General features: G+C 37.3%; 49 protein-coding genes, 14 tRNA genes, 2 rRNA genes and 1 pseudogene (2 of these 66 running past the window's edge). 46 read left to right on the forward strand and 20 right to left on the reverse strand.

The genetic code is table 11. From position 1 onward, the window contains the following. From AC0VXV_RS02170 to AC0VXV_RS02255, 18 genes are all read left to right on the forward strand, one after another. Window positions 1-1,393 (forward strand): 23S ribosomal RNA (locus AC0VXV_RS02170) (it extends 1,536 nt beyond the left edge of the window). 75 nt (window positions 1,394-1,468) lie between these two features. Then, a 5S ribosomal RNA gene (rrf, locus tag AC0VXV_RS02175) occupies window positions 1,469-1,584 on the forward strand. 12 nt (window positions 1,585-1,596) lie between these two features. Then, window positions 1,597-1,672 (forward strand) — tRNA-Val (locus AC0VXV_RS02180). Between the two features lie 10 nt (window positions 1,673-1,682). Beyond that, window positions 1,683-1,758 (forward strand) — tRNA-Lys (locus tag AC0VXV_RS02185). 52 nt (window positions 1,759-1,810) lie between these two features. Further along, window positions 1,811-1,885, forward strand: a tRNA-Gly gene (locus AC0VXV_RS02190). A gap of 6 nt (window positions 1,886-1,891) precedes the next feature. Continuing rightward, a tRNA-Leu gene (locus AC0VXV_RS02195) sits at window positions 1,892-1,980 on the forward strand. A gap of 19 nt (window positions 1,981-1,999) precedes the next feature. Continuing rightward, a tRNA-Arg gene (locus AC0VXV_RS02200) sits at window positions 2,000-2,076 on the forward strand. Window positions 2,077-2,134: 58 nt separating this feature from the next. After that, window positions 2,135-2,208 (forward strand) — tRNA-Met (locus AC0VXV_RS02205). A gap of 12 nt (window positions 2,209-2,220) precedes the next feature. Next, window positions 2,221-2,313, forward strand: a tRNA-Ser gene (locus AC0VXV_RS02210). A gap of 44 nt (window positions 2,314-2,357) precedes the next feature. Then, window positions 2,358-2,432: transfer RNA gene (locus AC0VXV_RS02215), tRNA-Met, on the forward strand. Between the two features lie 3 nt (window positions 2,433-2,435). Further along, window positions 2,436-2,511: transfer RNA gene (locus AC0VXV_RS02220), tRNA-Asp, on the forward strand. A 5-nt stretch (window positions 2,512-2,516) separates the two neighbouring features. Further along, window positions 2,517-2,592 (forward strand) — tRNA-Phe (locus tag AC0VXV_RS02225). A 3-nt stretch (window positions 2,593-2,595) separates the two neighbouring features. Beyond that, window positions 2,596-2,669 (forward strand) — tRNA-Gly (locus AC0VXV_RS02230). A gap of 11 nt (window positions 2,670-2,680) precedes the next feature. Beyond that, window positions 2,681-2,757 (forward strand) — tRNA-Ile (locus AC0VXV_RS02235). An 11-nt stretch (window positions 2,758-2,768) separates the two neighbouring features. After that, window positions 2,769-2,844 (forward strand) — tRNA-Asn (locus AC0VXV_RS02240). Window position 2,845: 1 nt separating this feature from the next. Next, a tRNA-Glu gene (locus AC0VXV_RS02245) sits at window positions 2,846-2,917 on the forward strand. Between the two features lie 255 nt (window positions 2,918-3,172). Continuing rightward, window positions 3,173-4,741, forward strand: a complete 1,569-nt coding sequence (locus AC0VXV_RS02250; protein ID WP_475530156.1) for an S-layer homology domain-containing protein — start codon at window positions 3,173-3,175, stop codon at window positions 4,739-4,741. Between the two features lie 420 nt (window positions 4,742-5,161). Further along, the gene (locus tag AC0VXV_RS02255; RefSeq protein ID WP_475530157.1) at window positions 5,162-5,782 is read left to right on the forward strand and encodes a GyrI-like domain-containing protein; all 621 of its coding nucleotides are present in this window, start codon (window positions 5,162-5,164) and stop codon (window positions 5,780-5,782) included. A gap of 55 nt (window positions 5,783-5,837) precedes the next feature. On the opposite strand, the gene AC0VXV_RS02260 is transcribed toward AC0VXV_RS02255, so the two are convergent. Further along, entirely contained in the window at window positions 5,838-7,139 is a 1,302-nt protein-coding gene (locus AC0VXV_RS02260) for a S8 family peptidase (RefSeq protein ID WP_475530158.1), read from the reverse strand. 132 nt (window positions 7,140-7,271) lie between these two features. On the opposite strand from AC0VXV_RS02260, the gene AC0VXV_RS02265 reads away from it, so the two are divergent. Then, a complete protein-coding gene (locus tag AC0VXV_RS02265; RefSeq protein ID WP_475530159.1) occupies window positions 7,272-8,486 on the forward strand; it encodes a helix-turn-helix domain-containing protein in 1,215 nt (404 codons plus the stop codon). A gap of 162 nt (window positions 8,487-8,648) precedes the next feature. Here AC0VXV_RS02265 and AC0VXV_RS02270 read toward each other — a convergent pair whose 3' ends face one another. Both AC0VXV_RS02270 and exaC read right to left on the reverse strand, forming a co-directional pair. Beyond that, entirely contained in the window at window positions 8,649-8,975 is a 327-nt protein-coding gene (locus AC0VXV_RS02270; protein WP_475530160.1) for a DUF779 domain-containing protein, read from the reverse strand. Window positions 8,976-9,285: 310 nt separating this feature from the next. Further along, window positions 9,286-10,806, reverse strand: coding sequence for an acetaldehyde dehydrogenase ExaC (exaC, locus tag AC0VXV_RS02275; protein WP_475530161.1), 1,521 nt, complete (start codon window positions 10,804-10,806; stop codon window positions 9,286-9,288). Between the two features lie 475 nt (window positions 10,807-11,281). Here exaC and AC0VXV_RS02280 point away from each other — a divergent pair, with 475 nt between their 5' ends. Together AC0VXV_RS02280 and cyoE are read left to right on the forward strand one after the other, a co-directional pair. After that, window positions 11,282-12,304, forward strand: coding sequence for an AbrB family transcriptional regulator (locus tag AC0VXV_RS02280; protein WP_475530162.1), 1,023 nt, complete (start codon window positions 11,282-11,284; stop codon window positions 12,302-12,304). Window positions 12,305-12,476: 172 nt separating this feature from the next. After that, window positions 12,477-13,373: a heme o synthase gene (gene cyoE / locus AC0VXV_RS02285; RefSeq protein WP_475530163.1), complete on the forward strand. Its 897-nt coding sequence runs from the start codon at window positions 12,477-12,479 to the stop codon at window positions 13,371-13,373. A 539-nt stretch (window positions 13,374-13,912) separates the two neighbouring features. Here cyoE and AC0VXV_RS02290 read toward each other — a convergent pair. From AC0VXV_RS02290 to AC0VXV_RS02310, 5 genes are all read right to left on the reverse strand, one after another. Further along, window positions 13,913-15,295 (reverse strand): dipeptidase, encoded by a 1,383-nt coding sequence (locus tag AC0VXV_RS02290; protein ID WP_475530164.1) that lies wholly within the window; start codon window positions 15,293-15,295, stop codon window positions 13,913-13,915. A 240-nt stretch (window positions 15,296-15,535) separates the two neighbouring features. Beyond that, complete coding sequence (locus AC0VXV_RS02295) at window positions 15,536-15,937, reverse strand: YrvL family regulatory protein (protein WP_475530165.1); 402 nt, start codon at window positions 15,935-15,937, stop codon at window positions 15,536-15,538. A 140-nt stretch (window positions 15,938-16,077) separates the two neighbouring features. Then, the gene (locus AC0VXV_RS02300; RefSeq protein WP_475530166.1) at window positions 16,078-16,794 is read right to left on the reverse strand and encodes a hypothetical protein; all 717 of its coding nucleotides are present in this window, start codon (window positions 16,792-16,794) and stop codon (window positions 16,078-16,080) included. A 1-nt stretch (window position 16,795) separates the two neighbouring features. Continuing rightward, on the reverse strand, window positions 16,796-17,659 hold the full coding sequence (locus AC0VXV_RS02305; RefSeq protein ID WP_475530167.1) for an ATP-binding cassette domain-containing protein: 864 nt from the start codon (window positions 17,657-17,659) through the stop codon (window positions 16,796-16,798). A 9-nt stretch (window positions 17,660-17,668) separates the two neighbouring features. Then, window positions 17,669-18,034 carry a GntR family transcriptional regulator gene (locus tag AC0VXV_RS02310; RefSeq protein ID WP_475530168.1) on the reverse strand — a complete coding sequence of 122 codons (366 nt, stop codon included), beginning with the start codon at window positions 18,032-18,034 and terminating at the stop codon, window positions 17,669-17,671. Between the two features lie 164 nt (window positions 18,035-18,198). Here AC0VXV_RS02310 and AC0VXV_RS02315 point away from each other — a divergent pair, with 164 nt between their 5' ends. The 3 genes from AC0VXV_RS02315 to AC0VXV_RS02325 all read left to right on the forward strand — a co-directional run bounded on the left by AC0VXV_RS02315 (window position 18,199) and on the right by AC0VXV_RS02325 (window position 21,325). Further along, the gene (locus AC0VXV_RS02315; RefSeq protein WP_475530169.1) at window positions 18,199-18,753 is read left to right on the forward strand and encodes a glycerol-3-phosphate acyltransferase; all 555 of its coding nucleotides are present in this window, start codon (window positions 18,199-18,201) and stop codon (window positions 18,751-18,753) included. Then, window positions 18,740-20,257, forward strand: coding sequence for an aminotransferase class V-fold PLP-dependent enzyme (locus tag AC0VXV_RS02320; protein ID WP_475530170.1), 1,518 nt, complete (start codon window positions 18,740-18,742; stop codon window positions 20,255-20,257). Before AC0VXV_RS02315 ends, AC0VXV_RS02320 begins: the two co-directional genes overlap by 14 nt. A 522-nt stretch (window positions 20,258-20,779) precedes the next feature. Further along, on the forward strand, window positions 20,780-21,325 hold the full coding sequence (locus AC0VXV_RS02325) for an RNA polymerase sigma factor (RefSeq protein ID WP_251689971.1): 546 nt from the start codon (window positions 20,780-20,782) through the stop codon (window positions 21,323-21,325). Window positions 21,326-21,577: 252 nt separating this feature from the next. On the opposite strand, the gene AC0VXV_RS02330 is transcribed toward AC0VXV_RS02325, so the two are convergent. The 5 genes from AC0VXV_RS02330 to AC0VXV_RS02350 form a co-directional block, all read right to left on the reverse strand. Continuing rightward, the gene (locus AC0VXV_RS02330) at window positions 21,578-22,003 is read right to left on the reverse strand and encodes a MarR family winged helix-turn-helix transcriptional regulator (RefSeq protein WP_475530171.1); all 426 of its coding nucleotides are present in this window, start codon (window positions 22,001-22,003) and stop codon (window positions 21,578-21,580) included. A 24-nt stretch (window positions 22,004-22,027) separates the two neighbouring features. Next, window positions 22,028-22,429, reverse strand: a complete 402-nt coding sequence (spxA, locus tag AC0VXV_RS02335; RefSeq protein WP_008404676.1) for a transcriptional regulator SpxA — start codon at window positions 22,427-22,429, stop codon at window positions 22,028-22,030. Window positions 22,430-23,050: 621 nt separating this feature from the next. Then, window positions 23,051-24,631 (reverse strand): ABC-F family ATP-binding cassette domain-containing protein, encoded by a 1,581-nt coding sequence (locus AC0VXV_RS02340; RefSeq protein WP_475530172.1) that lies wholly within the window; start codon window positions 24,629-24,631, stop codon window positions 23,051-23,053. 285 nt (window positions 24,632-24,916) lie between these two features. Continuing rightward, entirely contained in the window at window positions 24,917-25,102 is a 186-nt protein-coding gene (locus AC0VXV_RS02345) for an SE1832 family protein (RefSeq protein WP_475530173.1), read from the reverse strand. 92 nt (window positions 25,103-25,194) lie between these two features. Continuing rightward, the gene (locus AC0VXV_RS02350; RefSeq protein ID WP_475530174.1) at window positions 25,195-26,229 is read right to left on the reverse strand and encodes a PseG/SpsG family protein; all 1,035 of its coding nucleotides are present in this window, start codon (window positions 26,227-26,229) and stop codon (window positions 25,195-25,197) included. 111 nt (window positions 26,230-26,340) lie between these two features. On the opposite strand from AC0VXV_RS02350, the gene AC0VXV_RS02355 reads away from it, so the two are divergent. The 10 genes from AC0VXV_RS02355 (at window position 26,341) to AC0VXV_RS02400 (ending at window position 37,156) form a co-directional block, all read left to right on the forward strand. After that, the gene (locus AC0VXV_RS02355; RefSeq protein WP_475530175.1) at window positions 26,341-27,141 is read left to right on the forward strand and encodes an NAD(P)H-binding protein; all 801 of its coding nucleotides are present in this window, start codon (window positions 26,341-26,343) and stop codon (window positions 27,139-27,141) included. A gap of 167 nt (window positions 27,142-27,308) precedes the next feature. Next, window positions 27,309-27,863: an NADPH-dependent FMN reductase gene (locus AC0VXV_RS02360; RefSeq protein ID WP_475530176.1), complete on the forward strand. Its 555-nt coding sequence runs from the start codon at window positions 27,309-27,311 to the stop codon at window positions 27,861-27,863. Between the two features lie 281 nt (window positions 27,864-28,144). Then, window positions 28,145-30,337 (forward strand): RNA polymerase recycling motor HelD, encoded by a 2,193-nt coding sequence (gene helD / locus AC0VXV_RS02365; RefSeq protein ID WP_475530177.1) that lies wholly within the window; start codon window positions 28,145-28,147, stop codon window positions 30,335-30,337. A 49-nt stretch (window positions 30,338-30,386) separates the two neighbouring features. Then, window positions 30,387-31,202, forward strand: a complete 816-nt coding sequence (locus tag AC0VXV_RS02370) for an undecaprenyl-diphosphate phosphatase (protein WP_475530178.1) — start codon at window positions 30,387-30,389, stop codon at window positions 31,200-31,202. Between the two features lie 266 nt (window positions 31,203-31,468). Then, the gene (locus AC0VXV_RS02375) at window positions 31,469-31,885 is read left to right on the forward strand and encodes a MarR family winged helix-turn-helix transcriptional regulator (protein ID WP_475530179.1); all 417 of its coding nucleotides are present in this window, start codon (window positions 31,469-31,471) and stop codon (window positions 31,883-31,885) included. Then, the gene (locus AC0VXV_RS02380) at window positions 31,882-33,069 is read left to right on the forward strand and encodes an MFS transporter (protein ID WP_475530180.1); all 1,188 of its coding nucleotides are present in this window, start codon (window positions 31,882-31,884) and stop codon (window positions 33,067-33,069) included. The genes AC0VXV_RS02375 and AC0VXV_RS02380 overlap by 4 nt, the downstream gene beginning before the upstream one ends. A 151-nt stretch (window positions 33,070-33,220) precedes the next feature. After that, window positions 33,221-34,387 (forward strand): aminotransferase-like domain-containing protein, encoded by a 1,167-nt coding sequence (locus AC0VXV_RS02385; protein WP_475530181.1) that lies wholly within the window; start codon window positions 33,221-33,223, stop codon window positions 34,385-34,387. A 137-nt stretch (window positions 34,388-34,524) separates the two neighbouring features. Then, a complete protein-coding gene (locus AC0VXV_RS02390) occupies window positions 34,525-35,457 on the forward strand; it encodes a LytTR family transcriptional regulator DNA-binding domain-containing protein (protein WP_475530182.1) in 933 nt (310 codons plus the stop codon). 143 nt (window positions 35,458-35,600) lie between these two features. Further along, window positions 35,601-36,449, forward strand: coding sequence for an ABC transporter ATP-binding protein (locus AC0VXV_RS02395; protein WP_475531386.1), 849 nt, complete (start codon window positions 35,601-35,603; stop codon window positions 36,447-36,449). After that, window positions 36,446-37,156, forward strand: a complete 711-nt coding sequence (locus AC0VXV_RS02400; RefSeq protein ID WP_475530183.1) for an ABC transporter permease — start codon at window positions 36,446-36,448, stop codon at window positions 37,154-37,156. Before AC0VXV_RS02395 ends, AC0VXV_RS02400 begins: the two co-directional genes overlap by 4 nt. 138 nt (window positions 37,157-37,294) lie before the next feature. On the opposite strand, the gene AC0VXV_RS02405 is transcribed toward AC0VXV_RS02400, so the two are convergent. Further along, the gene (locus AC0VXV_RS02405) at window positions 37,295-37,495 is read right to left on the reverse strand and encodes a cold-shock protein (RefSeq protein WP_008404655.1); all 201 of its coding nucleotides are present in this window, start codon (window positions 37,493-37,495) and stop codon (window positions 37,295-37,297) included. A gap of 561 nt (window positions 37,496-38,056) precedes the next feature. Between AC0VXV_RS02405 and AC0VXV_RS02410 the strand changes: the two are divergent. The 5 genes and pseudogenes from AC0VXV_RS02410 to AC0VXV_RS02430 form a co-directional block, all read left to right on the forward strand. Further along, window positions 38,057-38,644: pseudogene (locus AC0VXV_RS02410) on the forward strand (toprim domain-containing protein); the annotation flags it as partial. Between the two features lie 504 nt (window positions 38,645-39,148). Next, window positions 39,149-39,901 (forward strand): ABC transporter ATP-binding protein, encoded by a 753-nt coding sequence (locus AC0VXV_RS02415; protein WP_475530184.1) that lies wholly within the window; start codon window positions 39,149-39,151, stop codon window positions 39,899-39,901. Window positions 39,902-39,913: 12 nt separating this feature from the next. Further along, window positions 39,914-41,878 (forward strand): FtsX-like permease family protein, encoded by a 1,965-nt coding sequence (locus AC0VXV_RS02420; RefSeq protein WP_475530185.1) that lies wholly within the window; start codon window positions 39,914-39,916, stop codon window positions 41,876-41,878. Between the two features lie 96 nt (window positions 41,879-41,974). Next, window positions 41,975-43,561 (forward strand): ATP-binding protein, encoded by a 1,587-nt coding sequence (locus tag AC0VXV_RS02425; RefSeq protein ID WP_475530186.1) that lies wholly within the window; start codon window positions 41,975-41,977, stop codon window positions 43,559-43,561. Beyond that, entirely contained in the window at window positions 43,530-44,150 is a 621-nt protein-coding gene (locus AC0VXV_RS02430) for a response regulator (protein WP_475530187.1), read from the forward strand. The genes AC0VXV_RS02425 and AC0VXV_RS02430 overlap by 32 nt, the downstream gene beginning before the upstream one ends. 417 nt (window positions 44,151-44,567) lie before the next feature. On the opposite strand, the gene AC0VXV_RS02435 is transcribed toward AC0VXV_RS02430, so the two are convergent. The 3 genes from AC0VXV_RS02435 to AC0VXV_RS02445 all read right to left on the reverse strand — a co-directional run bounded on the left by AC0VXV_RS02435 (window position 44,568) and on the right by AC0VXV_RS02445 (window position 46,597). Continuing rightward, the gene (locus tag AC0VXV_RS02435) at window positions 44,568-44,807 is read right to left on the reverse strand and encodes a hypothetical protein (protein WP_475530188.1); all 240 of its coding nucleotides are present in this window, start codon (window positions 44,805-44,807) and stop codon (window positions 44,568-44,570) included. A gap of 92 nt (window positions 44,808-44,899) precedes the next feature. Continuing rightward, a protein-coding gene (locus AC0VXV_RS02440) for an IS3 family transposase (protein ID WP_475530189.1) occupies window positions 44,900-46,257 on the reverse strand; the annotation gives its coding sequence in 2 pieces (ribosomal slippage) (window positions 44,900-45,804 and window positions 45,804-46,257; 1,359 coding nt in all). Window positions 46,258-46,396: 139 nt separating this feature from the next. Beyond that, window positions 46,397-46,597: a hypothetical protein gene (locus tag AC0VXV_RS02445; RefSeq protein ID WP_475530190.1), complete on the reverse strand. Its 201-nt coding sequence runs from the start codon at window positions 46,595-46,597 to the stop codon at window positions 46,397-46,399. Between the two features lie 155 nt (window positions 46,598-46,752). Between AC0VXV_RS02445 and AC0VXV_RS02450 the strand changes: the two genes are divergently transcribed. Both AC0VXV_RS02450 and AC0VXV_RS02455 read left to right on the forward strand, forming a co-directional pair. Next, window positions 46,753-46,992: a hypothetical protein gene (locus tag AC0VXV_RS02450; protein WP_475530191.1), complete on the forward strand. Its 240-nt coding sequence runs from the start codon at window positions 46,753-46,755 to the stop codon at window positions 46,990-46,992. Window positions 46,993-47,359: 367 nt separating this feature from the next. Then, complete coding sequence (locus AC0VXV_RS02455) at window positions 47,360-47,878, forward strand: NUDIX hydrolase (RefSeq protein WP_475531387.1); 519 nt, start codon at window positions 47,360-47,362, stop codon at window positions 47,876-47,878. A gap of 699 nt (window positions 47,879-48,577) precedes the next feature. Here AC0VXV_RS02455 and AC0VXV_RS02460 read toward each other — a convergent pair. Beyond that, window positions 48,578-50,148, reverse strand: a protein-coding gene (locus AC0VXV_RS02460; RefSeq protein WP_475528134.1) for an IS3 family transposase whose coding sequence is annotated in 2 segments (ribosomal slippage) — window positions 48,578-49,512 and window positions 49,512-50,148 — 1,572 coding nt in all. Because the reading frame shifts where the segments join, the coding sequence is not laid out codon by codon here. Between the two features lie 233 nt (window positions 50,149-50,381). On the opposite strand from AC0VXV_RS02460, the gene AC0VXV_RS02465 reads away from it, so the two are divergent. The 4 genes from AC0VXV_RS02465 (at window position 50,382) to AC0VXV_RS02480 (ending at window position 55,363) form a co-directional block, all read left to right on the forward strand. After that, window positions 50,382-50,774 (forward strand): hypothetical protein, encoded by a 393-nt coding sequence (locus tag AC0VXV_RS02465; protein WP_475530192.1) that lies wholly within the window; start codon window positions 50,382-50,384, stop codon window positions 50,772-50,774. Between the two features lie 722 nt (window positions 50,775-51,496). Next, window positions 51,497-53,137, forward strand: a complete 1,641-nt coding sequence (locus AC0VXV_RS02470) for a spore germination protein (RefSeq protein ID WP_475530193.1) — start codon at window positions 51,497-51,499, stop codon at window positions 53,135-53,137. After that, complete coding sequence (locus tag AC0VXV_RS02475; RefSeq protein WP_475530194.1) at window positions 53,134-54,255, forward strand: GerAB/ArcD/ProY family transporter; 1,122 nt, start codon at window positions 53,134-53,136, stop codon at window positions 54,253-54,255. Before AC0VXV_RS02470 ends, AC0VXV_RS02475 begins: the two co-directional genes overlap by 4 nt. Then, the gene (locus tag AC0VXV_RS02480) at window positions 54,242-55,363 is read left to right on the forward strand and encodes a Ger(x)C family spore germination protein (RefSeq protein WP_475530195.1); all 1,122 of its coding nucleotides are present in this window, start codon (window positions 54,242-54,244) and stop codon (window positions 55,361-55,363) included. The genes AC0VXV_RS02475 and AC0VXV_RS02480 overlap by 14 nt, the downstream gene beginning before the upstream one ends. A 102-nt stretch (window positions 55,364-55,465) precedes the next feature. On the opposite strand, the gene AC0VXV_RS02485 is transcribed toward AC0VXV_RS02480, so the two are convergent. Then, window positions 55,466-55,651, reverse strand: coding sequence for an IS3 family transposase (locus AC0VXV_RS02485; protein ID WP_475531388.1), 186 nt, complete (start codon window positions 55,649-55,651; stop codon window positions 55,466-55,468). A 221-nt stretch (window positions 55,652-55,872) separates the two neighbouring features. Here AC0VXV_RS02485 and AC0VXV_RS02490 point away from each other — a divergent pair, with 221 nt between their 5' ends. Further along, window positions 55,873-56,550 carry a P-loop ATPase, Sll1717 family gene (locus AC0VXV_RS02490; protein ID WP_475531389.1) on the forward strand — a complete coding sequence of 226 codons (678 nt, stop codon included), beginning with the start codon at window positions 55,873-55,875 and terminating at the stop codon, window positions 56,548-56,550. A 36-nt stretch (window positions 56,551-56,586) separates the two neighbouring features. Here AC0VXV_RS02490 and AC0VXV_RS02495 read toward each other — a convergent pair whose 3' ends face one another. Next, window positions 56,587-57,671: the 3' portion of a DNA topoisomerase III gene (locus AC0VXV_RS02495; RefSeq protein ID WP_475530196.1), read on the reverse strand. The gene runs 1,105 nt beyond the window's last position; the window shows 1,085 of its 2,190 coding nt (coding positions 1,106-2,190); the start codon falls outside the window, past its right edge; it ends in the stop codon at window positions 56,587-56,589.

Genomic DNA, 57,671 nt, shown 5'->3' on the forward strand with positions numbered 1-57,671 from the left:
TGTAGGAAAATCCGCATACTTTAACGTTGAGCTGTGATGACGAGCTCGTATGAGCGAAGTTCCTGATTTCACACTGCCAAGAAAAGCCTCTATCGAGGTGAGAGGTGCCCGTACCGCAAACCGACACAGGTAGTCGAGGAGAGAATCCTAAGGTGTGCGAGAGAACTCTCGTTAAGGAACTCGGCAAAATGACCCCGTAACTTCGGGAGAAGGGGTGCTTCTTTGGGTGCATAGCCTAGAGAAGCCGCAGTGAATAGGCCCAGGCGACTGTTTAGCAAAAACACAGGTCTCTGCAAAACCGTAAGGTGACGTATAGGGGCTGACGCCTGCCCGGTGCTGGAAGGTTAAGAGGAGCGGTTAGCGCAAGCGAAGCTGTGAATTGAAGCCCCAGTAAACGGCGGCCGTAACTATAACGGTCCTAAGGTAGCGAAATTCCTTGTCGGGTAAGTTCCGACCCGCACGAAAGGCGTAACGATCTGGGCACTGTCTCAACGAGAGACTCGGTGAAATTATAGTACCTGTGAAGATGCAGGTTACCCGCGACAGGACGGAAAGACCCCGTGGAGCTTTACTGTAGCCTGATATTGAATTTTGGTACAACTTGTACAGGATAGGTAGGAGCCAGAGATCTCGGAGCGCCAGCTTCGAAGGAGGCGTCGGTGGGATACTACCCTGGTTGTATTGAACTTCTAACCCATGCCCCTTAGCGGGGTAGGAGACAGTGTCAGGCGGACAGTTTGACTGGGGCGGTCGCCTCCTAAAAGGTAACGGAGGCGCCCAAAGGTTCCCTCAGAATGGTTGGAAATCATTCGTAGAGTGTAAAGGCATAAGGGAGCTTGACTGCGAGACCTACAAGTCGAGCAGGGTCGAAAGACGGGCTTAGTGATCCGGTGGTTCCGCATGGAAGGGCCATCGCTCAACGGATAAAAGCTACCCCGGGGATAACAGGCTTATCTCCCCCAAGAGTCCACATCGACGGGGAGGTTTGGCACCTCGATGTCGGCTCATCGCATCCTGGGGCTGTAGTCGGTCCCAAGGGTTGGGCTGTTCGCCCATTAAAGCGGTACGCGAGCTGGGTTCAGAACGTCGTGAGACAGTTCGGTCCCTATCCGTCGTGGGCGTAGGAAATTTGAGAGGAGCTGTCCTTAGTACGAGAGGACCGGGATGGACATACCGCTGGTGTACCAGTTGTCTTGCCAAAGGCATCGCTGGGTAGCTATGTATGGACGGGATAAGTGCTGAAAGCATCTAAGCATGAAGCCCCCCTCAAGATGAGATTTCCCATTACGCAAGTAAGTAAGACCCCTGAAAGACGATCAGGTAGATAGGTTCGAGGTGGAAGTGCGGTGACGCATGCAGCTGACGAATACTAATCGGTCGAGGACTTAACCACATTTTATTGCACCAATTCAATGAAACGTTTATCCAGTTTTGAAAGAATGAAATTTCTTTTAACTAAATAATTAAGTGAAGTGATGATGGCAAAGAGGTCACACCCGTTCCCATACCGAACACGGAAGTTAAGCTCTTTAGCGCCGATGGTAGTTGGGGGCTTCCCCCTGCGAGAGTAGGACGTCGCTTCGCTTATTTTTTTTGGGAGGATTAGCTCAGCTGGGAGAGCACCTGCCTTACAAGCAGGGGGTCGGCGGTTCGAACCCGTCATCCTCCACCATTTTAATCAAGAGCCATTAGCTCAGTTGGTAGAGCATCTGACTTTTAATCAGAGGGTCGAAGGTTCGAGTCCTTCATGGCTCACCAGTTTTATAGTCATTAGATATACTGTCAGAATAAAAATTCTCTAATGCATTTTGCGGAAGTAGTTCAGTGGTAGAACACCACCTTGCCAAGGTGGGGGTCGCGAGTTCGAACCTCGTCTTCCGCTCCAAAAAATGCCGGGGTGGCGGAACTGGCAGACGCACAGGACTTAAAATCCTGCGGTGAGTGATCACCGTGCCGGTTCGATTCCGGCCCTCGGCACCATCTTTTAAATAAACAATATGCGCCCGTAGCTCAATTGGATAGAGCGTCTGACTACGGATCAGAAGGTTGTGGGTTCGACTCCTGCCGGGCGCGCCATATAACTCAACTGGATAAAGCTTATACGCTTATCAAGTAGAGATAAACTTATCATCATGGCTACCTAGCTCAGCTGGCTAGAGCATTCGGTTCATACCCGAAAGGTCGTGGGTTCGACTCCCTCGGTAGCCATTTTATACTTTTGGAGGTATACCCAAGTCTGGCTGAAGGGATCGGTCTTGAAAACCGACAGGCGGGTAACACCGCGCGGGGGTTCGAATCCCTCTACCTCCTCCATTTTTACAAACTGGGTACTGAAACAAGTTCATACATAATATTATCGCGGGGTGGAGCAGTGGTAGCTCGTCGGGCTCATAACCCGAAGGTCGCAGGTTCAAGTCCTGCCCCCGCAACCAAATGGTCCCGTGGTGTAGCGGTTAACATGCCTGCCTGTCACGCAGGAGATCGCCGGTTCGATCCCGGTCGGGACCGCCATTTATGGGTTTGTAGCTCAGTTGGTAGAGCATTAGATTGAAGCTCTAAGTGTCGGCGGTTCGATTCCGTCCAAACCCACCATATGCGGGTGTAGTTTAGTGGTAAAACCTCAGCCTTCCAAGCTGATGTTGTCGGTTCGATTCCGATCACCCGCTCCAGTTTTTAAATAGGGCCTATAGCTCAGCTGGTTAGAGCGCACGCCTGATAAGCGTGAGGTCGATGGTTCGAGTCCATTTAGGCCCACCATATACAACTGTTCCGAAGTAGCTCAGTTGGTAGAGCATCCGGCTGTTAACCGGCAGGTCGCAGGTTCGAGTCCTGCCTTCGGAGCCATGGCCCGTTGGTCAAGTGGTTAAGACACCGCCCTTTCACGGCGGTAACACGGGTTCGAATCCCGTACGGGTCATTTCTAAGCATGTAGCAGAGGCTACATGCTTTTTTTGTTTGTAAAGGAATTTAAAATTCTAATATAAATCCTCGACTAGGATATTTTAATTATCAATATACAGGTGTTTAGAAAAAGCCAAATCCCATCTTATAATTTTGATTGATCATGAAAAGGATGATCAATCCATTACTACCAAAAAGATATTAATATACTATTCAAAAATAACTTCCTTTCTTTATTAATAAATCTATAATAAATAAGGGAGGTTAGAAAATGAAAAAAGCATTTAGTCTATTATTAGTGTTTCTTCTAACTGTATCCACGATGTTGCATGCTACACCGACAAGTGCGGAACAAGTGTTTACTGATGTACCGCCAAAGCATAGTAACTATCAGGATATAGCTTATTTATTGAATAAAGGGATTATTAGTGCCGACAAAAAGACGTACGGTGTGAAAGATATTGTGACGCGCGAAGAAGTGGCTGTCATGGTTGCAAAAGCTGTTGGTCTTGATGGGACACAGCGAGCGACAAAATTTAAAGATGTTCCGAAGTCTCATAAAAACAGCGGATATATCCAATCAGCTGTAGAAGCCGGTATCATTAACGGCTATACGGATGGCACGTTTAAGCCGACGACGAAAGTGACACGCGGTCATATGGCTGCATTTATTGCACGCGCATTTGATTTACCGAATGGCACGAAAACATTTAAAGATGTAAAAAAAGGTCATACGGCATATGAAGCAGTGAGCCAATTAGCTGCAGCAAAAATTACAACTGGTTATGAAGACGGTACATTCAAGCCTGCAAATAATTTAACTCGTGCTCATATTTCCGCATTTTTAGCACGTGCGGTGAAATATCAGGAGAGCTTAGGGTCATCATCTTCTAAATTGAACGTACACTTTTTAGATGTTGGACAAGGGGATTCGATTTTCGTTCAAGCACCAAATGGGAAAACAATGCTTATTGATGCAGGGACAAAAGAATACGGCAGCGCGGTTGTTGCTTATTTAAAATCTAAAAATGTGAAGAAGCTTGATTACGTAGTAGCGACACATCCGGATGCCGATCATATCGGTGGATTAGCATCAGTACTGGAAAGCTTTTCGGTTGGCGAATTTATTAACAGCGGAAAAGTCCATACAACGGCAACGTATGAAAACTTACTGCAGATGGTAGTCGATAAAAGAATTCCTTATAAAGAGCCGAAAGCGGGGGACTTGATTTCATTAGATTCGAATGTAAAAACTCAAGTATTAGCTGTCAATGCACAAGCAAGTGATACGAATGATGCTTCCATCGTATTAAAGCTGACGTATCAAAATATGTCCTTCTTGTTGATGGGTGATGCGGATGCAGGAATCGAGGAGCAAATTGCGAAGAAATATGATGTTACCGCAACAATTTTAAAAGCGGGGCATCACGGTTCAAGTTCAAGTAGTTCGCTTGGATTTTTACAAAAGGTAAATCCGAAAGCGGTTATTTTAAGTTATGAAGAGGGCAACAGCTATGGCCATCCGCATAAAGAAGTACTTACAAACATTAAAACGGTTGGTACGAAAGCTTACGCAACTGCACAGGATGGAACAATTGTTGTGACAACAAACGGTCAATCCTACTCGATTAGTGCGAAAGAGTTTATCGTGCCAAATACAACACCTGAAAAACCAAAAGGTGATGTGAATTCCGGGACGTATGTTATTCCAGGAGCACCGACTGCATTTAAAAACTGTACAGAAATGCGAGTTTATTATCCGTCAGGTGTCAGCTCATTGCATCCCGCTTATGCAACAGCAAGAGACGGCGATAAAGATGGCTGGGCTTGTGAATTATAATATACGTGACGCAGCTTAAGTGATTTTTACTTAAGCTGTTTTTTGTTGGGAGGTTTTACTAGAACAAAGGTGTGGGTTATTAGAAAAATTGGTGGCGATATTAGAAGGAACTTGGGGGATATTAGGAGTTTCATCGACTCCAGCTGTATTGAAGTCCCGTTTTCGGCTGAATACGTTGAAATGAAATACGATCGGATTTTTATTAGAACAATTAGAACCGATATTAGAAGAAGTCCGGCGGATATTAGCTGATCAGTAGAGGATGTTACAAAACGACTGCTAATTAGAACAAATCCCGGTTATATTAGAAAATCGCAACTTTATTAGAACATAAAATTATTTTAGAACTTTTCCGAACATATTAGAACATTGCGGTCAACCTCATAAAGCGTGTATCTTTAAGGTAAAGGGGTGGATGAAATGAAGCATGAATATAAAAAGCACGAAAAAGAGCTGTATGGCACAAAAGCAAAACCGGCATTAGTGGACGTACCCCTACAGAAGTACATCTGTATTAAAGGCGAGGGCAATCCGAATGGAAAAGACTTTAAAGAACGTGTAGAAGCGCTATACAGTTTGGCGTATACGTTACGCATGAGTCTTAAAAACGGGTTTGCGCCGGATGACTATTTTGAGTACACGGTCTACCCGCTTGAAGGGCTGTGGGATAAAAAGAATTATGATTCCGATGAGCTCCACCTAGATGACCTTGTGTATACGATTATGATCCGCCAGCCGGAATTTGTGGATGAAGCAATGTTCAATAAAGCGATGGAAGTGGCGCGGAACAAAAAGCGAAATGAACTGTTGTCCGAAGTTTACTTTGACAAGATGACGGATGGTTTGTCGGTTCAAATGCTGCATATCGGTCCGTTTGTTACAGAGAGTGAGACGTTCTCGGTTATGAAGGAGTTTATTGAAAACAATGACTTGCGCATTAAAACATTGGAGCACCGCGAAATCTATTTATCGGATCCGCGTAAAGTAACCGGTGATCGATTAAAAACATTACTGCGCTACCGTGTAGAAAAAATTAAATGAAAAAACGAAACACCAGCAGCCACGGCCGGTGTTTCGTTTTTATTGGATTTTAAAATTACTGAACGCGGGCAAATCCGAATCCTGAAGCGTAGTCATCGCCTGTAGCGGCACCGTAACCGCCTTTAATATCTACAGCTTTTGCGCGTGTTTGTAAGTTCGAGCGCAGTTGCGTGTGAGACCAAGATGGATTTTGAGCCCAGATTTTTGCTGCTAAACCTGATACGTGAGGTGTAGCCATTGATGTCCCGCTAATTGTGTTGTAGCCGCCGTTATACCATGTAGAATAAATGGCTGAACCAGGAGCTGAGATTTCGATATCACCTTGTTGAATGACATAATCGCCATCAGTTGAAGCATAACCACGTGAAGAATAGTCAGCTACACGGTATGTCCCATTTTGCTGTATATTTTCCAATGCTGCTACTGCAATGGCGTTCGGTAATGCACCCGGATAGCCGATTGTTCCTTGTGCATAGCCTGAGTTACCAGCAGCCGCAACAACAAGTACGCCTTTGCTGTATGCATAGTTGACTGCACTTGAAATTAGGCTGTTGTTCGCTGAAGAACCTAATGACATGTTAATAATAGTTTTCGTACGAGTAGATGTTGCTTGGTCAGCGGCATGACGGATTGCTGCAGCAATATCATCCGAGTAACCAGAACCGCTGTCTGTCAATACTTTGTATGCCCAAAGATCTGCATCTGGAGCAACACCGTAAACGCCACCTCTGTCGCTTCCGCCATCAGCCAATGCTGAACCGGCAACATGCGTACCGTGGCCGTTTCTGTCAGTACAGCTATTGTTTACAACAGATGTTGCAGTCGTAAAGTCTTTACATTGCTCCACATTGTTCGATAGGTCAGGGTGGGAAGTATTTACTCCCGTATCTAGTACAGCGATATTTACGCCGCTCCCTCCAGATGTAGATGTTAACGAACTATTATTATAAATCGCTTTAATTCCCCATGGTACTTGCTGGAAAGCTCGTGCGTAAGCTGATGCATCCGGCGTTCTATCTTCTACTGAATAATCCTCTCCCAATTCCAAGTTGATCGGATCTAAAGAAACGACAGGAACTTTTGTGACTGTGAAATTTTTATTCTTTTGTAATGCCTGGAATTGCTTTTCATTCATTTCTGTTGAAAATCCGTTCTCAGTTAATTCCCAACGAGCTGAATATTGGGCTTTTGCTGATTGTTTTGCAGACTGGTTGTTTGCTTCAATGTACACACGGAACTTTTCTTGTCCGACATTGTTTGCCGAATTGTCTTCACTACCCAGAGTTGCCGCATGTGCCGGACTCATTAATGACCCTGCAATCAAAAGACTAAATAACGTACTCTTCACTTTTTTCATTTTTCCTGACCCCTTTTCAAAATATATTTGGATTACATATTGAATTTATCACAATAACAGTTTTTTGATTATTGGGAAAATATTAAGTATACTAGATAAACTAACTAACTTTTAAAGGGGTGTGGTATTTGAATGAAAATAGGTTCTTTAATAAAGTACTATCGTACAAAGCTGGGAATGACTCAAAATGAGGTAGCAGCGGGAATTTGCTCAATTCCACATTTAAGTAAAATAGAAAATAACAATAAAGAAGCAAACTGCGAGACAATTCGTCTACTGCTGGAACGTCTGAATATTAATAGCCATGACGTTGAAAATAGCGAACACCATATCATAAAGTTATTGAAAGACTTACAAAAACAGATCAATTATCTAGAAAATGAGAAAGCTAATGAGACAATGGACCGATTAAAAGACTATGAAGAAATTATTGGTTTTACGGAATCTATCTATTTATATGAACTTTATAAATTACGATACTACGTTTTTATTAACGAATATAAACTGGCGGAACAACAGCTGAAGTGGCTAAATGCCCACCGTCAAAATTTTTCCCAACACGAGAGATATTTACATTCTTACTACTATGCATTAGTTTTATTAACAAGAGGAAAATACGCGGAAGCAGCTGTAGAACTAACTACTATACTTCAGACAAATTCAGAACTCGGATCACTGGAAGGGGAGTTTTACTATCACTTTTCGTTAATAAAAGGACGGCTCGATGAACCAAGCCAGGCAATCATTTACGGGAGAAAAGCACTGCATTTTTATAAGGATCAGTTTAATTTTAAGCGGATTATTTATACATCGATGTCGCTCGCTCTTTATTACGCTCAGGGGAAAGTGTTCCATGAAGCAATCGAAATTTATGGTCATCTATTGAGAAATGTTGAATTGATGCAGCAACAGCAATTACTGCCTGCTATATACCATAATCTTGGAGATTTATATCAAATGAGAGGCGAATATGAAAGTGCCCTCGTTTACTTTGAGAAAAGTGCTTCGTTAATGGAAAATAACAGCGATAACTATTTATTTTGTTTATATAACTTGGGCATGACGCAATTTCGTCTTGATCAAAAGGAAGAAAGTATGAAAACTTTTACTATTTTAAAGGAAGAAGCAAAAAGTAAGAGAAAATTAAGTTTTAATTTATTTGCTTCTTTTTATTTATATTTGCTAGGTGGACAAGAAAAGAAAGCGATGGAATTTTTGGAGGGGAGGTTAATTCCGTTCACGGCAAACAGTGAAGAATTTAAAGAAATGCACCAGCAGTTTTCTTATTTATTGGGCGAGTACTACCGGCAAGAAAAGAAGTTTGAAAAAGCAATCCAATTCATTTAATTATAAAGGAGACGAAGAATATGAAGAAAAACGTTAAATTATCGCTATTATTATTAAGTGTGGCATTGGCAACATTGTCTATCCCAATTTATCCCCCAGTTTTATCATAATAAAAAAGCGCCATTCAGAAGCTTATACAAGCCGCTGAATGGCGTTTTGCAATTATTTCATTACCTTTGACTTCATCAAAAAAGCAAAGCCTTCAGCGCTCTCCAAAGAAAATGAAGCACCGCGACCTTCCATTACCTCAACAACAACTTGCATATGCTTTAAGTACTCCGCCTGATGTTTATCAATATAATACGGGACACCCGCAATCTCCCCAATGAGGACAAGCTGGCTGCTAATATAGTGGCCGTCCGCTTGGAAACACATCGGCACCGTACCATCACAGCATCCCGAAGACTGTTCAAAAACTAAGTTTCCATGCTTCGCCTTCATTAGCTCAATTACCTCAACCGCTTTTTCAGTTGCGATTAGCTTTTCCATATAAAATGACCTCCTTTTTGTGGATAATGCTGTGGAAATTTGAGAATTCCACTCACTGCAGGTAGCTTGTTGAAGCTGTTCCGCTCTGCTGCGTTGCGGGGCATGCTTTTCTGGGGGCGTGGCTCCAACTAACTAAATGCTTGTCAATACGCCGGCAAGCATTTAGTGGATTTTCCGCGTACGCTGATCCCCTAGAAGTCAGCCCCTCCACTCCGCGCCGCTCTGTTTTCTTCCATAAAGCCCACAGCAACTTCACTTAAAATATTAAAAGGGATGTGCTAGATTAGCACATCCCTCATATCGCTTCGGCTTAGAAGAAACCTTGAGCGTTTTTGTTGTAGCTTACTAACATACATTTTGTTTGTTGGTAGTGCTCTAACATCATTAAGTGGTTTTCGCGACCGATACCTGATTTTTTGAATCCACCGAATGCTGCGTGAGCAGGGTATTGGTGGTAAGTGTTTGTCCAAACACGACCAGCTTGGATACCACGAACAGCGCGGTAAGCTGTATCCATGTTACGAGACCATACACCAGCACCTAGACCGAATTCTGTATCGTTTGCGATTTCCATTGCTTCTTCAAAAGTAGAGAATGTTGTTACAGAAAGAACTGGACCAAAGATCTCTTCTTGGAAGATACGCATTTTGTTGTTACCTTTGAATACTGTTGGTGCCACATAGTAGCCGCCTTCTTGGTCAGCATCTAATTGATTTTGGTAGCCGCCGATAAGTAGCTCAGCGCCTTCTTCTTTACCGATTTCGATGTAAGATAAGATTTTTTGTAATTGCTCATTTGAAGCTTGAGCACCCATCATAACTTCTGTATCTAACGGGTTACCGATTTTGATTGCTTTTACGCGCTCTAATACACGTTCCATGAATTTGTCATAAATAGATTCGTGAATTAATGCACGTGAAGGACAAGTACAAATTTCGCCTGAGTTTAATGCGAACATTACTAAACCTTCGATTGCTTTATCTAAATACTCATCGTCTTGATCCATTACGTCTGGGAAGAAGATGTTCGGTGATTTACCACCTAGCTCTAATGTTACAGGGATAATGTTCTCTGTCGCATATTGCATAATTAAACGGCCAACACCAGTAGAACCAGTGAATGCTACTTTTTGGATACGTGGGTTTGTAGCAAGTGGTTTACCTACTTCAATACCTAAACCGTTTACAACGTTGAATACACCTTTTGGCAGTAAATCTTGGATTAATTCGATTAATACCATGATTGAAGCTGGTGTTTGTTCAGCAGGCTTCATTACGATTACGTTACCAGCTGCTAATGCAGGTGCGATTTTCCAAGTAGCCATAAGTAATGGGAAGTTCCAAGGAATAATTTGACCTACAACCCCGATTGGCTCATGGAAGTGGTATGCTACTGTATCGTTATCGATTTGAGAAATACCGCCTTCTTGTGCACGGATTGCTCCAGCGAAGTAACGGAAGTGATCGATTGCTAATGGAATATCAGCGTTTAATGTTTCACGTACTGCTTTACCGTTGTCCCAAGTTTCAGCAACAGCGATTTTTTCTAGATTTTCTTCAATGCGGTCTGCAATTTTATTTAAAATATTCGCGCGGTATGCAACAGAAGTTTGTGCCCAGGCACCTTTAGCTGCATGTGCTGCGTCTAAAGCTAATTCAATATCTTCCTCAGTTGAACGAGCAACTGTAGTAAATACTTTACCAGTTACAGGTGATTTTACATCTAGGTATTGCCCTTTAACAGGAGCAATCCATTCGCCACCGATAAAGTTATCATATTTTTCTTTAAAGTTGATTACTGCACCAGCAGTATTAGGGTTTGCATAGATCATCTATTAACACCTCTATTATGTTATTAAAGTTGCAACAACTTTATGAACCTATTATGCACTCATGTATGAAAAATCGCAAATGAAAATGCTTACATACTTACTTGTGTTGTTATATTTGTAAAGTGAAATTGCATGTAAATATCATTTTAGAGGCAATATTTATGTACTGATACAGAAATGGTAGCGGTGGGATGTAATAAAAAATAGTGGATTAATCCTTATAGTATTATAATGAATGATTATTATATAACAAAAGTAACAGCCGAATGTATTTGCATAAAAATACATAAATAATTATAAAAAATTTTTGTAATCTTTTTTTCAGAACAATTTAAGTAGTTCAAAATAAATTTATTATTACATATTTTCTAGTTTCCACTGTTTAGTGCCTCCTTTAAGATTTTTTTAGTTATTCGCATTCCGAAATAATTTAAGTTAAAATGAACGTATTCATTAAAAGAAAAGGGGAGGAGTTATGCTTCTTGTATTCGTAATTGCACTAATTGGGGCACTTCTATTCTCCGCGCTTTCACTGCCGATACCATGGCTAATCGGTCCTATTTTTTCGGTATTAATTGCACAATTTTTCATAAAAGACCGGCTGAGATGGCCAGCAGTTTTACGTAATACTGGACTTGTAATCGTCGGTGTCGCGATTGGACAGCAATTTGATTTCGCGCTTTTTTCAGATTTCAAATCATTGCTGTTCTTTATGGTCATCGTGAATGTTCTATTATTTGCGTTTTGTTTAGGGATTGCATGGATTATTGCCAGATCAACGGGGCTTACATTTAAAACGGCCGTCGCTGCCAATGTGCCGGGGGGATTATCTCAGCTTGTATTGTTTGCAGAAGAAGAAGGGGATGTCCATTTAACAGCGGTCACGTATTTTCATATTGTGCGTGTGTTGGAGGTAGTGCTGCTCATTCCGTTTTTAGTTTCTGGTCACGTTGTTGGAGGTGCGAGTATTCCGTTAACATGGGACGTTTGGCAAGTAGTCCTTGTCATTTTGCTCGCTGCTGTTGCTGTTCCGCTTGGCAGAAAATTAAAGCTGCCCGTCGCGCACTTTTTAACACCAATCATTATTGTCATCGGATTAAAGTTCTTTGGAATTGAAGCGCCGACAATGCCGAGTGATGTTCTTCATATTGCACAAATTTTAATCGGTGCCTACATCGGATTGTTATTAAAGCCGGAAACATTACGTCTGCCATTGAAAGTTCTAATCGGCGGGGTGACGAGTACTGTTGCAATGATCATTCTCACATACGGCACAAGTTTACTCATCGCACGGTTCTTAGATTTAAGTTTTGCGACAAGCTTTTTAAGTACAGCACCTGGAGGACTCGATCAAATGGGTCTGCTGGCCGCAGCGGTAAAGGCGGATATTTCCGTTGTAACGGTATTCCAGCTATTTCGTTTACTGTTTATTTTCTTATGTATACTGCCTATTATTAAATGGGTTTACCGGGATCGGAGAGCACCTGTACAACGATAAATATAATTCCGTTGCGTTAAGTGTCTGCCGAGTATCCAATCGATTAATTGTGACAGCATTATCACGACATTTTAAGTGCAAAGATGAGAAAAAAAGCCTGGATGCTAACCCTTTGTGTCCCTTATAGGGTATACTAGAGAAAGTGATTAATTGAGGAAGTAGGATTAAGAACATGCAAACGCAATCGAATCGTCAGTTGTGGGCGCAAGCTGTGAAGACCGGCATTATTAAATCAAACTTAATTCCGATGATCGCGGCATTAATGCTCGCCCTGTATACGTATGAATTAAATTTTATTGAACATATTCCCGCTATTATTTATGCAATTATTGGTTCTGCGGCCGTCATAGCTGCTGCAGGTGCATATAACAACGTATATGACCGGGATATCGATCAAATTATGCCCCGTACAAAATCACGTCCAACCGTTACTGGAGAACTATCTGCAAAGTTAGTGCTAATCGTTGCGACGATTTTATTAATACTAGGATGTACGGCGCTTTATTTCGCATCACCGTTAGCTGCTTTGTTAGGGTTTTTAGGTGTATTTTTCTATGTTGTCCCTTACACAATGTGGACAAAACGCCGTACAATCTGGAATACAGAAGTTGGCAGTATATCAGGTGCAATGCCACCACTGATTGGGTGGGCAGCCGTCGCTCCGGATCTTTGGCATCCGGCCGCATGGGCACTGTTTCTAATTATGGTTATTTGGCAAATGCCGCACTTTTATGCCATTGCTATTCGTAAAAAAGAAGATTACGCCGCGGCTAATATCCCGATGCTACCTGTAGCAAAAGGGGAGCAACGCACATATATTCAGTCGAATATTTATCTCGTGCTGCTAAGTTTATCGAGCTTTTTATTTTTACCGCTTAGTTTAGGCTTAACAATCGTCTCTCTTGTCCTTGGTGTCATTTGGCTCTGCATGAGTATTGCAGCATCCAAAAAACAAGGTGAGAAAAAATGGGCAAATATTATGTTCGGCTATTCGCTTTTCCATATGATGGCTGTATTTGGGACAGTCTTTATTTATGCAACAGTTGGTATGATTTTAAATGTGCTTTAAGGCTGTATAATCTAAAACTCATCCATTTTCTTATAGAGAAAATGGATGGGTTTTTTGTTTATAGAGACTGAGAGCATGCATAGGCTTGTTCCCTTATTTAGTAAAAATTGCTTAGATGTAATGGATTTCTCTTTTAAATTATAAAATTTCATCAAAAATCAACTGAAGAATATCAAAATATTATCATTTTATATCCGCTTGTTGAGAATTTGTGAACAGAAATTGTGAGCATAATATGACAATGAGAACCCTCGTATTTTTTGATGGAAGGGGACATGTTATTATTGGTTTATCAAGTGGAGCGGGTTGCATGGTAGGCAAACTTGTTCACTCATTGATATGCTATGTTACTCATAAATCTCGTACATGACTTCGACAACATATAGACCCCCCTATTTTTATATGATCTCGTACGGATTAAAAAAGACTCCAATGCTGTAGTGGGCAATGGAGTCTTTTTTTAAGATCTAGGCTAAAGCGCCAACTCCTCGCAATATTAGGTCACTCGGAGTTGGATGGGCGCTTTAGCACTTTTGTTCTTAAAATTTAATTGTTGCTACTTCATGCATGTAATCGCCAAGTACGCGTAGCCCTTGGTCGAAGTTTTCCAGATGGAAATGTTCGTTCGGAGCATGGAAGTTTTCGCTTGAAAGACCGAAGCCCATTAGCACAACAGGCAAGTCTAAAATTTCATCGAATGCTGCTACGATTGGGATTGACCCGCCACCTCGTGTATAAGCTGTAGGTACTTCATACACTTTTTCATATGAACGGCCTGCTGCCTGAATTGCCGGGTGGTCAAACGGTGTTAAATAAGGTTTTCCTTTATCAAATTCAGAAATTGTTACTTCGACACCTGTTGGTTTATGCTTTTCAATATGTGCTTTCAGTAAAGCGACAATTTCCTCAGGGTCTTGATCCGGTACTAAGCGACATGTGATTTTTGCACCCGCTTCAGCAGGTAATACTGTTTTAATGCCTTCACCAGAGAAGCCGCCGAATACGCCGTTCACTTCCAATGTTGGGCGTGCCCATGTTTGTTCTAAGTAAGAATAGCCAGCTTCACCGAATAATTCTTTTACACCGACTTCTTCTTTTAATGCTTCTTCATTAAAGTTTAGATCGCGGTAAGCTTGACGCTCTTCTTCAGATAGGGGACGCACTGAATCATAGAAGCCTTCCACTTGAATTGTTCCGTGTTCGTCACGGAAAGATGCTAAAATTTCTGCAAGTGCATGGATTGCGTTTTGAACACCGCCGCCATAAAGGCCAGAGTGCAGGTCACCTTTCGCACCGCGCACATCAATTTGCACACCTGTTAATCCGCGTAAGCCGTAGCATACTGCCGGTTTTCCTTTCGCATAAAGCCCTGTATCGGAAATGACGATCAAGTCTGCCGCTAATTTTTCTTTATTGTCTTCTGTATATTTCGGAAGAGATGGACTGCCGATTTCCTCTTCACCTTCATAAATGAATTTCACGTTAACCGGTAATGTACCTTCTGTCGCAAATAAAGCTTCGATCATTTTTAAATGCATGAACACTTGTCCTTTATCATCCGAAGAACCACGTGCAAACAGTTTATTGTCACGGATGGCCGGTTCGAAAGGAGGTGTTTCCCATAAGTTTAGGGGGTCCACTGGTTGTACATCATAATGACCGTAGAAGAGGATTGTCGGTTTGTCTTCAGCATGAAGCCAATCACCGTAAACGACCGGATGACCGGCTGTTTCATCTACTGATACGTTTTCGATGTTTAATGATTTTAAGTGGTCTGCCAGCCAGTTTGCCGCTGACAGCATATCTGCCTTATGCTCAGATAAAGCGGAAATACTAGGAATGCGTAAAAATTCGTTTAACTCCGCTAAATGGCGTTCACGGTTTTCTGTAAAGTAAGCATCTAATTTTTCTAAATGACTCATATGGTTGAGTGCCTCCCTTTATCTTATTCAGCAACCCTCACCTTTTCAGGAGAATGTTGAGCGCTTGTTTGTTTAATTCAGCGAGTATCTTAAAAGCCCGCTGAATGAAGATAAGCCTCTGGCAGATGTCACAGATTTTTAAAGGAAATTTTTGATTAAACTCAAAAAATCTGGACGGAATTACGCAGAGGCGTAATTGATTCGGTTATGGAAATAATTATAGCATAGAACGAATGGAAATCAGCTTCCCATCTTTCCTTTTTTTGAACCTGCATCAAACACCCAATACATTGTCGCCGTTGCGATCGCAAAGACAATTCCGCCATATATAGGCAAGTAGATGGATTCCATCAAGAGGGAAATTGTCATTAAAAGTGTGAAGGAGATGAGTAAATGCGCAAAGTATTTATGGAACCGGTGATACTGCGTTGTTTTTAATTCAATCAGGACATCGGAAAACATGACAAGCGCAAATTCTATGATTCCGTAGATTAGGATGAACCAAATTAAGTTGCCCCAACCTTCAAATTCAATTCCTACAAGCAGTAAAATGCCTACTTCCACGGAAATCGCGACTCCGATAATCCCTAAAAATAATAAACCGATAAAAATAAAGCTGAAATAACCTCCGAAATTTTTCATATAGACTCCTAACAATTTTGAATAGATCATAGTTAGTATAAATGATTTCCGGAAAAAAGAGGGAAGCGCGCTCTCGTCAAAGAATATAAAAACACCTGAAGTAAGCACACTTTTTCAAATGCCTCACTACAGGTATAAATTTATGCTTTAACTGTCATGTTTTTCGTTAACTGACGAATCGTATAAACTAAAGCACCGATTAATAGGACATTTAACAACACTATAATAACAGTGGAGTAGTTTTCGACGCTGATTATGCTAAAAATCGCTAATGGTAGATCTTCACCCCATAACCCTGAGTGAATGAAAATCACAAGAAGTGAAATTATAATAAAACTCACGCCCCTATAAAGGTTCATTCGATGAAATCCTGCAGCGATAAACCAGCCGACTAAATAAAATACGACAATATCCAAAGCCAATTTCACAAAGTATAATGACATTTGTTCAAAGCTATTAGAGAAGTTACCAAATATGAAGTGTTCAACCCCGTATAAAATTGCCGTTAACACTGTAAATGAGACCGCCAACAGGAAAACGCCCATGACATTTCCTTTAAAATAAGCTTTTCGTGTAATGCCCATCGATACGAAATATTGAAGAAATGGCCCCATTGATAAAATCCCGCATACTAAGAAAAAGATGCGCGCGGAATCACCGAGCAGGTCGGCAATCGAAGTTTCAGAACCCTCCTCCATAAATGTGGGGACACTCATTTCAAAGCTATTTCCTGTGAAATTTGAAAAAACAACACTCCCAATATAGATTGCTAAAACAATCCCCATAAACCAAAGTGTCCAGCCTCCAATTACTTGAAACATAGCAGTGCCGACGACAAATGATTTTTTCGTTCTCATATTAAGATTCCTCCTCCGTCAAATGGATGAATAGCTCTTGTAAGGTAATCTGTGCAATTTGTAATCCATTCGCACGTTGTTTTTCTTCTTCTGAAAGCTGTCCATAAACCATCGCCTGCTTCGTGCTCCCTAGAACTTGCTCTTTTAAAACGGTTTTCCCAATTGTAAATGCATCGACCTCTTCAAATGGCCCTGTCACCGTAACGCCTCGCGATGTGAATGTATCAAGATCTTCGTGAATTACGATTTCACCCTGGTCGATAATAATAACTTCCTCAAACATCGACTCCATTTCCGAAATTAAATGCGTCGATAAGATGATTGTTCTCGGATGCTCCATATAATCATTTAATACTTCTTCATAAAATTTTACGCGTGCAGGTGCGTCCATTCCTAAATAGGCTTCATCAAAAATCGTAATCGCACATCGACTTGCTAAACCAATGACGACATGCATTGCAGACATCATCCCGCGCGATAGGGAGGAGACAGATACATCTTCAGGAAGGCGGAACCGTTGCATCAACGCTTTTGCATAAGCTTCATCAAAATTCGGACGAAATGCTGCTGTTTGCTTAATGTATTTCCATACTTTTTCCGACTCATCGAGCTTTATATCCCGGATGAAAATAATATTTTCCATCAAATCTTCATTTTCAAAAATAGAAACACCGTCAATTGCTACCCGTCCGGACGTTGCTTGTGCAAAGCTCGCAAGTAGTGAGAGCAAAGAAGTTTTTCCGGCCCCATTTCGACCGAGCAACCCGTATATTTTATTTGTTTCTAATGTAAGGGAAATATTTTTTAATATTTGTTTATTTATTAACTGAAGAGAGACATCTTCAAATTGAATGACATTGTACATATTTGAACCCTACCTTTCGTATGAATCGAACATTTTTTGAATTTCCTCTTTCGTCATGCCAAGTTTTTTTGCCTCAGCGATTAGCGGTTCAATATATTGCTGCTGAAATTGAGAAATGCGTCGGTTTCGCAGCATTTCATATGCGCCATCCGCGACAAACATCCCAACGCCACGTTTTTTATAGACAATCCCTGAATCCACCAGCTGATTAAAACCTTTTAAAATCGTGGCAGGATTTATTTTATAATGTGCAACGAGCTGATTTGTTGAAGGAATTTGATCACCATCTTTTAAAACACCATTTACAATATCATCCTCAATCATTTCTGCGATCTGTTGGAAAATGGGTTTCGTATCATCGAATGTTAATCGCATTATTTTCCTCCTTTCAATTTTGGTTATATGGTTAACTATATGAGTAACTAACCATAAAGTCAAGCAAGAAATTATTGTGTATTAGATAATTATGGAAAGCAATCGGTGCAACTTCTGCTCAAATACGCTACGATAAAAATAATAAATCCAAAAGGGTGATCAGGATGTTCTATATATTGCCAAGTTATTTATTCGGTACAATCCTTTTTGCGGTCGTTATAGGGAAAATAAAAGGAATTGATCTGCAACATACAAATAGCGGCAATCTCGGGGCGCGAAATGCCGGACGCACATTAGGTAAGTGGGCTTTTATCCTAGTGGCAGTGGGGGATGGTTTGAAAGGGCTGATCGTAGTAGTAGCAGGGCGTATGCTGGAGCTTCCTGAACTGACGATTGCGTTTGCCGTCATTGCTGTAGTGCTTGGTCATTTGTACCCGTTTTGGAATCGCGGAAAAGGCGGAAAAGGAGTCGCAACGGTAATTGGAGCAATGGTCGCTTTTTCTCCGTTACTGATATTAGTATTTTTAGCTGGCTTTTTATTGAGCTTTCTCGTAACAAAAAGTGCAACACTTAGTATGACAGGCGGATTTATCGTGTACGGACTAATTGTGAGCATATCTATAGAAGCAGGATTTATCGTAACGATTGCACTGGTTCTCGTTATTTGGAAACAGCGTCATAGCATTGTAGAAAGGGTGAAGCCGAATGTACTGGAGTAAAATTGCAGCAACAGATGAAGAATTCGATGCAATCGCAGCATTAAACTATGAAACATTTGTGGAGGAAATCCCCCAGCATGAGCACAATCCGTCGCGTCGTCTCATCGATAAATTTCATAATGAAAATGTATATGTAATTGTTTATAAAAATACGGAAATGGTCGGTATGGTCGCATTCCGCGATACACGACCATTTTCAATCGACCGTAAAATCGGGGATGTAGAAAACTATTTGGATGCAGAAGTTTGTGCGTATTTATGCGAAATCCGGCTGCTCGCGGTGAAAAAGGATCACCGGAACGGACGTGTTTTTACGAAACTTGCAACAGCGATCTACCGCTACTTTTATGATGCGGGGTATACGGCATGTGTCATTTCGGGTACTGTACGTGAAGAAAAAATGTATACGCAAATGGGGTTCAGACAATTTGCTTCAGCTGTCGGAACAGAGGAAGCACGTTATTTGCCGATGGTTTTAACACGGCAGGACAGTGCGGTTTTCCGTGAGCGTCTGCGTGAACAGAATATGGTGTTTTTCCCTGGACCGGTTGCATTGGAAAAGCCGCTCATTCCGTCAACGATTTCTCATCGCTCCGTAAAATTTCAGCAAGAGCTTGAAGATATGAAAGGTGAGTTATGTAAGCTAGCAAAGGCGAATTACGTCATACCACTTGTCGGTACAGGGACACTTGCCAATGATGCGATGCTTGGCCAGCTGAAAAGTGAATTTCCTCATGAAGCAGGACTTGTATTAGTGAACGGGGAATTCGGTGATCGTCTTTATAACCAGGCGAAACAGTGGGGACTACATATTAAAAAAATCGAGTTCGGATGGGGGAATCCATTTGATATTAAGCGAATTGAAGCATATTTAAAAAAAGACAGTTATCGTTACATTGTATTTGTCCATGGCGAAACGTCAAACAGTACAATGAATCCGCTCGACGAGTTAGGAGAGCTGGCGGAAAAATTTGATATAAAGCTATGTGCGGACTGTATTAGTTCGTTTGGTTCTGTACCGTTTTCGATACAGGGGCTTCATTATGCAACAGCAGTTAGCGGGAAATCGCTCGGCACGATTGCGGGACTTGCTTTCATCTTTTGTAAGGAACGGCCGGTTTCGAGTGATGCGCCGTTGTATTTGAATTTGCCGTATTATATTGAGAAGCAAATTCCGTTCACATTGCCGCATTATTTTGTGGAAGCAGTAAGAGCTGCACTAAAGTTGTATCCGGAGCGCTTTGAAGTATTGGAAAAGCGAATGGACATAATTAAAAATTCGGTGCTTAAAGTAACAGCAACTTATCCGATGATTGCTACATGGGAACATCCGAAATTGGCTGAAATTTTAACAACATGTGCATTAAACGGCTTTTTGCTGCATGGTGACAGCGCTTATTTAAAGGAACGCAACATCGCTCAAATCAGCATAATCCAGCCGAGTTTCGATAAGGATTTTAAAAGATTACAAGAATTGCTTACTTATGTAATGGAAACGTTGTAGGGGATGTTAAGGGATAGTTGATTGGAATGGAGGAGAGGCGAGTGTTCGTGCTGACGGTTTCACCTTTCGCACTGCTAAAACACTAACTGACGGCTGGCGCCTTTCGCTACATGTTTTTCTCTGTGACGAAAGCGCAGCGACAGTCACAAGCAAGCTTCCTAGGGGACTAGCCCGAGTGAGAGCGCTAGGAACAAAAGCTAAGAACGCCACGTCCTGTGGCAACGCATTTGTGACCAACATCCTGTTGGCCTCGGGCCCCTGGAAAGCGTCCGACCTGGAATGAAAATCAACCATACTATATGAAGAGGCGTTTACTTTCAAATAGAATGTATAATGCAGAAACATTTATTTCGTTCAAATGATTACAACTAATCTTACAGCATTGTAAGGTAATTGAAAGCCAATCCGATAGAGTGTAATAGTTTAATTTGGCACAATAAGGTCATAAGTAAATTTAACATAGACATACGATGTAATTATGCCAAGGTGCACTTCATATAAAATCTATCGGAGGACTTTCAAATGAACGAATTATTAACGACTATTTATGATGAATACAACCGCTACATTTACCATCTTTGCTTAAAGCTTACACGCAATCAAAACGAAGCAGAAGATTTAATGCAGGAAGTTTGGGTAAAAGTTGTACGCTATGAAGAATCAGTATCAAAAGTAGACCATGTAAAAGCATGGCTTACGACAATTACGATGAATACATTCCGCGACCGCTATCGCAAAAATGTACGTCGCAGTAAATACATGATGAATCAACCTGAACAATTAGACGTACCGATTTTAGATTTGGTTCCCAACAATGATTTTACGACAGAAGAACTTGTGGAAAAAACAGAAATCACAAAAATCGTGCAAGAGAAAATGGGCCAGCTTGATAGCATTTACCAAAAAACATTATGGTATTTCTATGTGGATCAATTCTCATTAGCCGAAATCTCCGAGCTGATGAAAGTATCAATCGGTACTGTGAAATCGCGTCTGTTCCGCGCAAAAGCACGCTTAAAAGAAATCTTACTATCCGACAATGGTGTCGCAGAAGCAGTATTGGCTTAGTAAAATATAGGACGAAAGCTATGGCAGAAAGTTGCCGTAGCTTTTTTGTCGTTTAGGAATGGCTAATTTATGTAAAAGTGGAGATTATAATTTAAAAGTGGCTATTATTTCTTTGAAAGTGGAGAATATAGTGGCATTTGTGGCGAATATGAAAGAAGAAACGGCGATTAACACACAAAAGTGGCGAATAAAGCAAAACACGAATAGCTGAAGCCAACAAAAAAACACATGAGCATATGCTGCTCATGTGTTTTAGAACTTCGTACATTTATCAAAGATTGCCGTTAAAGTTTTAATTTCATCTTCAGTTAACATGCCGAACAGGTTTTCGAAAAGATTGTCTACTTGCTGACGAGAGCGTTCGAGCACTTCGATTCCTGCTTCGGTTATATGAATTTGCGAAGCGCGGCGATCCGTTTCATTTTGTGTTTTTTCAATGAGCCCCGCTTTAATGAGCTTCGTCGTCAAAACCGTCACGCCACCTGTTGTCACTTTCAACTTTTCTGCAATGGCAGAAGGGCGCTTTGGACCATCTGTATGCAAGTATGCCAAAATTAAAATATGTGATTTCGAGAAGCCTAACTGATTTTGACTGTTCCATTGATTAGCAATTTTGCGTTCCAACGATGTCATCTTTTCAAAAAGTTCGGTTAACTGCTCGCGTTTATGCTCATTCATCAGTGTCAACTCCAAATGTTATCACTATTCTACGGCTAATTTTTGAAGGGCATTTAATTCAAATGCACGCACTTTACGAGGGATGAAACGACGAATATCCATTTCGTTATAGCCGATTTGAATGCGTTTTTCATCAAGTAAAATAGGGCTGCGCAACATACGAGGATGCTGCTGTATTAAGTTGTACAGTTCTTGAATGGATAACTGGTCAATATCAATGTCCAGGTTTTTGAAATCATTCGAGTTTGTCGCAATAATTTCGTCCGTACCATCTTCTGTCATACTTAAAATATGTTTAAACTCTGCTAAAGTCAAAGATTGAGATGTTGTTCTTTTTTCAGTATAAGTAATATTATTTTCGTTTAGCCATTTCAATGCTTTTCGTGATGAGGAACAGCTCGATTGTGTATAGATTGTTACTGTCATAATTAATTTCCTCGCTTTCCCATAATGAATAATTTGGTGATAGCTTAGTTGTAAGACATTTACTTATAATAATATCTTACCAGTAAGCTATTTGTAATGCAATAAGTTTATTATATGTTTCCCTTTAACTGTTTACCCATTCTTCTAATAAATTATACGTATAAAACTATAAAAAGTTTCTAATTTAATATTACAGTTTTGTAAAGTAGAAACTAGAAGAGAGAGGGGACTGCTGGGCGCGGTTAGTTTTGAACAGGAAATTATTCTAATATGTAGTGGGAGTGGAGTGCTCTAAAAGACCGCGACTTTTTAATATATTCATGAAATATTCCATATAGAACCTACAACTAAAAAGTTTTTCTGGAATACAGAAAATATTGGACTGCGATTCCCCAATAAAAAAGTATTTGTTCCAATAAGTATGGAAATTTTTTATGAATGCTCGAACATATAATACATTCGTCAGCTATACTAAAAAATCCTTGCAAAGCATTAATGTATTGGTTAAAAAATCCTAAAAACTATGCTTTATTTTCAAATATTTGCCACAATTCTTCTGATTCTCCCCGTAACAAAAAAACAGCGCACTCCAGAAAAAGAGTGCACTGCTTCATTAAAAAACTATTTAAATTCGTTTAATTCTTTCGTTTCACGAGTCGTGAACCAGTCTTGCACGTTCCACACTTTCGTCGCTAGGCCATCGTAGAACTCAGGCTCATGCGATACAAGAACGATTGTACCTTTGAATTCTTTCATGGCGCGTTTAAGCTCTTCTTTTGCATCAACGTCCAAGTGGTTTGTAGGTTCGTCAAAAATCAGCCAGTTTGTTTGATCCATCATCAGCTTGCAAAGACGTACTTTTGCCTGCTCACCACCAGAAAGTGAATTCAGTGGGCGAGTAATATGGTCCGTTTTCAGACCGGCACGTGCTAATGCTGCACGAACTTGCGCTTGTTCCATAGAAGGGAACGCATTCCAAACATCATCAATCGGTGTGATTTTATCTGCTTTTACTTCTTGTTCGAAGTATGAAGGCTCCAAATAGTCGCCTAAAATTACTTTACCGTCCAACGGCTGAACTTTACCTAACATTGTTTTCAGTAAAGTCGATTTCCCGACACCGTTCATGCCGACTAATGCAATTTTTTCACCGCGTTCGATTTGGAATGTAAGTGGCGGTAATAGTGGTTTTTCTTTATCATACCCAATTACTAAGTTTTCCGCTTCCACTACGTAACGACCAGGTGTACGCGCTTCTTTAAAGCTAAACTCCGGTTTTACAGCAGTTTCCGGGCGATCAATACGCTCCATACGATCTAGCTGCTTCGCACGTGATTTGGCACGGCCGCTTGTTGAGTAGCGTGCTTTGTTGCGGGCAATGAAATCTTCCTGCTGCTTAATAAATTCCTGCTGTTTTTCATATGCATCGATATGCTGGCGCTTATTGATTTCCGCAAGCTCGATAAATTTCTCATATGTCGCAGTATATCGTGTCATTTTCGTAAACTCTAAATGTAAAATTACATCAACAACATTGTTCATAAATTCCGTATCATGCGAAATTAAAAGGAATGCATACGGGTAGTTTTTCAAGTAGTTTTTCAGCCAAGTAACATGTTCTTCATCAAGATAGTTCGTAGGCTCGTCCAGTAATAATACTTTCGGCTTTTCAAGTAAAAGCTTAGCTAGTAAAACTTTTGTACGCTGACCACCAGATAATGCGGCAACATCGCGCTCCAGACCAATCGCATCCAACCCTAAACCACGGGCGATCTCATCGATTTTCATGTCCAGGCTATAGAAATCACCAGCATCCAGTGCATCCTGAATTTCAGCCATTTCTTCCAATAGGCTGTCGTAATCTGCATCAGGCTCGCCTAACTCCACTGAAATTTCATTTAAACGCTCTTCCTTCTTATATAAAGGTGCAAACGCATCACGTAATGCATCACGCATAGAACGACCAGCAGTTAAAACAGTATGCTGATCTAAATAACCGTAATGCGTGCCAGGCAACCACTCGACTTTTCCTTCATCGTGAATTGTTTGTCCAGTAATAATGCTCATCAATGTCGATTTCCCAACACCGTTTGCACCAACAAGTCCAATATGATCGCCTTCAACAAGACGGAACGAAACCTCTTTAAATAACGTACGGTCACCAAATGAATGACCTAAATTTTCAACAGTTAATATTGCCATATATAATCCTCCGAGTGTTTTAGTGTTTCCTACTAATAACGTTGATTTCCGTTTCGGCGGCCGCTTTTCAGGGGCGTGAGTCCGACATGAAGTCGGTCACAAAAGCGTTGCCACAGGACGTGGCGTTCTTAGCTTTTGTTCCCCTGTAGTCTCAGGCGTCAGTGCTCCTGCCGCTTCGCTTTCGTCGCAAAATAAATTTCGCTATTCCCCCAGGAGTCGCCGCCTACAATCCAATCAACTGGCTTCTTCTTTATAAAAAATTTACCCATTAAAAAACCCGCAACATTAAAGTGCTGCGAGCTGTTTGTTTAGTTCTGCTAGCCGTGCTTCCATATTTTCAAGGCGTGCGAGCGCTTGTTTTACTGAGTCTGCATGGCCAAGTGATTCTAGCTTTTCCATATCGCCTTGAAGATTGATGTAATCATTCTTTAATTCGGCGATTTTCTGCTGAAGCTGGTCTTTAGTTTGCATCGTTAATTACTCCTTTATATTCGGAAATTAATCTTTTCATATTGTAACATAATGCATACATTTATGTGATGGGGAAAGCCTAATTTTTTAAGTTAAATATGTGCCATATTATGACGGGCATAAGCTAAATCGAGCAGCAGGTTTTTCAGAATATCATTATTTGTCAAAATTTCAAGACTGCGCTGCTTGCGGACAGCACGTTCACGTCGCTGTTCATGCAGCAAGAGTTCCATCACGGCATTCTGAATAATGGACTGCTTCATTTTCCGGCCCAACCCAATATGGATAAAGCCGTTCATTTCGCGTGTAAATGCATAATTGAGTTCATTATCCTGTTGTGCCGTTGTAATACAAGGAATTCCGGCAGCCGCCACTTTATATGGCGTATAGTTGGCGTTGCAAATAATCAAATCTGCTTGCGGCATCAACTCGAGCAGGGCATCAGGTTTTTGAACGATAACGGTATTTTTCCGGCTTAACGCCATCATTTTTAAACTATCGATGTCATGATGATAGTCATCATCAATCGCAACTGAAATTTTTAATGGGATTTGCAGTTGAGTTAAGTGGCGTAAAGTACGGTAAGTCAGGTTGTTGCTATCCCCATCTTCAAATGCGACAACAATATGCGGAAGTGAATCTTTAATTGAGCTATCGGGTTTTTCAAGGATTTGATGTGCGACTTTTTCTAAATTTGGAGGAACAGCAAACGCATAGCTGCCGGCAAGTTCGTGTGTATGCGGCTCTTCATGGGATTCCCCAAACAACGAAACGATATGACAGTCGCTAAGCTGTGCACCCATGCCAAAATCATCAAAATGAACAATCGTCGGGCAAAACGGTTTAATCATTTCAATTTGTTCAACTTGGGTATCTTTGCCTTCATGGATGATTAAATGAGGCTCCAATTCACGAATTTTCTTTTTGAGTTCAATAAAACGTTCAAACATTACAATATTTAAGCCTGTTTGGGCCAATTTATCAAGAAGCTGTTCGTTTGCAGTTTTCACAAAGAGAACGACCTCTTCATCCTGCAACAGATTTGCCAATGTTACTGCACGCTCAAAAGGATAAGTTCCTTTAATCTCACAATGCTCGATAATCCATATAATTTTTCTTTTTTGCACGTAAATCCCATCCTTTCCACTATCTCTATAAAATATGGTGGAATTGCCGAAATTATGAATGAGAGAGTTTTCTACATATACATACATCAAAATAAAGAAAAGAGGAAACATATGAAAACGATGCGCTCAGCGTTGGTCGTAGGTGCAACAGGATTGGTCGGTTCTTCGCTTGTGAAGTTATTATGCGAGAGTGAGGAGTATGCTGCAGTCAACGTCATTTCGAGAAGACCCCTTGATTTTACGCACCCGAAATTAGTTGTAAAGCTGTGTGAATTTGATCAGATTGCCGACAAGGATATTGAATTTGCTCATGAGGTATTTTGCTGTTTAGGAACGACGATGAAAAAAGCGGGATCAAAGCAGCAGTTTGAAAAGGTCGATTTTGAATATCCGCTAACGATTGCAGCTATTGCAAAAAATCGTGGGGTCGGCCATTTTATTGTTATTTCTGCAATGGGAGCAAATGAAAAGGCACTTGCTTATTATAGTCAGGTAAAGGGGAAATTGGAGGCAGAACTCATTAAAATGGATTTCCCTCGACTATCAATCGTACGTCCATCCCTCATTACAGGGGATCGCCAAGAATTCCGTCTAGGAGAAACGATTGGCGATAAAGTATTAAAGGTACTTAACCCGATTTTAATCGGACCGCTGAAAAAGCTGTATTCCATACCAGCAACACAAATTGCATTGGCAATGAAAGTAATCGCACTTCACGGAAAAGAGCAAAAAGTGGCGATTTACTTATCCGATGAGCTGCTGGAAATGGAAATTCCCATGATCGAAAAGGAAGAAGCTGTAGCAGATGAAGAAGTGACCTTTAACTGGGATAAATACAAAGAGGACACATTGCCGCCGGTAAATATAGAGGACGAAGAGGGACGTCGGAAAATTGATGAGCAGGGGAAATAGTGAGGGAACAATCCTGACCATACAGTTTAGAAAATCATTCAATTCATTTCCCGATATAACAATGTAAGACGAAAGACTGAAATTGAACTTTACTAAGCAACTACCTATTAAAAAGCAATGTTATTCTGATACAATATGAGTACAATGATTTACATGGAGGAACATTTATGAAAATATTACTTGTCGATGGAACCATTTTTGGTCGTAAAACCGGCGTTCTTTTGGAACAGGTTCAACAATATATTCAAGCTTTCAACCCTTCGCTAGAATTAGAGATTTTATACTTCTCAAAATTACAGCATCAAATTTTAGACGGAAGTCCGCTAAATGATGATATGAAAAAAATGATTCAACAATTTGAAGAAGCAGATGCTTACATTTTCGCATCGCCGATTTTCCAGGCATCGATCCCGGGTGTACTGAAAAATGCCTTTGATATGATTCCACCAAAAGCGTTACGTTACAAGCCGGCAGCTATTATCGGCAATGGCGGAACATACCAGCATCATTTAGTACTGGAAAACCAATTGCGTCCGATTCTTGATTACTTCCGCTGCCTAGTTACACCAAACTATGTATACACACATGCGGATCACTTTGATAAAGAGAACAAAATTATCGATGAAGATGTGCACAACCGTCTGCGCGAACTTGCACGTGTATTCGTTCAATATTGTGAAATGACAAAAACATTATCAAAACAAGCAGTTGATATGCAATAACCATTAGGAGCCTCCATTAATAGATGGAAGGCTTCTTTTTTATTTCTTCGGCAAACGCCTCAATACCCCTCAAAAAATTCATGAATATAAACTCGCGTATAATATATTTCTTTAATCACCATAATTTAAAGTTAGGAAGATGCTATAATGGGATTGTTAAATTTTGTAATGGCGAGATAACGTAAAATAGTTTCAATTGAATCTAACGTCATTTTGAAGTACCATGAATATTTATGTAAAGAGAAGATTTTACTTCCGGAGCATTTGGAGGCGAACCAATAGTGGAACAAACGATATGGCAACAGGAAGAGACACACTTAAAGGAAATTAGTGCTCTTCTAAAACAACAAATAAAGATTCAGTCCAATCATTTAAAAAAGCAAAAAGGCGACATTGTTGAGGAACGCTCACAAGCATCTTCGGAGTTTAACGATGTTTCAGGCGAAAGTGCCATCCAGTTTTCGCAAATGCTGCAAACGATGCAATTGCGCGAACGGGAGTATCTAAATGCCAGTGAACAATTAAGCAAAATGCAAATTTTATATAAAAGTCCGTATTTCGGGCGTATTTCAATTGAAAATGAAGAAGGCGAGCGGGAACATTTATATATTGGCTTATCGACATTTCGCGAACCAAAAACCGATGATGTGCTGATTTATGACTGGCGTGCACCGATATCAAGCCTTTTTTATGAAAATAAAGTCGGGAAGGCACGCTATCAAATTCCGGACGGAGAATATATTCCGGTTACAATTCAAGGCCGCCGTCAGTATAAAGTAAAGTACGATGAGCTGCTGCAAGTACTGGACGCGGATATTTATGTAGGCGATGAAGTGCTGCAAAGCCTGCTGTCGGATACGGCAAAAGAAAAGATGAAATCGATTGTCGCAACGATCCAAAGTGACCAGAACATCGTCATTCGTTCATCGAATAAAGATAATTTAATCGTACTCGGACCGCCTGGCAGCGGGAAAACGTCTGTTGCGATGCAGCGAATAGCTTACTTACTGTATGAATACCGCCAAACAATGAATGCACGCAGTATTCTGCTTATTTCACCATCAGATTTGTTCAATGACTACATTTCGAACGTATTGCCGGAGCTAGGTGAAGATAATGTTCAGCATACGACGTATTACCGTTTGTTGCGCGATTTAAAGTTATCTTATTATAAAGCAGAAACAAGCTACGAAAATATTGAACGTCTTCAAAAGGCGAGCAAGGAAGAACGCGAGCACTATGCATTTAAAGGCTCGCATGCATATGTAAAGCAGCTGCTGAAGTATATTGAAAGTCTAAAGAAGAGCGGCATGCCGTTTTATAATTTAAAAGTTGAAGGAGAGCTGTTCGTTTCCGGCAAAAAACTGACGGACCTGTTTTATGACAAGTTCGGCGCATTGGATATTGATTTTCGGTTGAAAAAAATCCGTACAGTATTGCACGAAAAAATAGAACAGGAAAAAACAAAAGACCGAAAAGAATTGATGAAGGAATTAAAGTCAGTCAATACGTATATCGGGACAGATAAGGAAATTGAACAGCAGGCAAATGAAAAGTTGCAAAAAAGGTACGGCAAACTTGAAAGCGCGATTCATCAGCTAGGGTTTGTAAATTTAAATAAAATGTATCTTCATTCGATAACATATCAAAATGATAATTTAAAAACACAAATGATTCAGGCTGCAACGACTGAAACGCTGAAACAACGCATATTATATTACGAAGATTTGGCACCAATCATGTATATGCAAGCTGTTGTAAAAGGCTTGTATACAGATAATACGATTAAACATATTGTCATTGATGAAATCCAGGACTATTCGTACTTGCAGCTGCTGACGATTAAAGCAATGCATCCAAAAGCGCATTACACATTGCTGGGGGATAAAAACCAGGTTGTGCATCCTCAAATGAAGGACTCGCTTGCAGGTCCATTGTCCAAGCACTTCAAAGCAGTCGAGTTAAATAAATCTTATCGTTCAACAAATGAAATTACCGATTTTATGAGCGCGATTTTAAACAACACGACAACCGAGTCACTTGGTGTATCAGGGGATAAGCCACAAATTATCGAAACTAATGCAGTGCGCGAAACAATTGCGCAGCTTGTCGGTTCGCATTATAAAGAAGAAGAAAGCTTCGTCATTTTATGCAAAAATAAGCTGGCATGTGAACAATTATACAATGAATTAAAACCGCTTCTTCCACAGCTTCAGCTCGTTACAGAAGAACAGAAAGTATATATGAAGGGGCTGCTCATCATGCCGGGCTATATGGCGAAAGGCTTTGAGTTTACGACAGTTCTTGTAGCAGACGCCTATGCCCATGTATACAGGGAAGAGATGGATGCGTATTTACTGTATACAATTGCTTCACGTGCCACACGTCAATTATTTTTAGTAACGGACGGAACATTGCCAAAAGCTCTTGCACACATCGGAGAACACTATTATCGTAAAGAAGTGAACATTTAGGCGCCTCTTTACGTCTAACAGAAGAGGACTACTTTTTTAGGAGATATAAATGGAGAATTTTGATTTAATTTTAGTGTTAAAGCATTTTATTATTGGTATTGTTCAAGGTTTAACTGAACCGATTCCGGTGTCATCAAGTGGGCATGTCATGATTGTAAGTGAAATTTTAGGAATGGGCGAACAGGGCTTTACATTCGCGATCCTAACGAATACTGCATCATTGATTGCGATTATGTTTATTTACCGGGAAGATATTATTCGGTTAATTACAGGATTTTTATTGTTTATTAAGACACGTAATGCGCGATACCGGAAAGACTTTAATTTTGCGCTTTACGTCATTATCGGCTCGATTCCAGCAGGTGTTTTAGGTGTTCTGTTGAGCGATGTTATTGCAGATAATGTGAGCATGACGACAATCGCGATTATGCTGTTTGTGACTGGGATTGCCTTATGGTTAATCCGTAATTTACGCGGAACGAAACGTGATGGGGATTTATCAGCAAAGGATGCCTTATTAGTAGGTTTTGGGCAGGCAGTTGCATTAACACCGGGGATAAGTCGATCGGGTGCGACAATTATTTCGGCAATCGCTGTCGGAATGAAACAGGAGACGGCACTGCGTTTTTCATTCATGCTGTATATCCCGGTAAGTTTAGGCGGTGTTGTTTTAGGGCTTACAGACTTCCTTGATGAGCCAAACAAAATGGATTTAGCCCTTCCTTATACAGTCACATTCCTTGCGACATTGTTTATGACGTATTTCGCCATGCGCTGGTTCATGGGTATTATGAAAAACGGAAAGCTGCATTACTTCACGTATTACTGCTTTTTAGTTGGTATTTTATTGTTAATATTCTTTTAGAATGGATTAACACGCTTGTAGTCTTAAAGGCTATAAAGCGTGTTTTTTAATTTAAAGTAAGAGGAGCTACAGGTAATTTTTTATATGATTTCCCAAATAACGAGTAAGTGCATAACCTAATTTATCAGCTTCCAAACCTATTTAGCTCTCTACTTCATATCAAATTCAACTGTGTTTAGTAAAAAAGATTGACAAATGAAGCAGATTTTTATTTAATTAGTTAGGTTAACTAACCATTTTAGAAAAAATAGGGAGGTAATCTAATTATGACTTTCTTTTTACAATTGCACCGTTTTCATAAACGATATACGCAGCGTCTTACTAATATACTGGCAGTGCATGAACTATCCAATGCCAACTGGTCTTTGATGCAATATTTGGCGAATGAAGAGCTGGTGACAATGAGTCAGATCGCGAAATATTGGGATGTTGAAAAGCCGACTGTTTCTGCAAATGTTAAGACATTGACGAAACGAGAGCTTATTCAAATGAAACAAGGAAATGACAGACGGGAAAAATATATAAGTTTGACGGAAAAAGGAGAAAGATTGTATGAAAATATTTCCCCGGAAATTAAATTTCTACAAAATCAGCTATTAAATAACCTGTCAGACGAACAACAGGAGCTTTTCGAAAAAGTGCTGTCTGATATGGAGAAAATATTGAAAGAAGGGCTAGAATGAGGGAAGTAAAAGAACCAATTTGGACGAAGGATTTTATCATTGTATCGATCATTAACTTTATAGCGATCTTAATATTCTTCCTACTAATGGTGACCATTTCAAGTTATGCAGTAGACAAGTACCAAGTTTCTACAAGTATTGCAGGACTTGTTTCAAGTATTTTTATTATCGGGTCATTGATTGGTCGGATAGGGGCAGGGCGTCTCATCAGCAATATCGGACCGCAAAAGATGCTTTTAATTGGTCTTATCGTATTTTTCGTATCTACAACACTTTATTTAATGGAATGGGGCGTTGTTTATTTATTGATCGTCCGCTTATTGCAAGGGATTGCTGTCGGGACGGTCGGAACAGCGACAGGTACGATTGTTGCTATGATTTTACCGGCATCACGTAGAGGGGAAGGGATTGGATACTTTAGTTTAAGTGCAATTTTAGCGACAGCAATTGGACCGTTTGTCGGTATGTTTATGCTGAAGCTTGAAAATGGCTTTGATGTCATTTTCTATATGAACACTGCCCTTTCACTTATATTATTAGTCGCATATTTCTTTGTTAAAATTTCTTTACCACAACCTAATAAACAAAAAGGGAATCAGACAGAGAAGCTTTCATTCCTGGAAAAATTCATTGAACCAAAAGCGCTTCCGATTTCATTTATTGCCTTATTAATTGGCTTTGCATACTCGGGAGTTATGACGTTCATTACGTTTTATGCAGGAGAAATTAATTTAGTTGAAGCGGCAAGCTACTTTTTCTTAGCCTATGCGGGGGTTGTCGTTATTTCCCGCCCATTTACCGGGAAATTGATGGATGTGCGTGGTCCAAATATTATTATTTATCCATGTCTAGCCGTTTTCGCGATTGGAATGATGCTGTTTAGTCAGGCTTCAGAAGGCTGGATGCTGTTACTTGCAGCTGTTCTTATTGGCTTTGGCTACGGGAACTTCAATTCTATTGCCCAAACGATTGCAGTTAAAGTAACGGAGCCGCATCGATTTGGCTTAGCAACATCCACATACTTCATTTTATATGATTTAGGATTAGGTGTAGGGCCATTTATTTTAGGGATGATTGAACCTTACACAACATACCGTACAATCTTCGTATCGATGATTCCGCTAATTCTTATCTGTATTCCGCTTTACTATTTATTAGTAGGAAGAAAGCGGAAATTGGTATAAGTTCTGTCAGGGTAATTTGATCAGAATGACAGCTTCATGTCATTAACTTACTAGCAATAAGCATGTATCTTCTTAAATGGTACATGCTTATTGTTTATTTGGTTAAAAAGTGATAAAATTTTGAAAATTACAAAAAGGAAGAGAGTTCACTATGCAATATTCTGATAGTATTTTAAAAACACCGTCATCATTCATCCGAAATATTTTAAAGGTAACGGATGCATACGACGTCATTTCATTTGCGGGAGGCTTGCCAAATCCAATCTCATTTCCAATTGATGAGTTAAAGCAGTCGGTAAATGATGCGATTGATGTAAATGGTGCAAAGGTATTTCAATATTCTCCAACACAAGGCTATTTGTCGCTACGTCAGTATATTGCAGACAAATATAATAATAAGCAATCGAATTTAAATTATACAGCAGATGATGTACTTATTACGACAGGATCCCAGCAGGCATTGGAGCTTATTTCTAAAGTTCTGCTGAACAAAGGGGACGGGGTTGTTATTGAGGAGCCCGGTTATTTAGGAGCGATCCAGGCATTTACATTACGTGAACCAAGTTTCCACGGTGTCACATTGGAAACAGAAGGACTGAATGTAGAACAGTTGAAGGATGCGCTAAAACAGCCGAATGTGAAAATGGTCTACACAGTTCCGAATTTCCAAAATCCTACTGGGTTAACGTATACGAAAGAGCGCCGTGAAGAAGTATTTGAAGCGGTAAAAGATCAAGATGTCATTTTTATCGAGGATGATCCATACGGAGAGCTTCGTTTTACTGGGGAACACTTGCCATATATCGCAGCTGGGAAGATGACAAACAGTGTCGTACTAGGTTCGTTTTCAAAAACGGTTACACCGGGTATGCGCCTAGGTTATATTTTGACGAAAAACCATGAACTTCTAAATCATGTCGAAACAGCGAAGCAGGCAACGGATTTACATACAAACATTTTCGCACAATACATTTTGCATCAGTATTTAACGACTAATGAGTATAATGCGCATGTTGAAAAAATTATAGCGCTATATAAAACACAAGCCGATGCGATGCTGGCTGCAATGGAAAAATATTTCCCGTCATATGTAAAATATACGAGACCTGAAGGCGGGATGTTTGTATGGGTAACTCTCCCAGAAGGAGTAAATGCCCTTGATAAGTTTTCGGAAGCGATGGAGAAAAAAGTGGCATTTGTGCCGGGAAATCCATTTTATACGGATAGAGAATCAGTAAACACACTGCGTCTAAACTATACAAATGCAACACCTGAAATTATTGAAGAGGGTATTAAACGTTTAGCGGAAATTTTATAAGGTAATTTAGAGAAGCTATTGCTTGGAGGAATCCGAGTGATAGCTTTTCTTTTTTTGTAAATTTACAGAAGAACAAAAGGAAAATAATTGTATAATTATATTAGTTGTCAAAATGCGATGTGAAGGGGTGCAATAATATGAAAATAATGTTTGAATCTATAACGGAATTTGGCGATATACTTTTACCTGCATTTGAAGTACAAGCACAATCACCGTCAATCAATATATATACAGATGTGACAAAAATAAATTACATAATAAAACAATTATCAACAACAACAGGAATCTATGTTCATCAGCAAGATACTGGACATTATGAGCGACTTACAGTAGAAGAAACTTTTCGCTTTTATTTGAATTTACATAATAGAGATGATTCTGTAGAGTCACTAATCCGGGAATTTGGATTAGAACAACTGAAAAAAGTGCGGGCAGATAAATTAACTTTAAGCGAACGCCGTTTACTTGTTTTTTTAAAAGTATACATACAGCAAAATGATGTAATTGTTTTGAACGAACCTTTCCAAAACTTACAGCAAGCCGAGCGTAAAGTCATCTTGCATTTAATCTCAAAACTACAGCAATCGGGAAAGAAAATGATAATACTTTCAAATAACTTAGAGCACTTAATCCATTTAGAAGGTGACATTTTCAGGCTTGATCTGGAAGGGCTACATACACTTGATGTGAAAGAAGAGCAAACTGAACAAGCATCAACAGAACCTGTTCAGCTTAAAATCGAAAAAATCCCTACAAAGAAAAATGAAAAAATCATATTATTTAATCCGCCTGAAATCGACTATATCGAAAGTGTGGAAGGGGAAGTGTTTGTTTATGTTGCTGGAGAAGGGTATCCTTGCACGCTAACTCTGAGTGAACTTGAGAAGCGTTTGCACCATTTCGGTTTTTTCCGTTGTCACCGATCCTATATCGTCAATTTACAAAAAGTAAGGGAAATAATTACTTGGACTCGCAACAGTTACAGCTTATCCCTTCAAGGTACAAACAAATCGGAAGTACCATTATCACGTACAAAACTTACGGAGTTAAAAGAAATTGTCGGAATATAGATTTCCTGGGAAATAGCCTGTGCAATTCATCGGTCTATAACACCAAATAACTTCAATTTGCGACAATTCACCGTCGAAATAATGCCGTCATCCCCACCTTTCATTAAATTAAAGGTAACACCGAAATTAGGGAGGAACAAATGATGACAAACATTATTGAAGTTCAAAATTTGCAAATGAAGTTTGGGAAAGAAGAAGCATTAAAGAATGTGTCCTTTTCCATTAAAAATGGAGAGATTTTCGGTTTCCTCGGTCCAAGCGGGTCAGGAAAAACGACGACAATAAAAATTTTAACAGCACAACTCACACAGACGAACGGGCAAGCGTTTGTTTTTGAAAAACCAGCAAGTGAAATGAATAGTGTCCAACAGAAAAAGAAGTTTGGTATTTTGACAGATAACAGTGGGTTATATCAACGACTTTCTATTGAAGAAAACCTATTGCTGTACTGTCGTTTATATAACCTCCCTGAACGTACGATAGAAGAAGCACTTGCGTTTGTTAACTTGCAGAAGGACCGAAAAAAGAAGGTTAACCAGCTGTCAAAAGGGATGATGCAGCGTGTTATTTTAGCACGTACGATTATGCACAAGCCGCCTCTGCTCTTTTTGGATGAACCTACTTCCGCCTTGGATCCGGTAAATGCCCAACATATTTATAACGGGTTGCGCCAACTAAATGATTTAGGAACGACCATCTTTTTAACAACGCATAATATGGCGGAGGCTGAGCTGTTATGTGACCGAATAGCATTTTTGCACAAAGGGGAAATTCGGGAAATTGATTCACCTGCTGCACTGAAGAAAAAATATAGTGACCAGTCTTTTACGGTCGAACTTGAAAATGGGGAAGAGCATGTTGTCCATAATGGTGAGCAGGGGGCACTGAAAGTAATGGAATGGATGAAAGCGGCACGAGTATCGCGTATGTATTCCAACGAACCCACATTAGGGGATATTTTCGTACAATTAACAGGGAGTGATTTAAAATGAACATGTCAATGAAGCGAATTCAAGCTATTTTTGTGAAAGATTATAAGGAGTTTTCACGTAATTATGCGGTATCATCCGTTATCCTTATGCCTATAATATTGGCGATATTTTACGGTCGTATTGGTTCAACTTCAATGGATATGTACTTTTTCCCTATCAATATGACGTTTTCAATGGTAACTGCATATATTCAGGCATGTCTGATCGCTGAAGAGAAAGAGAGAAATACGTTACGTGTTCTCATGATGTCCCCAGCTTCAACAGTTGATATTCTATTAGGAAAAAGCTTACTCGTATTTTTAACAACAGCTGTTATTTTGGCGGTCTCTTCTTACTTAGTCGGATACACACCGAATGACATTATTACAATTTCAATTGCATTGGCAATTTCAGCTGTTTTTTACTTAGCATTAGGAACGATTTGCGGTTTATTTACAAAATCGATTATGGAAGCTTCGTTAGCAGTGTTACCGGTTATGGTGATCTTTACTTTTGGACCATTAGCAATTACTTTAGGTGAAAGTAATGTACTCGTGAAATTGGTTGAATGGTTGCCGAGCACACAGTTACTGCGAATAGCGGAACTTTCACAAGCAGGGGCGAACTTTTCGGAGTTAATCAGTGCATTTATCATCATTACGATTTGGACGATAGTAGCTGTTATCATTTCGATTATATTATTTATGAAACGTACGAAAGATGAATAGGCTTGGAAATAGAAAAAGCTGTGCCGAAAGTTAAACTTAGGCACAGCTGTTTTTTTGATTATTATGAAACTATAAAAAGAAGCATACCCGATAGAGTATGCTTCTTGCAACTAACTATGTGAACTTAATTCGTTAGAATTAAAGTTTTGTTACGTTAGTAGCTTGTGGGCCACGGTTGCCTTCTTCAACGTCGAATTCAACTTTTTGACCTTCGTCTAAAGTTTTGAAACCTTCGCCTTGGATAGCTGAGAAGTGTACGAATACATCGTTACCGCCTTCAACTTCGATGAAACCGAAACCTTTTTCTGAGTTAAACCATTTTACTGTACCTTGTTGCATGAGAGAAAACCTCCAAAAAATTAATTAATTGAATTGCTAAATGTATAAAAAATTCACACATTAAAAAAGGGAGCGTACACGTTCACTTTTTTAATATGTGAATTGATCGTAAACAGCTTAAGCAATTTAATTAAGTTTATTGTATAACAACATTATCCAAATGTCTACTAAAAATATTCGAAATGAAGAGGAAAATTTTGATTTTTCGTACAAATGAAGGGAAAGTATGAGGTGAATATATCGAGTTAATAGTACTTTACTAAGTAAATTAACGGAATAATAAGTAAAAATTTATGTATGGGAATAATTTTTTTACCTTTTATTAAAAAACATATTCACTACAACTAACCGCAAACAATTTTTAAGTTTTATTTGAATAATTTTGTTTCTTAATACTAATATACCCGAGCTTTCAAAAACCTAAACATCATATTATATTCTTATAACAATTTTTTTAACATCTTAATATGTATTCCAAAAACGGGTCGTAATTCAAATACATCTAGGTACTATTGATGTATGGTATAGTTGGTTCAAAGAATTACGAAAGGATTGTTTACAATGGTTAAAAGCTTAGTATTAGCAGAGAAACCTTCAGTAGCACGCGATATTGCGAATGTGCTGAAGTGTCATAAAAAAGGTAATGGATTTTTAGAAGGAGACAAATATATCGTCACATGGGCGTTAGGACATTTATCAACACTGGCAGATCCGGAAAGCTACGACGAGAAATATAAGAATTGGGATTTAGCCGATTTACCAATACTGCAGGAACGTCTGAAATTAACAACAATCAAGCAAACAAGCAAACAGTACAATGCAGTGAAATCACAGCTTACACGTAATGATGTCAATTAAATTATCATTGCAACAGATGCAGGTCGCGAAGGGGAACTAGTTCCAGGCTGGATTATTGAACGTGCAAAAGTAAATAAACCGGTTAAACGATTATGGATATCATCTGTTACCGATAAAGCAATTAAAGAAGGCTTTGCGAATTTAAAGCCGGGTAAAGCATATGAAAACCTGTATTATGCAGCGGTTGCCCGAAGTGAAGCCGACTGGTATATCGGGCTGAACGCAAGTCGTGCATTATCGACGAAGTTCAATGCACAGCTTAATACAGGTCGTGGACAGTTGTATACTGTCAAGAGTATGGGCAAAATTTGTTAATCTAGATTTTATCTAGGTTGTATGAATTTCGCCCATTTTATTTTGGGCAAAAAATCAAAAATACCCCCAAAAATTGAATAATACCTTTAATTTTTCAGAGTTGCTGATTTTAAAAAAAGTAATTTATAAATTCTTGAATTGATAAAAAATGTTTGTTGTTATGTATTTTCTTATTCCACAATCGGGCCAGATTGTTGAATAAAAAATTTTTTAAGCTGGCTGATTTGAAATAGATTAAAAATGCTTGCATGTAAATAAGAAACCCAGTTTATCTTCTCAACATATGAAGATAGCTGGGTTTTTACAGTTTAATGTAAAAATAACATTAAAGTGATATCGATTAATTAGGAAGCGTCTGTTAAATAATAGATTGTTACTAAGGAATACGGCTTTAGTTGAAACATTGCGTTTTTTACTCATGCTCCCTTCAAGTATAAGTTTTAAACTAATCGTGTAAATAACTTGAAAGGGGCAATGAAAGTGAAAGCGATATTAACGGCAAGAGATGTAGTAAAGGTTTATAACAAAAATCAGGTAGCAGGACTTAATAAAGTATCCCTTGATATTGAATCAGGTGAATTTATTGGAATTATGGGAGTTTCAGGTTCGGGAAAAACAACATTACTAAACATTTTATCGACTATTGATAGGCCTACTAGTGGAAATATTGTAATCAATGGGGTAAACATCAATAAACTAAATGAAAAAAAGGCTGCTGATTTTAGGAAAAGTAATTTAGGCTTTATTTTTCAAGAGTATTATTTATTAGATAGTTTAACTGTAAAGGAAAATATCTCAGTTCCACTTACATTGTTGAAAAAATCTCCACAAGAAATTGAAGTGTCTATAAATAGTCTAGCAGAGCGTTTCGGAATAAAAGAACAGCTATCTAAGTACCCTAATCAACTATCTGGTGGACAAAAACAAAGAGTAGCTGCAGCAAGGGCTATTATAAAAAAACCTTCACTTCTATTTGCAGATGAACCAACGGGTGCATTAGATTCAAAATCTGCAACAGCCTTGTTAAACAAGTTAAGAGAGGTGAATGAGGAACTTCAAACTACTATCTTAATGGTGACTCACGATGCCTATACCGCTAGTTTTTCAAGTAGAATTCTCATGTTTAGGGATGGAAATATTATTAAGGAAATAAGAAGAAATAATCGTACTAGAAAAGAATTCCTTGAAGATATTTTAACAGAAGTCACAAGCATTGAAGTTTCCAACGAATAGGAGTTGATATCCTTGGGTTTATTAAAAATAGCATATAAGAATTTAAAAAAGAACTTTTCTTTTTATTCTCTTTACTTTATTTCGGTTGCCTTTGTATTAATGGTATTTTTCTCCTTCATCTCTTTTGCCATGAACGATATTATTATGGAGAAAATATCATCCGATGGTAGGGTGGAAACCATGTCAAAAACAGTTGCCGTTTTTGTTATGGCCTTCGTATTATTTTACATGTCCTATTCAAACTCTTTCTTTTTGAAACGACGAACGAAGGAACTTGGAATCTATTCTCTTTTAGGATATAGAAAATCAAGTATGTTAAAGTTGTTAACCATTGAAAATGTTGTAATTTGTTTATTATCGTTGCTTACAGGGGTAATATTGGGTGCCCTTCTTCACAAAGGTATTATTGAGGTCATTATTAGGGTATTAAAATTGCAAATTGAAACATCAGCGATTCCGTTATTTAACTATGGCGCGATTCTTTTTACTTTAACTTTTGTATTTGCTGTTTTGATTGTATTGTTTTTTTCAAATTGGATTGTCCTTCGAAAAAGCTCTGTCTTAAATTTGGTTCGCATGGAGAAACGTGAAGAAAAGAAAATTAAAGTCAGGTTGAGCCTATCCATTGTAGGGTTGTTATTCATGATTCTTGGGTACATATTAGCGTTTGACATTACTAGAGGTGTAAAATCATTATGGAAAACGATTGGATTTTCACCAATGGCACTTCTGACTATGTCAACAGTAGTAATAGGAACCATTTTTTTTATACATTCGTTTTTACCTTTCTTAATCCATAAATTAGAGCAAAGAAAAAATTGGCTTTATAAGGAAATGAATATTATCGTCCTGCCAAATTTCAAATATAAAATACGGTCAAAGGCAAAGACTTTAATCTTATTAACATTATTAGCTGCCGGTACACTCTCTCTTTTCGCTTCAACTGTACTTTCTGTTTATTATCCGGTAGCAGCCACGGAACGGATTATCCCATCAGCTATAGAATTTCCGGTAGAAGATAAAGTTATGGCGAGTAAAGCACTTGAGATAGTGAAGGGGACGAATAATGTTGAAGATATGAAATATAGTGAAACAACGATTATACAAGTAATATCCTCTTCAGCCAACTTACCTTTTGAATATAACGTTAAGGAAGCATCGGGCTTTGATTTGATTTCCGAATCAGATTATAGGGAGCTTATAGAGCTTCAAAACAAAGCTGCAAAAATTGAAAAGTTGAAAGATGATGAGGCAATTTTAGTAAAGTATCGGCCAGAGGAAGGTGATCCCGATAAAGGGAATGTCTATAATTTAAATTTGTCAGCTAGTGATAAAGTAGAAGTAATGGTCAAAGAGACAACCCTAATAAATCCAATTGGGTTTGCGAATAGCATTGCAACATTAATTATCTCAGATACTCTTTATCAAGAAATAAAGACATTAGATCTTCCTGAAAAAACGATAATGAGTATTGATGGACAAAATATGAGAGATAACAAAGAAGTTTATGAAAATCTAGAACCACTGTTTAAAGATGACCCTTATTTTTCAAGTAGTTATCAAAGAAATGAAGTCATTACCCAAGCGAATAGTTCTACATTTTTACTTATTTCCTTTGTTACCATTATCTTTTTTGTTGCAACGGGGAGTATACTCTACTTCCATAATATTTCTAGTATAATGGCGGATAAAGACGACTTTATGATATTAAATCGAATGGGTTATAACAATAAAATGATGAAGAAAATAATTAACAAACAAATTTTGGCTTTGTTTGGCATCCCATATGTTTTAGGTGTAACACATAGTACCTTTGCTATAATAGCCTACAAGTCGGCTCTAATGGATGATCTGCTAGGAAGAAACAGCGCCTTTATACTTCCTGTATTGGTAGCTGTAGTTATTTTTACAATTGTTTATATTATTTATTATGTGGTAACAAAAAGAGCTTGTTATAAAATTATTTTTACAAATTAGATTTTCAAAAAAGCTGATGGACAGTGGATGTCTATCAGCTTTTCTTAAAAATAGATTGTATAATGATTTTAGAAAGTGAACAGAGGTAATAAGAATATGAAAAAATCCTATGAGAGAAAGCAACTTTTTATTTTACTGAATCAAATTCTGGTTATCTTATATTTATGTTATCAGTATACAATGATCAACTTTGCTGGAATGGAAAATTTAATACCATTAATTATTATATCCTTAATTATTATAGATGCGGCGTACATAAGCTACAAAAATATTAAAGGGAATATCACACTATCTAGATTTACAAACTTATTAATTTTAGTAGCATGGCAATTTTTATTTTCTTTAGATGAAAGTAGTACTTTTTATACATTAAGTACATTACTTAGCGTTGTAATCCTGTATAAATCGGTTCAATTTTTGTTCATCTTCTTTTTTCAGGATACTGCCTATACATATAAACAGAGAATAGGCTGGACTTTAACGTTCATATGCCTGTTGACGTTAATATCAATATTTATAAACGAAAGGTTATTTGCGGTACTATTTTTCCTTCAGTGGGTTTTAAGCTTTGGCTGTATTACTTTTCTATTTATAAAGCATCGCAAACGAATTTCCTTTGTTTTAATTAGTGAGAAAAAGCATTTTCTTAAAACAGGTCTCATTATTTTTGTCTCATTTGTTGGATACGTAATGATATTTGCTGACAAACCAGAATACCTAAGTAATTTTGGGTGGTATGTGATGATTATTTTCCCTTTATTTAGTGTTCATTCAATTGCTTTTAAAAACACTGGGAGTGTGGAGGCATATATTCCATTTAAGAAAACAAATGTCTATGTGATGTGCTTTTTAGCACTTATCAGTATTTTCTTACTTGGATTGTTATTTCAATTTAATATAATAAGTCATTTTATCGTCATTCAAATGATTCTTTTGTTTGTATTACTTCGTTTTACATTAATGTATAAAGAACTGCAAAGCACTATTTTGGAAAAAGATAATTACAAAGTAGCCCGTGATAATTTTTCTCATAATTTGATGCAAGTGAGGAAAGAGGAGGAACTAAAAAGTAATGTATCCAATTATTTACACGATGAAATTTTACAAGATATATTATCCATAAAAAACATGATTAATAAATCTGACAAAGAAGAAGTTCGAACAATCATTTTTGAAACGTTAGATAACCTTAATCTATCAATACGAGATCAAATGCAAGAATTCCATCCAACTTTATTAAAATCACTCACCTTAAAAGAAAATTATGGTTATCTTTTGAAAACATTAGAACAGAATTATGGCAAAGGAGAAATAGAAATAATTTTCAACTGCATGAATGGTTTATTTTTAGTTGATCCGTATCATCTTGTTGTTTATCGGATTTTAAAAGAACTGGTTACAAACGCAATAAAGCATTCTCAATGCTCAAAGATAACGGTAACATTGAAACAGGACAAGGAAAAAGTTGAACTAATAGTATCGGATGATGGAACAGGATTAAAGGAAAAGGTATATGGAAAAGTTGGATCTACTCATCATAAAGGACTTAACTCTATCAATGAACAATTATTCTTATTAAATGGTAAAATGACTATTTTGGATAACGAACCTAATGGTTTATCTGTCTGTATTCAAATTTTCATGAAAGGAGATGATTCCTATCAATATTTTATTAATCGATGATCATGTTTTATTTGCAAAGAGTTTAAAGATTGCTTTTGAGGATTATGAACAAATAAATCAATTTTCTATAATACAAGATATCAATCATGTTATGTCAGTAATAGAAAACGTCAAGCCGGACATTACTTTAATCGATATCAATTTAAGCAATATAAGCAATGAAGATGGTTTAGAGCTAGCTAAAAACATTATTAATAGAGGATGTAAAACTAAAATAGTAATGTTGACAGGTTATGATCTCCCCGTTTATCGACATGAAGCAAAAAAGATTGGGGTAAGTGGCTTTATTAATAAAAATATTATGCCAGATAAATTATTGGAAATATTAATAGATATTAATAATGGTACTTCCTATTTTCCAGAGTCCTCGGAATTTGTAGAAGAATTGACTGATAGTGAAAAACAAATTTTACAATTACTAGCTAATGGGTATAAGCGCAAAGATATTGCTTCCATTGTTTTTGCTAGCGAACGTACAGTTTCAAATCATATTCAACATATATTTGACAAGTTGAATGTATCATCATCATTAGAAGCTGTGACTAAAGGAATTAAATTTGGCTATATTCAACCTAATTATAAAGAATAGTATTTGTATTTAATTTTCTATTATTAAACAGGCAAATAAAAACTCTTCTGATATTTAACAAATCTGCTAATAGAAGCTGGGCGTTATTCAAGAATCGGGCGCTTTTCGTGAATAGAAAAGTGCTTTATTCAATTATAGGGCCATATTGTGGAGCAACGTTTTTATTGGGGAAGTGTAAGAGAAGATTCAGATTTATACCGATAAAAGAATGGCTATACAAATTTTTATGCAAATTAAAGATCATGCCCAGCAATTATAAAAGCTGCTTTAGTAACGTTTCATTGACTTGCATAAATCACATATAAATAATGTTCCATATGAAAAGCGAGAAACGTTATTAAATCACGTTTCCCGCATTTTGGTGTATGCCCAAACTTTGATTTGGGAACGTTTATTTGTATGGAAATGAATATTGATTTATCGTTTTTTTATGGTGAATTCTTCATATTCTCCCCAAATTATGTACGCTAAACCTATCAATAACGCAATAACACTACATACGCTTAAAGGATAGCCGATATATTCCAACATTGCGTTAAATAATTCTTTGTTGTAACTAACTAGACCTGAACCAAAGATGGCTGCACTTATATATTTTGCTGACAATAAAAATGCTGCGATAGCAATAAAAGCAACACCTGTTCCACGTTTGTTCATACAATGCCCCCTTTTTTATTATTCTAAAATATTTACTCTCATTCAAACATTCCCTAAGATGAAGTGACCCCTAAAAGTTAGACACGGTAATTTCAGGCAACCATTTGGGCATGAGTTCGATATTGTATCGGGCTCATGCCTTTTAATTTTGCCTTAATCCGTTTTGTATTGTAGTAGTTGATATATTTTTCTAGTTCTCTTTTGAATTGCTCGATATTTTCAAATTCCTTTAAATAGAGGAATTCAGATTTCATGATGCCAAAGAAATTCTCCATCACGGAGTTATCGTAACAGTTACCTTTACGGGACATACTTTGCGCAACGCCTCTTTTTTCAAGACTGTGGCGATATTGTTTCATTTGATAATGCCAGCCTTGATCCGAATGCATTAATAGCTGGTGGTCTTCTGTTAAGCGTTCTAACGCCTTTTCTAACATGTCAGAAACCAATGAATACGTGGGTCTTGAGCCAATCGTATACGTAATAATTTCACCATTAAATAGATCTAAAACAGGCGATAAATAAAGCTTTTCTCCGAATAATTTAAACTCTGTAATATCGGTTACCCATTTTTCATTTGGAGCCTCTGCGGTAAAATTACGAGCTAAAATATTTGGCGTAATTTTACCGACTGTGCCTTTATACGATTTATATTTTTTCATGCGTACTAAGCACTTTAAACCTAGCTCTTTCATGATGCGTTGAACCTTCTTATGATTCACTTTTTGCCCACGATTCGCTAACTCATCACGAATACGACGATAACCATAACGGCCTTCATGTTCATCGTAAATCGCTTGAATTTCGACCTTTAACTCAGCGTTCGGATCGGGTTGATTCATCTTCTTCACTATATCATAGTACGTACTGCGTTTAATTTCTGCGAATGCCACAAGTGCTTTCACTGAATATTTATGCCTTAATTCACAAATGACTTTTACTTTGTCTTTCGTGGTGATTTTTCTTTGGCTTGAACTAAGGCATTCAACTTTTTTAAATACTCGTTTTCCATTTCAAGCTGTTTAATGCGAGCTTGAAGTGCTTGAGTAGAGCCTTCTACTGGTGTTTTCTTAGATTGTTTAGCCGTTTCTTTTTTCATGGATAGACGCCCCTTTTTCTTTGGCTGAAGGGCATCCTTTCCTTGTGCTTCGAATTGTTTTTTCCAATTTCGTATCGTTGAAGCAGCCGCTATTTTAAAAATAGCAGCGGTTTCGTATAAGGACGTACCGTGTTCAGTCATGTAGTTAAGTACGTTTAGTTTAAACTGCTTCGTGTAATTTGTATATCGTTTTACAAAGGCCTCTACACCGTTATGTTCATATTGTTTCACCCAGGTTAATAGGTAACGATGGGATACCCCTATATCTGCCGCTACTTTCCTTGAACTTTCTTTTCCATTTACATATCGTTGAACCGCTGCTAATTTATCTTCTGGATTCATTTTAGCCATAGAAAAAACCGCACCTCCTTGTTAGATGTGTCTAACAAATGGGGTGCAGTTCAACTTTGATTTGGGAACGTTATTTTGTATGAAGTTGTATGCTTTATAAATCATTGTTGCAATAAAGTACGGGTTAATTGAGCAAATTTTAAATATCCTTTTTTAAAATACGTTTTAAATCAAAAAGGCCAATTGTCCCACAAATTATTACCCCTAATGATAACAATGCAGACATAAACCAATTATCTCCCCAACTTACAACAACACTATATAAACAACCTATTGCAACAGCTAATGCAGCATAATTTTTGCGCCACTTTTCAAGTTTAGAACTTTTTTTATTACTCAACCTTTATCACGCCTTTGCTCATAAAGTCACCAAAGTATCATTTGGGAACGTTATTTTAAATTGTTATGAATAATTATAGTTTTTGTAATAATAGTTGTCTGTTATAATACTTCTCATTATATAAATATGTAAACTAAAGAAATGAGGAAATACTTTTGATACCATTTAGCGTAGGTATTACAGTAATCGGGATTATTTTAGCAATAATAAGTAAGAACATAAATGTGTTTTGGATGATGTTAATCATTGCTGGTATTGCCTTAGTATTTGATTTAACTCAATTTGCACTTAGATTTATAGATAATTATTGGGTATCTCAAATAATTATTCCTTTCATACTCACTATAATAGTTTTTTTCTTTGCAAAAAAATTCATAAACAAACTCAAAATATAATCCTTAAAAAGAAAAATGTCCCCAAAGCGACGTTTGGTAACATAATTGCAGTCTAGTCCCGTACTCAAAATCGTATTTAGTATACCACATGAATATGACGACCCCTTATTCCACAATCGGGCGCTTTTCTAAAATAAGAAAAGTGCTTTATTCATTTATAGGGCCAGATTGTTGATCATCCTTAAAATTAAATGGATATTTATGTTAAAATGTATGGTGCATATGAATTAAGTTGAATGATTTTACAAATCGTACATAAATGGAAAATTAAGATATGAATTTCATGGCAAGTGAGGAGATTGAGCTTTACTTTAAATTAGGTGGAATTTTTCTAAAATTACTAACAACTGATAAATGGAGGTACAGTATGGAATTATGGGATGTGTATGATATAAATCGTAAAATAACAAATCGTACCTGGGTTCGTGGAGAAAAGCTTCAACCTGGTGATTTACATTTAGTTATTCATATATGTATTTTTAATTCAAATGGGGAAATGCTCATTCAACAAAGGCAGCCCTTCAAAGAGGGGTGGCCGAATATGTGGGACCTTACTGTAGGAGGGAGCGCGATAGCTGGGGATACAAGTCAAATTGCAGCACAAAGAGAATTGTATGAAGAGATAGGTTTGCAATTAGATCTTCAGCAAGTACGTCCTCATTTAACCATTAATTTTGAGAATGGCTTTGATGATATATATTTAATAGAAGAAAATGTACAGTTACATACCCTTACTTTACAGTATGAGGAAGTACAAAATGTGAAATGGGCAAGCAAGAAAGAAATTTTGACTATGATAAAAAATGGAGAGTTTATTCCTTATTATGAAAGCCTTATTCAATTACTATTTGATAGCCGAAAGCAACGGGGTACTATTCGATGGTAGTTAATCTTCAGCAATCGGGCGCTTTTCTAGAATAAGGAAGGTGGTCTTGTATCATTTTTTCATTTGAATCTTCTTAAAAAGAGGAACTAAATATTCTATTAGCTGAATCAGTAATTCTACTAACCAAAAGAACACTCCTATAAGTAGGGCATATTTAAAAAAAGGGGATGTTGAGTACCCAGCAACATAGACACCATATAACAACATAAATAAGAAACCTATTATCCAAAGAGCTTTTTTAAGTTTTATCACATCACGGACCTCATCACTTTAAAAGTAGAATTATAATTATTATCAGTGTATATATTCAAAAGAAACTAGTAAACAATTTGATAAACATTCCCGAATCGACGTTTGGGAATTTTCTTGTACTTAACTATGTGAACGTATTGATTCAATTTAGTTATTCCATAATAGGGCGCTTTTCTTGAATAAGAAAAGTGCTTTAAGGGCCATATTGTTGAATAACATTCTTCTGGGTTAGTGGTAGAAAAGATGCAGATTTATAACGATAAGAAATTTGCTATACAAGTTCTTATGCAAATTAAAGACCAAGCCCAGCAAGTATAAACACCGTTCCATCAACTGTTTGCATCATCTGTATAAAATGCTGCATAACCAATGTCCATAAAAAAATGCACGAAACGTTGATTTTGAACTGCTCCCTGTCAAGTAGACAGCGGAAATATTAAAAATGACTTACGCGGCTTGAGCTCTGTATTCTAGAGGGCTCAAGCCGTTTAATGTTTCTTGGTAACGTTCATTGTTATAGAACTTGATGTACGTATCAATGGCCTGCTTTAATGCTTCAAACGACTCGAACTTATATAAATAATACTTCTCTACTTTTAAGGTTCCCCAAAATGCTTCAATCGGACCGTTATCGATGCAACGGCCTACTCTAGACATACTGTGAATCATTTCTGATTGATCCATGATCTGCTTAAATTCTTTCGATGTATATTGATAACCACGATCGCTATGTAAAAGAGGGAATTCCTTCTCTTTTAATGTTCGTATAGCGGGTCTTACTGTCTTAAAAACTAGGTCATTATTATTCGAATGTCCCAATACGTAACTCACAATGGACTTATCATAGAGGTCAATAATCGCACTTAAATAAGCCTTTTTCCCACTACCATATTTAAACTCTGTGACGTCTGTACACCACTTCTGATTCGGTTTTTCTGCAGTGAATTCACGTGCTAATACATTTTCAGCCAAGTAATCCGGCTTTACTTTAGGGTACTTTTTCCGGCGACGTCGAATAACCGCCTCCAAACCGCAAATTTGCATCAGGCGATAAATTCGTTTCTTATTCACTTTCTTTAAACCTTCGGTTTTGCGTTTGCGGTTAATCGTCATCGTAATGCGACGATAGCCGTATATGCCATCTACTTGTGTATATAAATGTTGGATAGACTTCACCAGCTGTTTGTTTTCCAGTTCCTGCGCAGTTGGTTGACGATTTAACCATTTGTAGTAAGCTGCTCGGGATACCTTGGCGATTTTACATAATAAAACGATTGATATTTTTTCATTTTTAGCTAGCTCTTGTATTGCTATATAACGGTTTTGAATACGAATTCTACTTAACGACGCCTCCTTTCGATTTCCTCTAACTTTTTTAAAAGTAAATTTTCTGCACGTAATCTTTGATTTTCACGTTCCATCTCTTGAATTTTTAAGCGTAATTCATCCTCTGGTGTTCTTTCTTGTACTGGTTTTGTGCGACCTCGTTGATCTTGAAGTGCTTCTTCACCATTTTGTTCAAATTTACGTACCCATAGGTAGACTTGTTGGTAGGATACCTCATATTGTGCTGCTGTTTCTTGATAATTTTTGTCGTACGCTAGGCAGGCTTTTACAATTTCAATACGTTCTTCTACTGTTGTTTTTCTCCCTTTAGTCATAGTTTGGATCATTCCTTTACCCGTATCATTTAAATTACTATGACTAGTATAGAATTTTAACCAAGTATTGAAAACTGATAAACTACTAATCCCATATTTAGCTAGGATATCGAACTGGGAGTAGTTTCCTGATAAATAATCTTTAATAGCACGTTGTTTCAATTCTTCTGAATATATCTTATTTTTTACAGGACGTATGAGCGCTTCTACTCCACCATATTTATAAATAGCGCGCCAAACTTGTAGGGTTCTCATATTGACTGAAAACATTGTACATACTTTTTGGAGTGTATAGCCTTCTTCTAAATATTGAAGTGCTAATAATTTTATATCTGGTGAAAACGATTTTTTTGACATGAAAAAACTCCCCATTTGATAAACAGATTTTATTTTTTAATCTGTCTACCTAATGGGGAGCATATCATTTAACAACGTTCGTGCATTTTTAATGTGTCCCCAAACTTGCGTTTGAGAACGTTATCTTGTATAGGAATGTATTTCAATTTTGATTTCTAAAAGTTAATATTAGAGAGGGTTTTCGGTTTTATTAAAGAATAGTTTAAGATGTAAACTATAAGGGGTTGATTGGAATGAAATTTATTGAACTAAAAATATTTACAACACTTGTTACTTCATTAATAATTTCAGTCGCTTTAGCATTTAATTATATTTACTTTTTACATAATCTACCCAACTATGATGAATTTTTTATTAGCCTATTTGGTTATAGCCTATATGTTCTCTCATTATTAGTTGTTGGTGCAAGTGTTTCTTTAATTTTAGACTTTAAAATCAAAAACAAATTTTATAATTTTGTTAGTTATATTTTTAGTGGGTGCTTAGTTGGCATTCTATTTTGTTTTATAGCTTTTCGAGGGATATCCATTATTAGAGATAATATATCTCAAATGATTATATTAGGCATCATTTGTGCAATTCTATTTTGGTTAACGCAAAAAATATTAGGAAGAGCATTTTTTTAAACATTCAACTGATCTTTAAATTCCAAAAAACGTTCCCAGGCTTGAAGTGAACTGCACCCCAAATGTTAGACACAAATCTAACATTTGGAGGTGCTTTTTTATATGGTAAGAATTACTTTTTAACAAAAATGGGATGAGTTTCTTCGTGTTGAAAAAGGTGATGAAAAGATTACTTCAATTGTTAGATCACTCAGTTTCACTAATACTGAACTGGTACATTTCTGGATTGGAAAATACCATCTTCATGGACCAGAATCATTAAAAAAGAGCTATACACGTTATTCTATCGAAGATAAACTATTTATACTCAATTATATGAGCAAGAATAGGTTGTCTTCTATAGAGACTGCTGTACATTTTAATTTACCTATTCCAGGTACAATTAAAAAATGGCTAATTATCTTGGAAACAGAAGTTTGGACTCCCTATTTCTTAACAAGAATATTAATATCTCTTTCAATATATTTTTCCCCCTAAGATTAAACCCTTACTTATATAGGTTGGAACGAAATGAAATCTATATAACTTCTAATTCTTTGAAATCAACTGCTATTTTAAAAAGTTATCCATTCCATTTGATTAAAATTTATAAATTCCGGACATCATAAATATAAATCTACTGAAGACTCGGATAGAGTTTATAGTTATTCACTAATATCTTCTAAATAAAAAGAAAGCAGTTAATTTATTAATATAATGTGATACAAATTGAAGACTATGAAATGGAGAGGATTCTTATATTTTTTAGAAAAAGAAAAGATATATCATCGAAAACAATAAATTCTAATGAGAGGGGTGGTGGAATAACATCGAATCAATTAGATATAAATGATCAAACGAAAAATGATATTGTATCGGAAGAAAAATCTAGTAGCTTAACTATTGAAAAAGATTCAGATAATACTATTGCATCTTCTACTGAAGAACTTGTTAAATCAATTACTAAGAAACTCCATACACCAGCTGATTTAGTAATTCATTATGTCACTGAAACTATCACAGTTGTATTTCTCGAAAATTTAATTAAAGAAGATGTTTTGAATGAAAAAATTCTTCCAAAATTGCAGAACAGTACCGAAGAAACTCCGGTTAATATTCAAAAATCCTTACCTCTTTCACAAGTCAGTATATCAGATCAACTCGATAATTCTGTTAAAACCATGTTGTTTGGTGCTGTTCTTATTCATATTGAGGGTTATCCCCTTACTGTATTAGCTGAAATACCTAAAATTGAATCTCGCAGTTTATCTGCACCTGAAAACGAATCTCAAGTAATTGGTTCACAAGTAGGTTTTAATGAAAGTATCTCAACAAATATATCTCTTATTCGACGATATATTATGAACCCAAATCTTTGTAATGAAAAATTAATGGTTGGGAAACAGACAAATACCAATCTTACGCTGCTATTTATTGACGGTATTGCGACTGAACAAAATGTTAATACTGTACGCCAAAGAATACAGAATTTGGACATTGAAGACCTACTTGACAGTGCAATGCTTGCAGAGCTAATTGATGATAGTTCCATATCTATTTTCCCACAAATGTTATTAACAGAACGCCCTGATCGCTTTTGTGATGGTTTATTAAGTGGGAAAGTAGGCATTCTTGTGGATGGCAGTTCAATGGGTATTCTTTGTCCTATTTCATTTATTGAGTTTTTCCATAGTAGAGAAGATAAGAATTTACGATGGCCAGTTGCCACATTTATTAGATTATTAAGATTTGCGGCTCTTTTTATTTCTATCTTTTTTACACCTATGTATGTAGCTTCTCTAACATTCCATTATGAAGTGATTCCGCAACCACTTTTAGTTCCACTCAGTGAATCACGAGCAATTGTGCCATTTCCACCAATACTGGAAGCTCTTTTTTTAGAATTAATTATTGAATTACTTCGTGAAGCAGGGGCAAGATTACCTACTAAAATTGGCCAAACCATCGGGATAGTTGGGGGGATTGTACTTGGTACAGCTGCAGTGCAAGCAGGTATAACGAGTAATATTCTTATTATCATTATCGCTTTGTGTGCACTCTCTTCTTTTACTACACCGAATTATATGATGGGGAATGTTATTAGAGTACTTCGATTTCCTATCATAATTTTAGCTGGTTTCTGGGGATATTATGGAATTATTTTTGCTTTTTGTTTTCTCCTAATTCATTTATTGCGTCAAACTAGCTTAGGTGCACCTTATATGTCACCATTTTACCCACCACGATTTAAGAACTGGGGGGATAGTATTATTCGCTTACCCATTAAATTCGTGATTCGAAAGTCACCAAATGCAAGGGTGATTAATACAAACATTCAAAATGTCAGCATGACATTGGAAGGCAACGAGAAGGTGAAAGAATGAACAATATGTTACAAGTTGATTCAACTCAAAAGTTTAACGCTTCGCTGCTCTTTTTTATTATTAGTAAAGTCCAAATTGGTATCGGAGTCTATGGATTCCAAAGTTTAATCTATGAAGATGCGAAACAAGATTCCTGGATCTCTATCATAATTAGTTATCTTGCAGCCCACCTTTTAGTGATTGTTATCTTTAAAACATTGGAGATATATGAGTCAGATGATATGTATGGAATACATTTAGATTTGTTCGGTAAATATTTAGGTAATTTCATTAATATAATTTTTGTTGTTTATTACTTATTATTATTTACCGCTATAATTGAGAATTTCACTGAAGTCATTGTTACTTGGGTATTCCCTGACATAAATCCATCTTTTGTCGTTGTTACAGTACTTTCACTTGTGATATATGCTTTTACCGGTGGCTTCCGAGTAATAATTGGTCTTTGTTTTTTATGTTTCTTTTTTCCACAATGGATGATTGGTGTACTATTATTTCCATTAGAATTCGCTAATATAAATTACCTTTTTCCTATCTTTGATAATGATGTAATTTCTCTACTTAAAGGAGCTTACTTCATGACTTTAACTATTGTAGGTTTTGAAGTAATAAATGTGCTTTACCCTTTCATCAAAGAAAAGAAGAAAGCGAAATTGTATGTACATTTAGGTTTACTGTACACAATGTTAATTTATCTTTTCGTTATGCTAATTTCCTTAACTTTCTTTAGTGGTGAACAACTTGAGAGAGTAGTATGGGCTACATTGTCTTTGTTTAGCATTATTCGGTTCCCTTTTTTTGAAAGAATTGAAATCTTTACTGTTTGTTTTTGGTTAATTGTTATCTTACCAAATCTCTGTATTTTTGCTTGGTCAGCCTATCGTGGTTTTAAACGAATCATTAAGATAAACGAAAAGAAATTTATTCTAGGATTTGGAATGTTTGTTTTTATAGGATCCTTAATAATCGAAACACAAACTCAATTGGAGGTCTTTACTAATTTAGTTGGGCAAATTTCATTTTACTCAGTGTTTGTATTCCCATTATTCGTATATTTAATTGCTTTTTTTAAAAGTAAAATCAAAAAACGACAGGTGAGAAAAAATGAATTCCCTTAAATTACTATTTTTAATGATAACAATTAGCATGATATTACTTGGTTGTACAAATCAAAAAATACTCGAAAGAACTAGTTTAACAATCTTACTTGGTTATGATTTAGCAGAAGATGACCGGATTACTACTACAACTGCTATCCGACAAATCAATCCCGACTTAGAAAGTAATGTAGAAATACAATCTGCAACAGAAGTAACGAGTAGAGGAGCTCTTATAAAAATTGAACAAAAAACGTCAAAAAAAATTGGCTCTGGACAATTACGAGTTGTATTATTCGGTGAGGAGTTAGCGAAAGCTGGTGTAGCTGATAACATTCACTCTTTAAAAATGAATCCTGAAATAAGTAATGGCATCTACTTGGCTGTAGTTGAAGGGAATTCAAACTCATTAATTGAGGATAACTATAAGAATATCACAGACATTGGTCAACATATTTTTCAATTAATAAAGCACAATATTGAACAAAACCATCTTCTATCATCAACCCTTCATGAAATAAATCGTGAAAACCTTTCCAAATTAGGTGATTATTCTCTACCAATGTTAAAAAAGCAAGGAGAATATGTTGAAATCTCAGGTATTGCTTTCTTTAATGAAGATAAAATGATTGGAAGTCTTCCTGTAGAAGATATTATCTATATTAAAATGATTCGTAATAATATACAAGATGGCTCACTTGAATTGGCATTACCCACTAAAACTTTTGAATTAGCATCTGATAATTCTTCTGAAGAAATAAAAATTGTTGTTGATTCTATTAAATCGAAGCGGAAAAACAAATTAGTTGATAAAACTGTACCCGAATTTGATTTAACAATCAATCTTGAAAGTCGATTGTTAGAAGTTCCTTCAGAGTTAAGTATAGAGGGTATAGAATCAACCGAAAACCTCGAAAAAGGAATAAATAGTAAAATGGAAAGTGAAATAAATCGAATTATTAGATATAGCCAAGAAATTAATTCTGATATTTTCCAGTTTGGTGAACGCTATAAAGCTCAAGTTAGGAAAGCAAATATTGATTTAGAGAAATGGCATGAGATGTATCCGCAAATGAAAGTAAACGTCAAAGTGAATACAAAAATTGTTCGAGATGGTGTGTTTCAATAATCACTAAAATGCAACGATTTCAACAAAGAGAGGATTCTATGCCAAATAAAAAAGCGACTGAACTGAAGTGACCCAAAAAAATTAGATATTTCAGTTAAAAGGCTATGGTGGATTGATTAGGCTGTGATTAAATTCCATAGGTGTTAAATAGCCTAATGTTTCGTGAAGTCGTAGGTTGTTGAACCAGTCTATATAATCCCAAAGTTCAAGAGCGAGCTGTTTAAAAGAGGTAAAGAGGGTTTGATTAACAAATTCTGTTTTAAATACTTTAAACGTGGCTTCAGCCACGGTACTTACATTCAAAAAATCACCCCAAAGGTTAGTTTTTCACTCTAACTTTTGGGGTGCATTACCTTCTGTAACAAGAATTAGCGCTTGTTTCATTATAGGGCACGTTTGAGGAATATCTGGGTATAAATCATCAAACTTATTTATTAAAACCAACTTAAAATTTTGATTAATTATTTGTATCCTTTAATTATATTTTATGTAATTTTGTTGAAAAACATATATCTTGGAGTGATACCTCACAATTATTTAGAGTTATAGAAAATAGAATAGAATACAGTAGTAAATCTATTTCGAGCCCAGAAGAATTATGGAATCAATATTTTTGTAAAACAATCAATGGTATTACTCTAAAAGAATACGTAGAAAAGTTAATTTTACCTAGACCTCGTGATATTGTATTTTTATTTAAAGCAGCAATACAGGAATCAATTAACAGAGGGCATATTAAAGTAGAAGAGGATGATTTTCTTAAAGCAGAATACCTTTATTCACAGTATGCTTTACAATCTTTACTCCCTGAAAATGGAGGTAGAATAGAGAATTTTGAGTCACTACTATATGATTTTGCTGGTGAAAAATCAATTTTATCTAAATCAGAACTAGAAAAATGTTTAAGTCAAATAAACACAAATACTCATAATTATATTATCGAAATCCTATGTGAACTTACTTTCTTAGGAAAAGAAATAAGAGAAAATGAATTTGAATTTTATAGTGAAAGAAGAAATAAAGCAATAATCAACAAACTCGCTCTAAAATTTACTGAGCGTACAGGTAATGAGAGGTATATGATTAATAACGCATTTCATAAGTATTTAGAGATAGAAAAAGTAACGCTAGTATTTCTAAAAAAATTCATTGAAATTAATAAATCACCTTATACGCAGTTTAATTAGCGTTTAAGGTGATTTATTTTGTTAACCTATAAAAATCTAATCTTCTAATTTAAGGCCCTTTAATAAATCTGCAAATGCGTTATTAAGTGGCTCTGCATCTTTCTCTTGCTCCTTCAAATACTTTTGAACACTACGCTTATCCACTTTACCGCCGCCTTCTTTTTTACGGCGTGCTTCGAATACAGATAATTTTTCACGGTAACCGCATTTACATACGAAAATTTGGCCATCGCCTTGTCCATGCAGCTCCAGCTTTTTCTTACATTGCGGGCAGCGGGCATTCGTCACGCGTGATACATTTTTACGGTGACCGCATTCACGGTCTTGACAAACGAGCATTTTGCCTTTTTTCCCGTTTACTTCGAGCATCGGCTTTCCGCAATCCGGGCAGGACTTCGTGGAAATATTATCGTGCTTGAACTTTTTATCACTATTTTTAATATCAGCAACGATTGCTTTGGTATGCTGCTTCATTTCATCAATGAAAACATCTTTTTTCAGCTTCCCTTTAGCAATTTGCTCAAGCTTTTGTTCCCACTGTGCCGTTGTTTCAGGTGATTTTAATTCATTCGGTACTAAATCAAGCAGCTGACGTCCTTTAGAAGTGATATGAATGTCCTTACCACGCTTCTCAATTAAGAATGAATTAAATAGCTTTTCAATAATATCTGCACGTGTCGCTACTGTACCTAATCCACCAGTCGTTTTTAAAGTTTCTGCAAGCTGCTTGTTTTGTGTACTCATATACTTAGAAGGGTTTTCCATTGCAGAGAGTATAGAAGCCTCTGTAAAGCGTGCTGGAGCCTTTGTTTGACCAAATGTTTGCGCTAGTAAATTGACCTTTAATACATGACCTTTTTCAAGACGAGGTAATAGCTGCTCTTTTACATCTTCATTGGATTCTTCATCATCAAATCGATTTGAATAAACTTCCTTCCAACCAGCTGTAACAACTGTTTTACCACGAGCGATAAATTTTTCAGTACCGATTTGAGCTTGTACGGTTAATTGCTCATATTCATGAGCTGGGAATAATACCGCTAAGAAACGTTTTACAACTAAGTCATAAATTTTACGTTCTTTATCGTTAAAGTTCACGAAATTCACATATTCCTCTGTTG

Source organism: Solibacillus sp. iso_87, assembly GCF_056173085.1.

Coding starts and splice junctions, on each gene's coding strand:
- AC0VXV_RS02300 (WP_475530166.1), bottom strand. CDS start 16,794: ATGAGAACGAAAAAATCATTTGTCGTCGGCACTGCTATGTTTCAAGTA.
- cyoE (WP_475530163.1), top strand. CDS start 12,477: ATGCAAACGCAATCGAATCGTCAGTTGTGGGCGCAAGCTGTGAAGACC.
- AC0VXV_RS02345 (WP_475530173.1), bottom strand. CDS start 25,102: ATGCAAACTAAAGACCAGCTTCAGCAGAAAATCGCCGAATTAAAGAAT.
- AC0VXV_RS02360 (WP_475530176.1), top strand. CDS start 27,309: ATGAAAATATTACTTGTCGATGGAACCATTTTTGGTCGTAAAACCGGC.
- AC0VXV_RS02475 (WP_475530194.1), top strand. CDS start 53,134: ATGAACAATATGTTACAAGTTGATTCAACTCAAAAGTTTAACGCTTCG.
- AC0VXV_RS02465 (WP_475530192.1), top strand. CDS start 50,382: ATGAAATTTATTGAACTAAAAATATTTACAACACTTGTTACTTCATTA.
- AC0VXV_RS02320 (WP_475530170.1), top strand. CDS start 18,740: ATGTACTGGAGTAAAATTGCAGCAACAGATGAAGAATTCGATGCAATC.
- AC0VXV_RS02425 (WP_475530186.1), top strand. CDS start 41,975: ATGAAAAAATCCTATGAGAGAAAGCAACTTTTTATTTTACTGAATCAA.
- AC0VXV_RS02310 (WP_475530168.1), bottom strand. CDS start 18,034: ATGCGATTAACATTCGATGATACGAAACCCATTTTCCAACAGATCGCA.
- AC0VXV_RS02250 (WP_475530156.1), top strand. CDS start 3,173: ATGAAAAAAGCATTTAGTCTATTATTAGTGTTTCTTCTAACTGTATCC.
- exaC (WP_475530161.1), bottom strand. CDS start 10,806: ATGATCTATGCAAACCCTAATACTGCTGGTGCAGTAATCAACTTTAAA.
- AC0VXV_RS02390 (WP_475530182.1), top strand. CDS start 34,525: ATGAAAATAATGTTTGAATCTATAACGGAATTTGGCGATATACTTTTA.
- AC0VXV_RS02375 (WP_475530179.1), top strand. CDS start 31,469: ATGACTTTCTTTTTACAATTGCACCGTTTTCATAAACGATATACGCAG.
- AC0VXV_RS02265 (WP_475530159.1), top strand. CDS start 7,272: ATGAAAATAGGTTCTTTAATAAAGTACTATCGTACAAAGCTGGGAATG.
- AC0VXV_RS02400 (WP_475530183.1), top strand. CDS start 36,446: ATGAACATGTCAATGAAGCGAATTCAAGCTATTTTTGTGAAAGATTAT.
- AC0VXV_RS02270 (WP_475530160.1), bottom strand. CDS start 8,975: ATGGAAAAGCTAATCGCAACTGAAAAAGCGGTTGAGGTAATTGAGCTA.
- AC0VXV_RS02340 (WP_475530172.1), bottom strand. CDS start 24,631: ATGGCAATATTAACTGTTGAAAATTTAGGTCATTCATTTGGTGACCGT.
- AC0VXV_RS02295 (WP_475530165.1), bottom strand. CDS start 15,937: ATGAAAAATTTCGGAGGTTATTTCAGCTTTATTTTTATCGGTTTATTA.
- AC0VXV_RS02260 (WP_475530158.1), bottom strand. CDS start 7,139: ATGAAAAAAGTGAAGAGTACGTTATTTAGTCTTTTGATTGCAGGGTCA.
- AC0VXV_RS02355 (WP_475530175.1), top strand. CDS start 26,341: ATGAAAACGATGCGCTCAGCGTTGGTCGTAGGTGCAACAGGATTGGTC.
- AC0VXV_RS02480 (WP_475530195.1), top strand. CDS start 54,242: ATGAATTCCCTTAAATTACTATTTTTAATGATAACAATTAGCATGATA.
- AC0VXV_RS02430 (WP_475530187.1), top strand. CDS start 43,530: ATGATTCCTATCAATATTTTATTAATCGATGATCATGTTTTATTTGCA.
- AC0VXV_RS02370 (WP_475530178.1), top strand. CDS start 30,387: ATGGAGAATTTTGATTTAATTTTAGTGTTAAAGCATTTTATTATTGGT.
- AC0VXV_RS02255 (WP_475530157.1), top strand. CDS start 5,162: ATGAAGCATGAATATAAAAAGCACGAAAAAGAGCTGTATGGCACAAAA.
- AC0VXV_RS02470 (WP_475530193.1), top strand. CDS start 51,497: ATGGAGAGGATTCTTATATTTTTTAGAAAAAGAAAAGATATATCATCG.
- AC0VXV_RS02290 (WP_475530164.1), bottom strand. CDS start 15,295: ATGAGTCATTTAGAAAAATTAGATGCTTACTTTACAGAAAACCGTGAA.
- AC0VXV_RS02330 (WP_475530171.1), bottom strand. CDS start 22,003: ATGAATGAGCATAAACGCGAGCAGTTAACCGAACTTTTTGAAAAGATG.
- AC0VXV_RS02380 (WP_475530180.1), top strand. CDS start 31,882: ATGAGGGAAGTAAAAGAACCAATTTGGACGAAGGATTTTATCATTGTA.
- AC0VXV_RS02315 (WP_475530169.1), top strand. CDS start 18,199: ATGTTCTATATATTGCCAAGTTATTTATTCGGTACAATCCTTTTTGCG.
- AC0VXV_RS02435 (WP_475530188.1), bottom strand. CDS start 44,807: ATGAACAAACGTGGAACAGGTGTTGCTTTTATTGCTATCGCAGCATTT.
- AC0VXV_RS02405 (WP_008404655.1), bottom strand. CDS start 37,495: ATGCAACAAGGTACAGTAAAATGGTTTAACTCAGAAAAAGGTTTCGGT.
- AC0VXV_RS02325 (WP_251689971.1), top strand. CDS start 20,780: ATGAACGAATTATTAACGACTATTTATGATGAATACAACCGCTACATT.
- AC0VXV_RS02455 (WP_475531387.1), top strand. CDS start 47,360: ATGGAATTATGGGATGTGTATGATATAAATCGTAAAATAACAAATCGT.
- spxA (WP_008404676.1), bottom strand. CDS start 22,429: ATGACAGTAACAATCTATACACAATCGAGCTGTTCCTCATCACGAAAA.
- AC0VXV_RS02395 (WP_475531386.1), top strand. CDS start 35,601: ATGACAAACATTATTGAAGTTCAAAATTTGCAAATGAAGTTTGGGAAA.
- AC0VXV_RS02385 (WP_475530181.1), top strand. CDS start 33,221: ATGCAATATTCTGATAGTATTTTAAAAACACCGTCATCATTCATCCGA.
- AC0VXV_RS02280 (WP_475530162.1), top strand. CDS start 11,282: ATGCTTCTTGTATTCGTAATTGCACTAATTGGGGCACTTCTATTCTCC.
- AC0VXV_RS02305 (WP_475530167.1), bottom strand. CDS start 17,659: ATGTACAATGTCATTCAATTTGAAGATGTCTCTCTTCAGTTAATAAAT.